This window comes from Acetobacter lambici (assembly GCF_011516885.1).
Lineage (GTDB): Bacteria > Pseudomonadota > Alphaproteobacteria > Acetobacterales > Acetobacteraceae > Acetobacter > Acetobacter lambici.
Genome location: NZ_WOTD01000010.1, coordinates 1 through 57,429, shown reverse-complemented (window position 1 = coordinate 57,429; position 57,429 = coordinate 1). Strand labels below are relative to the sequence as shown.

Below are 57,429 nucleotides of genomic sequence, written 5' to 3'. Positions count from 1 at the left end.
GGCGAATATCTGATCGACCCGCTGCCCCCGATCGACTTCGGGCGTATTGCGGCCCAGACCGCCAAGCAGGTTATTGTGCAGCGTGTGCGTGAATATGAACGTAAACGCCAGTATAACGAATTCAAGGACCGCGTAGGCGAGATCGTGAACGGCACCGTCAAGCGGACCGAATACGGCAACCTGCTGGTCGAGATCGGTTCCGCCGAGGCGCTGCTGCGCCGCGATGAACTGATCCCGCGTGAGACATTCCGGAACTCCGACCGCGTGCGCGCCTACATCTATGATGTGCGTGACGAACCGCGCGGCCCGCAGATTTTCCTCTCCCGCACGCATCCGGCCTTTCTGGCCAAGCTGTTCGCGCAGGAAGTGCCCGAAATCTACGACGGAATTATCGAAATCAAGGCTGTTGCCCGTGACCCCGGGTCCCGCGCTAAAATGGCCGTGATCTCGCGCGATGCCTCCATTGACCCCGTCGGGGCCTGCGTTGGTATGCGCGGCTCCCGCGTGCAGGCCGTTGTGGCCGAATTGCAGGGCGAAAAAATCGACATCATTCCCTGGAGCCCGCAGGCCGCCACCTTTGTGGTGAACGCGCTGGCCCCTGCTGAAGTCAGCAAGGTGGTGATGGACGAGGAAGCCGGGCGCGTTGAAGTTGTTGTGCCTGACGACCAGCTCTCCCTCGCCATTGGTCGGCGTGGGCAAAACGTGCGTCTGGCCAGCCAGCTGACACGCTGGGACATTGATATTCTGACCGAAGCGGAAGAATCAGAACGCCGTCAGGAAGAATTCCGTCGTCGCAGCGGCCAGTTCGTTGAAGCACTGGACGTGGATGATGTGATTGCAGGCCTGTTGGTGACCGAAGGCTACCATAGCATCGAGGAACTGGCATTTGCCGACCCCGATGAACTGGTGGGCATCGAAGGGTTTGACGACTCGGTCGTGCAGGAACTGGTACAGCGTGCCGAAGGCCACCTTGTCCGGCAGGAAGAAAAGCTGGATGAGCGCCGCCAGGAGCTTGGTGTTACCGACGATATTGCAAATATGGGTGTGTTCACCAACCAGATGCTTGTGACACTGGGTGAAAAGGGTGTAAAAACTCTGGACGACCTCGGTGATCTGGCCGGCGATGAGCTGGTCGAAATTCTGGGGGCGGATGCCATAGAAGAAGACGCAGCCAATGAGATTATCATGGCAGCGCGTGCGCACTGGTTTGAGGATGAAGCGGGTGCAACTCCTTCAGCCGAGCCAGAAGGCGGGGCAGGCGTCTGAGGCCTTGATACAGGGTGGGTGGTGATTTCTTGCCAGCAGCAGAAGAGAAGGGCAGCCTCCGCAGGTGCGCAGTCACGCGGGAGGAAGGCATTCCGGCTCAGATGGTGCGGTTTGTTATCTCACCCTCATCCATAGTCGTCCCTGATCTGGACGCGCGTCTGCCGGGACGGGGAATATGGTTGAGTGCCCGCCGGGATGTGATAGAACAGGCCTGCAAACGCGGCGTGTTCGCACGCTCTGCGCGGATGCAGGTCAAGGTGCCGGAAGATCTTCTCTCTCAGGTGGAAGTAGGTCTGCACCGGCGGATGATAGAAGTGGTTGGGCTGGCACGACGCGCCGGTCAGGCCATTAGTGGCTTCGTTAAGGTGCGCGAATGGGTTATGCAGCGTCGTGCTGCTGTTATCGTTCACGCATCGGACGGAAGCAGGGAAGAACTGGACCGCCTGATATCGGGTGGTCGGGATATTCCTGTCGTTGATGCGTTGTCGTCCGAGGAACTGGCTAAGGTTTTTGGGCGTGAACGTGTTGTGAATGTGGCGCTGGCGGCCGGCGGGCTGGCTACGCGTCTTTGTTGTGAAAACAGACGTTTTGCGGGGGTGGCCGTTGGCGATCCCCGGGTCTGCCGGACCTTTCCGGCGGATGGGTGTGAACAGGCGGGTCAATGAGCGAAGGCAAGGATCAGGATCAGGGTAAGGGGCGTTTGTCCCTTCGGCCGGCAGGGCGTCCGGAGGTCGGACGGACGGTTGATGCCGGGTCCGTGCGGCAAAGTTTCAGTCATGGCCGTTCAAAGGTCGTGCAGGTGGAAGTGCGTAAAAAACGTGGTCCTTCCCCGGCTGGCGCTGGTGGGCGCTCCGGTGGTTCCCGCGCAGGCGGCGGCCGTACCCTGACCGCAGCCGAACTGGCAATGCGCCAGCGCGTGCTTCAGGAACAGAAAAAAGAGGCAGAAGACGCCGAACGGCGTGATGCCGAACGGCGCGAAGCCGAGAAGATTCGTATTCTTTCCGCCGCTGAGGAAGCGCGCCGGAAGGAAGAAGAGGACAAGCGTCTGGCTGAAGAGCGCGAGGCCGAAGAGGCCGCCGCGACCGATGCCGACCGCAAGGCCCGTATTGATTCGATCAAACCGATCGAGGTCAAGGCGCCTGTTGTGTCCGCCGTGCCGATCCCCGGTGAAGTCACGCTCGCTCCCCCCGCTGGCCGTCTGCGCCCGCTGGCCGAGCGTGCGATCATGCCTGCCAAGCCGCTCAAGCCTGCGGCACCTGCGCGCACTCCTGCTGCGGCTCCCGCAGCGGAAAAGGACGCCAGTGCAGCCCAGACCCTGCGTCTGCGCAGTGGCCGTGGCACCGAAGGTGAGGAAGAGCAGCGCCGTGGCCCAGCCCGTAACAAGGCCGTGCCGCCACGCAAGAACAACAGTGGCCGTAAGGGGGACACCGGTGGTGGCCGCCGTGCAGGCCGGATTGACGTGCAGGCCGCGATTGAAGGGGATGACGACAAAACCCGTTCGCTCGCTTCCGTACGCCGCCAGCGTGAACGTGAGCGCCGTCAGGCCGAACTGGAACGCCTGCGATCCGATCAGGTCAAGGTTGTGCGTGACGTTATTCTGCCCGAAACAATTACGGTGCAGGAACTGGCCAACCGTATGGCGGCCCGTCAGGGTGAGGTGATCAAGGCGCTCATGAAAATGGGCGTTATGGCAACCGTAACCCAGAGCATTGATGCCGATACGGCGGAACTGGTGGTGGAAGAATTCGGCCACCGCGTACGCCGCGTGTCCGAAGCGGATGTGGAACTGGGTATTGAAGGCGTGGAAGACGCGACCGACGATATGCAGCCCCGTCCGCCCGTGGTTACGATCATGGGGCATGTCGATCACGGCAAGACCTCCCTGCTGGACGCACTGCGCACCACGGACGTGGCAGCGGGTGAAGCCGGTGGCATTACCCAGCACATCGGGGCTTATCAGGTCACACTGGAATCCGGTGCGAAGATCACCTTCTTGGATACACCCGGACATGAGGCCTTTACGGCCATGCGTGCCCGTGGCGCGTCCATTACGGATGTGGTCGTACTGGTGGTGGCAGCTGATGACGGCGTGATGCCGCAGACGATCGAGGCCATCAAGCACGCCAAGGCGGCCAATGTGCCCATGATCATTGCCATCAACAAGATGGACAAGCCGGGTGCCAAGCCCGAGCGCGTGCGGCAGGATCTGCTGCAGCACGAGATTGTGGTCGAATCCATGGGTGGTGACGTGATGGACATTGAAGTGTCCGCACGCCAGCGCACCGGGCTGGACAAGCTGGAAGAAGGTATTCTGCTTCAGGCGGAAATTCTGGAACTTCAGGCTAACCCGGAACGCGCAGCCGAAGGTGCGGTTATTGAAAGCCGTCTGGACCGTGGTCGCGGTTCGGTTGCTTCCGTGCTGGTGCAGAAAGGTACGCTCCGCAAGGGTGACATTGTGGTCGCCGGTGCTGAGTGGGGCCGTGTGCGCGCTCTGGTTGATGATCGTGGTCGTCAGGTAGACGTTGCTGGTCCGTCCATGCCGGTGGAAATTCTGGGTCTGTCCGGGGTTCCCGCTGCTGGCGCACCGTTTGTGGTCGTGGAAAACGAAAACCGTGCCCGCGAAATTTCCGAGTTCCGTCAGCGCAAGCTGAAGGAACATCAGGTTGCCGGGCAGGTTGCCGCCCGTGGCACGCTTGATCAGATGCTGGCCCGTATTCAGGCCGGTGTGCAAAAGGAAGTGTCTGTCCTTATCAAGGCGGACGTGCAGGGCTCGGCCGAAGCACTCCAGACCACAGTGCTCAAGCTGGCTAACGAAGAAGTGGGCGTACGCGTCCTGAATGCCTCGGTCGGTCAGATCACGGAAAGTGATGTGCAGCTTGCCAAGGCGTCGGATGCGGTCATTATCGCCTTTAACGTGCGTGCAACCTCTCAGGCGCGGCTTCTGGCCCAGCGTGAAGGGGTGGACATCCACTACTACTCCATCATCTATCAGGTGGCGGACGACGTGGAGCTGCTCGTACGTGGCAAGATGGCACCCAAGCATCGCGAAAAGTTCCTTGGCTACGCCGAAATCCGCAAGGTTTTCGAAATCAGCAAGGTTGGCAAGGTGGCCGGTTGCTTTGTAACCGACGGTGTTGTCAAACGTGGCTGTGGCGTGCGTCTGCTGCGTGATGGCGTGGTGATCCATGAAGGTGATCTGAGCCAGCTCAAGCGCTTCAAGGACGACCAGAAGGAAGTGACCAAAGGTTACGAATGTGGTCTTTCCTTTGCAGGCTACAACGATCTGCGCGAAGGCGATGTGGTGGAATGCTTTGAAAGCGAGTTAATTCCAGCATGAGTCGTCGCCAAGGATCAGGCAGTAAAACAGGGGGACCGGCGGACTACATCGCCGGTCTTTCCTCATCTGGCCCATCGCAGCGGCAGTTGCGGGTAGGGGAAGAAGTGCGGCGCGTTCTGGCGGAACTGTTCGCCCGCACCACATTCCGTGACCCGGATCTGTCCGATGTTGCCATTACAGTGACCGAAGTACGACTTGCGCCTGACTTCAAGCATGCCACTGTGTTTGTTACCCGGCTGGGGCGGAGCGATGTGGCAGCACTTCTGCCCGGTCTCAAGCGGGTTGCCCCGTGGCTGCGCACACAGCTTGCCCACAAGCTGACCGTCCGCACGGTGCCCGAGCTGCACTTCCAGCCCGATACAGCACTGGATACGGCCATGCATGTGGATTCGCTGCTCCGTCTGCCCGAAGTCCAGCGTGACCTTGGCAGCGCGGATAAGAACCAGCCGGACGAAGACTGAGTTCATCTGCAAATGCAGGCTTAAAAGCCGTTTTTTGAAGAACCTGTTGGGGGGCACCCTGACAGGTTTTTTTTGGCTCTTCCGGCCTACCCGCCAGTCTGCCCTTTTTCCTGCTGCACAATGGGGCGGATGGCAAAATTGCTCTGGATCCGCACAACGCCGGGCAGGCGGGACAATTCCTCCTTATGGATGCGTTCGTAATCCTGCATGTCGCGCGCTTCTACCCGGAGCAGATAGTCGGCATCTCCCGTCATCAGGTAACATTCCTTTACGTCCGGGCATTCGCGGATGCGGCTTTCAAACCGGCGCAGGCATTCCTCGGTCTGGCGTTCCAGTGTGATCTGCACAATAACCGTGGCCACGGGGGGCGCGTTGCGGCGGGCGATAATGGCCTGATACCCGCGTATAACTCCCTCTTTTTCCAGCATTTTAACGCGGCGTAGGCAGGCTGAGGGCGAAAGTCCTATACGCTCGGCCAACTCGGCGTTGCTCAGGCGGCCATCATGGCGCAGGTGGCGGAGTATGGCCTCATTAATGCGGTCTGGCATAATCTGTCTTTTGTGGCCTTTTGGCGCAATATTGTGCAAAAATAAAAAGAAAACGCCCAGATCATGCACCATAATGGCAGGATATGCCATAAAGAGTGCGGTAAAATTCTGATACCGTAACAGAACGGATATTTGTCGTGACCCATGCACCCACCCCCGTTCATGCTGGCTGGCCCGCACAACGCGCTGGAGCGGTCCTGAGCGTTAATCTGGACGCGGTGGCCCATAATTACAGGCAGGTCGTGGCCCGCGCGCCCAATGCGGTGTGCGCGGCTGTGGTCAAGGCCGATGCCTATGGGCTGGGGGCCGCACAGGTGGCGCCAGTTCTGGCTGCTGCCGGGGCTACGCAGTTTTTTGTTGCTCATGTGGACGAGGGGCTGGCCCTGCGCCCGCATGTGGGTGCGCAGGCGGGCATTACCGTATTGCACGGCCCCCGGCCCGATGCGGTGGAAGCCTGTCTGGCGCACAATCTGCGCCCGGTGCTGAACAGTCTGGAACAGATTGGCTGGGTCCGTGCCGTGGCACGCGCGCAGCAGCGGCGTATTGGCGTTGTGCTGCAACTGGATACGGGCATGTCCCGCTTTGGCCTGTCCACGCAGGATGTGGCCCAGATTGCCGCAAACCCCGACCTGCTGGATGGGCTGGATGTACAACTGGTCATGAGCCATCTGGCCTGCGCGGATGAGCGGGCAAACCCTGCCAATGCCGAGCAGGCTGCCCGGCTGGTGGCGTATGCGGCCCAGCTACCCGTATCTGCCCCCCTTAGCCTTGCGGCTTCCTCGGGTGTATTCTTGGGGCCGGATTACCATTTTGGCCTCGTCCGCCCCGGTGCGGCACTGTATGGCGTGGCTCCTCACCCGGACGAACCCAACCCCCTGCGTCCGGTTGTGGGGCTTAAGGCCCATGTGTTGCAGACCCGCACACTCAGCAAGGGCGACCGCGTGGGTTACGGGCTGACATGGCAGGCCGAGGGGCCATGCCGCGTGGCTACCATTGCCGTGGGCTATGCGGATGGTTTTGTGCGCGCCCGCGCCAATGGTCTTGTGTGGTTTGGCGGGCTGCCCCTGCCCATACTGGGCCGCATTTCCATGGATTCCATGACCGTGGATATTTCCGCCATTCCGCAAGGCCAGCTTGAGGCTGACGGCATGGTGGACCTTCTGAACGACACATACGGCGTGGACGATGTGGCCCGCGCCGAAGGTACGATCGGCTACGAAGTCCTGACATCGCTCGGGCATCGCTATCATCGCAATTATACGCGCACTGCCTGAGGGCAGAACAGCAGGGAAAGAGTAGGATCATGAAGGTTCTTGTTCTGGGCAGTGGTGTTGTGGGTGTAACAACCGCCTGGTATCTGGCGCAGGCGGGGCATGAGGTCACGGTCGTGGACCGTCAGCCCGGTGCCGGGCTGGAGACCAGCTTTGCCAATGCGGGGCAGGTGTCCCCCGGTTATTCCTCCCCCTGGGCCGGGCCGGGTATTCCGCTCAAGGCGGTCAAATGGCTGTTCATGAAGTACAGCCCCTTTGTGTTCTGGCCCATGCCCGACCCGCATTTGTGGAAGTGGCTGGTGCAGATGCTGGAAAACTGCAACACCCCGGCCTATGACCGCAATAAGGGCCGCATGGTCCGGCTGGCCGAATACAGCCGCGACGTCATGTGCGACCTGCGCCGTGAAACCGGCATTGAATATGACGACCGGCAGCAGGGCACCTTGCAGGTGTTCCGCACCCAAAAGCAGATGGACGGCGTGGCGCAGGATATTGCCGTGCTCAAGCAGTACAACGTGCCGTACGAGGAACTGAACACCGCGCAGTGCGTGCAGGCCGAACCGGGGCTGGCCCCTTCGGCAGACAAACTCGTAGGCGGTCTGCGCCTGCCGGGGGACGAGACGGGGGATGCCTTCAAGTTCTCCCAGCGTCTGGCGGATATGGCCGCGGCTGCGGGCGTGACCTTTTTGTACAGCACCGATATCCGCAAGATCCGGAGCGAAAGCGGGCGTGTTAGCGGGGTGGAAACATCTCGTGGGGTGCTTACGGCCGACAGCTACGTGCTGGCACTGGGCAGTTTTTCCCCAGCCCTTGTGCGGCCTCTGGGGCTGGACCTGCCGATTTACCCGGTCAAGGGGTACTCCCTTACGGCGGATATTACCGATGCCGCCCGTGCCCCGGTTTCCACCATTATGGACGAGACCTTTAAAATCGGCATTACCCGGTTGGGTGACCGGGTGCGTGTGGGCGGTACGGCGGAACTGGCGGGCTTTAGCACCCGCCTGCGCGCCCCCCGCCGGGCAACGCTGGAACATTCGGTTACCGACCTGTTCCCCAACTGCTGCAACGTGCCCGCCGCCCAGTTCTGGACCGGCCTGCGTCCCATGACCCCCGACGGCACGCCCATTATCGGTCGCACCGGGCTGGACAACCTGTACACCAATACGGGGCATGGCACGCTGGGCTGGACCATGGCCTGTGGGTCGGCCCGTGTGCTGGCGGATATTATGTCCAACCGTAAGCCCGACATTGCCTATGAGGACCTGAACCTCTTCCGCTACCGGCCCTAAGAGTAGTCTCCCCCGCACAGAGCGGGGGGCTTGCTGGGCGGTCTGTTGTGTGGGCCGTGCCCCCTTTACGCCGCGCAAGGTGTTGGGGGCGGGGTGTTCAGGGTTGCGTGGGCAGTGCCAGCAGCGCCCTTGCCGCGCCGTAAATATGGTAAAGCGAGCTTGCAGGCATGTGGTCCACCGCCACGGTACCGTCTGCGTCCATGCGGTCGATCCAGCCGCCATGCAGATGTGCTGGCGCAAAGGTAGCCAAAAAAGTCCGGCTCAGGGTGTGCAGTAGCCCGGCCTCCGCCATTGCTGCCGTTGTCGCTGCGTGGTTTGTGCCCTCTGTCTGCCTGCTTGCCAGCAGGCGCAGCAGTTCGGTCTGGGGCCATATGCGGGTGCTGGTGTGGGTGAGCGTGCCATCATCCATTATGCCGTCGCGCACAAGCTGGTGGGTTACACCATACTGCCTGCCGGACTGGAACAGGTGCCCGGCAACATTGCGCAGGCGTGTGGTCTGCGCATCCGTGGGGTGGAGGCGGGCATAGGTGCCCAGCAGCCATGACCACTCGAACAGGTGGCCCGGTTCCACCGGGTTTTGGCCATAGGCCTTGCACGGCGTCCAGTCGGGGCCAAAAAACTCCAGCAGCAGGCCTGAATGTGGGCTGATAAAGTGGTCGAGGGCCAGTGCGACCAGTGGTCGTGCCCGGTCCAGATAGAACTGATCCGCTGTGACCTCAAAAAGAGCCAGATACGCCTCCAGCAGGTGCATGTGCGGGTTCTGGCGGCGTGTGGCGTCTGGGGCTGGCACGGCATCGGCAAAACCGCCATGGGGGGCGTGAAAAATGCGCTCCACGTCCTCCACGGTTTTTTGCGCGACGGTTAGCAGTGCCCGGTCACCGCTCAGGCGGTAGGCCCATGCGTGGGCGAACAGGATAAAGGCGTGGGCATACAGGTCGCGCACGGTGCTGGAGGGGCGGCCATCCGGCCCCAGTGCGAAGACCCAGCCCGGTTGCCCATCCGCCTGCCAGTAGCGCGCCTGCACTTCCGCCAGTGTGCGCAGGGCGTTGTCTGCTGCGTTAAAAACACCATCCAGTCTGGCCTGGCAGAAGGTGGCAATCTGGCGGGCCTGCACCATAAGGCGCAGGTGGGGCACGGGCAGGGGGGTGGCGTCAAATGTCAGCCGCTCATGGTACAGGTGGCGGGCGGGGTTGTAGCCAGTGCCGCTCCACAAGGGGAGTGCGTGCCCCACCAGCCATGTGCGCCATGGGTGGCGGGCGGGTTGTGCCGGGGCGTCAGGCATTGGAGGAGGTGGCGTGGGGTGTGTTCATTTTTCGTACCAGATTGCTGGTTGAGCAACCTTCCACCAGCGAGACCAGTTCCACCCGGCCTCCGGCGGCCTTGACCACATCCGCCCCGACCACGGTGTCCTCCGTATAGTCCGCCCCCTTGACCAGCACATCGGGCTTGAGTGCGGTAATCAGCTCCAGCGGTGTGTCCTGATCAAAAATAACCACCATGTCCACATCGCGCAGGGCGCGGATGACGGTGGCGCGGGCCATTTCGTCCTGCACGGGTCGGGTCGGGCCTTTTAGCCTGCGGACGGAGGCGTCGCTGTTAATGGCTACAACCAGCTTGTCCCCCTTTTGCGCCGCCGCGTGCAGGAGGGAGACATGCCCCGGATGCAGCAGGTCAAAACAACCATTGGTGAACACAACACTGGCCCCATGCTGGTGCCACCGGCGCATGACCGCGATAGCCTGCGGCCATGTGGCGATAAGGCCCGTATCGAGGTTGTCCTCCTTGAGCTCCTCGCCCAGTTCGGCCCGGGTTACAGCTGCCGTGCCCAGCTTGCTTACGGCAATGGAGGCCGCGACCGTGGCAATAACAATGGCCGTATCCAGATCCTGCCCGGCGGAGAGCACACTGCCAATGGTGGCGACCACCGCATCCCCCGCGCCAGAGACATCATAAACCTCGGACTTGCGCGCGACCTGATGGCGGATATGCCCGTTGCGCTGCCACAGGGTCATGCCCTCCTCGGAGCGGGTGATCAGCACATCCCCCCCGAACTGTTCGGAGGCTACGCGCGCGGCCTGTTCCACCTCCTCGTTCGTGTGCAGGGGCAGGCCCGTGGCAACCGCCATTTCCGCCCGGTTGGGGGTAATCAGGCTGGCCCCGCGATAGGCGGCAAAGGTCTTGCGCTTGGGGTCCACGATAACGGGAATGTTGCTGGCCCGTGCATGCCCGATAACGGCCTGCAACACCGGGTCGGACAGAACACCCTTGGCGTAATCCGAGCAGATCAGCACATCCGCGTTGCTAAGGGCGGCAATGCCCTGCGCGATCAGGCTGCTCTGGGTGGTGGGGGAGAAGTCGATAAGGGTTTCATCGTCAATCCGCACGATCTGCTGGTGCCCGCTGACCACCCGCATTTTGGAAATGGTGGCCCATCCGGGCTCCGTTACCAGCCCGTCCACGTTAATGTTGGGCCATGTGCTCAGGGCGTGGCGCAGGGTTTGGGCGTTCTCATCGTCCCCCACAACGCCAATCAGGCTGACCGTGCAGCCCAGTGCCGCTGCGTTGACCGCCACATTGGCCGCCCCACCGGGGACCGCGCTCTGGCGCGCCTTGCGCAGGACGGGCACAGGGGCCTCGGGCGAGATACGCTCCACTGTTCCAAAAACGTACTGGTCCAGCAGCAGGTCTCCAATAACGACCAGACGCCCGAATTCAAAATTTTCAATCATGGAGGATCATGCTCGCTGGGGCGGATAAAAGCCCGCAGGGGGGCCGGGTTGGTGGGGTGGTCATGGTGTGTGGCCCGGTTGGGCGCGCAGGAGGTGACGCACATAATCCGCGACCCCATGTGCCACATCCGCGTACCCTACATTGCAGCCTGTTCCGCGCAGGGCGCGCATGTCCGCCTGTGTAAAACACTGGTACCGGCCACGCAGTTTGTCGGGGAAGGGTGTGTATTCCAGCACGCCTGTGCGCACCATTGCCGCCAGATCAAGCGGGGGCTGGTTGCGGTGGGCGCGCACGGTGTTGACCACGGCGGCTGCAACATCATTAAACGGCTGCGCCCGGCCCGTGCCCAGATTGAACACCCCGCTCTGTCCGGGGTTGTCAAAGAACCAGAGCTTGGTGGCCACCAGATCATTGACGGCAATAAAGTCACGCATCTGCTCGCCCGGCTGGCACGCACCATATTGCCCAAACAGGCGAACGCAGCCATCGGCCATGAACTGGTTGAAGTTGTGGAACGCCACGGACGCCATGCCGCCTTTATGCTGCTCGCGCGGTCCATACACATTAAAGTAGCGAAAACCCGCAACCTGCGTTCCAAGGCCCGGCAGGGCGCGCCGGACGATCTGGTCAAACAGCAGCTTGGAATAGCCGTAAACATTCAGCGGTTTTTCGTGGGCAGGGTCTTCGGTAAAGCTGGTGGACGCGCCATAGGTGGCGGCACTGGAGGCATAAAGCAGGCGTGTGCCCGTGCGCTGGCAGTAGGTCAGCAGTTTTTTGCTGGGTTCGTAATTGCTGGCCATCATGTAGCGGCCATCATGCTCGGTGGTGGCCGAACACGCCCCTTCATGAAAAATGGTGTCTATTGGCCCGTAATGCCCGTCAAGCAGGGCGTCATAGAACACGTCCTTGTCCACGTAGTCACAGATCGCAAGGTCACTCAGATTAAGCGCCTTGTCGCCATTGGTCAGGTTGTCCACGGCAATAATGTTGCTCAACCCACGCTGGTTGAGCGCATGGATGATGTTGCTGCCAATAAACCCGGCGCCACCGGTTACAATCAGACGTTTGGCCATGGTCAGCACGGCACCGGACTAAAAAATGGAAGGACTGTTACGGTCATAGGCGCCAACTCTGTGTTCTGTGTCTATGCACGATGGTTCAAAAAAGCGGACACTCCCATGGGGACCCCAGCCAGAACCAATACTAATTGCACAGGCAGGAACAGGCAAATACAACTCCAACGCCCATTACTGGTTCGTAACGTGGGAACAGTTAATGTGGCCGCGTGCTCTGGATTAAGGCGGAGCGGACCGGTATGGACAGTCCATTGGAGGGCGCTTTGCCCTACCGGCATATGCCCGCCACCTGCCAGACCGGGCTGGGTGAGGGCAGTGCGGGGGGCCTCAAAGCGTAAGAGTGTTTAACGTGGGGGAATTTGAGTGCGGTATCTGGTAACCGGGGGTGCGGGTTTTGTGGGCAGCCACGTTGTGCTGGCGTTGCTGGACGCGGGGCATGAGGTGGCTGTGCTGGACAATTTCAGCACCGGGCACAGGGGTGCGGTGCCCGCCGGGGTTGCGATCCATGATGTGGACCTGATGGATTATCAGGCCACGGTGGATGTTGTGGCCGCACAACCGTGGGATGGTGTTCTGCACTTTGCGGCCCTCTCGCTGGTTGGGGCGAGCATGGCGGACCCTTTTCATTACCTGCGCCAGAATTACCTGACCGGGATCAACCTTGTGCAGGCCTGTGCGCTGCACGGCGTTAAAAAACTGGTTTTTTCCTCCACGGCGGCCCTGTTTGGTGGCCCCGAACGGGCCGACCCCATTGCCGAGACCGCTCTGGTCCAGCCCGGCTCCCCCTATGGGGAGAGCAAGTTCATGATCGAGCGCGTGCTGCACTGGGCCGATAGCTTATACGGGCTGCGCAGTGCCTGCCTGCGTTACTTCAACGCCGCAGGGGCGGACCCGCTTGGCCGCGCGGGGGAGGACCACGGCCCCGAAACACACCTTATCCCGCTGACCATTGATGCCGCTCTGGGCCGCAGACCCGCACTCAAACTGTTTGGCACGGATTACCCAACGCGCGATGGGTCCTGCATCCGCGATTATATTCATGTCACGGACCTTGCGGATGCGCATATCCGGGCTTTGGACCAGATTGCCACGCGCAGCGTTGTGTACAATCTGGGGAATGGCCACGGCTATTCCAATCTGGAGGTTATCCGCAGTGTTGCGCGTGTGAGCGGGCTACAGGTGCCGTGGGAGCCAGCCGCGCGCAGGCTGGGTGACCCCGCAGTGCTGGTAGCCGATTCCACCACACTGCGCAGGGAAACCGGCTGGCAGCCCAGACTGGGGGAGTTGGACCAGATTGTGGAAACCGCCTTCCGGTGGCGTGAGAAAAATCCGCGCGGATACGGCAGCAACTAACGTGTGGGGCGAAGGGCGTGCGCGGCCGCGTGTGCCGCCGCCCCTGTTTGGGGGGCTTAGTCGCTGCCAAACAGGTCGCGGGTGAACACGCGGTCTTTTACATCGGCCAGTTCCGGGTGGTGGCGGTTGCTGACAATAACGGAGGAAACAGCCTTGAACTCCTCCAGATTGCGCAGCACGCGCGAGCCAAAAAACTGGTCGTCCTTCATGGCGGGTTCGTAGACAACAATCTCGATCCCCTTGGCCTTGAGCCGCTTCATGATGCCCTGAATGGAGCTTTGCCGGAAGTTATCGGACGCCGTTTTCATGGCCAGCCGGTAAATGCCGACCACTTTGGGCTGCATGGCCAGAATCTGGTCGGCCAGAAAATCCTTGCGCGTGCGGTTGGCGTCCACAATGGCGCGGATCAGGTTCTGGGGCACCTGCATGTAGTTGGCCAGCAGTTGCTTTGTGTCCTTGGGCAGGCAGTAGCCGCCGTAGCCAAAGGAGGGGTTGTTGTAATGCTGGCCTATGCGCGGGTCCAGGCACACGCCCTCAATAATCTGGCGCGTGTCCAGACCACGGGCGAGTGAATAGCTGTCCAGTTCGTTAAAAAACGCCACGCGCATGGCAAGGTAGGTGTTGGCGAACAGCTTGATGGCCTCTGCCTCCGTGGCCTCGGTAAACAGCAGGGGCACGTCCTTTTTGATCGCACCTTCCACCATAAGGGCCGCAAAGCGTTCCGCCCGCGCGCTGCGTTCGCCCACAATAATGCGCGATGGGTGCAGGTTGTCGTACAGTGCGCGTCCCTCGCGCAAAAATTCGGGGGAGAAGATAACCTGATCGGTGTTCAGCTCCACACGGACCTGGTCCACAAATCCAACCGGAATGGTGGATTTGATCACAATTGTGGCCTCGGGGTTAAGCGCGCTTACGCTGGCGATCACATCCGTTACGGAGGATGTGTCAAAGTAGTTTTCCTGCGCGTCATAATTGGTGGGGGTAGCAATTATGACAAAGCTGGCGTTACGGCTGGCCGCGGCAAGGTCGGTCGTGGCGGTCAGGCTGAGTGGCCTGTTGCGCAGGTAGTCCTCGATCTCGGTATCAATAATCGGGGCTTCGCGGTTGTTCACCTTGTCCACCCGGCCTGCATCCACATCAACGGCCATAACGTCATGGTGCTGGGCCAGCAGAATAGCGTTGGACAGGCCAACATACCCCAGACCGACAACTGCAATTTTCATGGTGGCATCTCCCCAGACCCTGTGCGATCGGGGCGTATTGTCCCGGTGCGCCAAGGGGGTGCAATACATGAGCGGAAAAAATCCGTCACGCTGTTTTGCTGCTGGTACGCGCAGGTGGCAGGGGCCGTGGGCGGGGTTGCGCGGATGAGTGCGACCTGCTCATCCGCCCCAACTGGCCTAGCGGGCCTGCGCGCGCTGGCCGAGTGCTGCGGGGCGGGGCGGAATGGTGGTTTTTTTGGGCAGAACCAGATATTCCTCGGCGTACTTGCCGAGTTTGATATTACGCATATGCGCCTTGAGGGCCAGCAGGGTCTCAAAAGAATGGGGGTGGTAGTCCGATATTGTGGCTTCCCGCCCGACTACCAGCGTGGAATCCGCAAAGGCGATCAGCAGGCAGTGCTGGGTGTTTTCCAAATAAAGGCGGTCTTCCCCGCGGGCAAAATACCCGCTCAGATGTTCGCGGGTTTTGGAAAACAGATAATAGGCCGGTTTGTAAAAGGTTCTGCCGCCTTTTTCCTCCGCCGTCATGATCAAAAACGAGTGGCTCTGCGCGGGTGGGGGAATAAGCACATGGCTGGTGGCAAGGCCACGCAAAATATATTCCAGCCGGGACACTAGAATATCCAGAAGTTCATAAAAAAAACGAAGAATATTATATTGGTATGTCATGAATGAATCATATTCGGGGCTGGAATGATCAGGTGGTCTTTATAGGCGCATTACCGGGCTGGACGCACTGTGTTGTTTTGCATGGTGGTGTCAATTTTTTACAATCAACTCCCGCAAGGGTCGTGCTGTGCATGTGTGTGGGGCGCTCAGGGCTGGCATGTTGTATGCACTGTGGCCCGTTATGTAGCCCTTGAGGCACATATAAAAACGTGAATATTTTCTGAAATTCGGCAGATTCCGTGTGGTGTGCCCTTGTCCCGGTCTGGCGGGGGCAGCGGCATGGCCCCTATACTCAGGGGTGGATCGGGTGTGGCGCGGCACCTGGGCGGATCAAAAAAATACGCCTGCTGTGGCAGTGGGCCTGTTGTGAACAGATGAGGAATGCAAGGCTTATGGCATTGAGGCGCTTTTTTGCACATGGCAAGACAAAAACCAGCCAGCCCGCGCGGGGCCGTAAATCCGGACGGGCTTTTGTGTCCTTGCTCATGCTCTGTAGCGCACTGGGCGGCATGCAGGTGGGGGGCGCACAGGCTGCGACAACCTCATCCTCCGTGGTGGCGCGTCCAGCGCCCAGCTCCTTCCGCCCCGACCAGACGGACAGGGCCTTTCTGGCCGATCTGGAGCACCGGACCTTCCAGTGGTTCTGGGAGTCGGCAGACCCCGCAACCGGGCTGGTGCCCGACCGCTACCCGTCTGACCAGACCCAGTCCAGCGTTGCCTCCATTGGGTTTGCGCTGACCGCATATGGTATTGGCGCGGACCGTGGTTACATCAACCGCCAGCAGGCCGTGGACCGGACCCTGACAACCCTGCGCTACCTGTGGAAGCTCCCCCAGAACGACACGCCAGACAAGGCGTCGGGTTTTCATGGCTTTTTCTACCACTTTCTGCGGCGTGATAACGGGTTGCGCCTTGGTGCGGATATTGAACTGTCCAGCATAGACACGGCCCTGCTCATGCAGGGTGTGCTGTTTACAGGCAGTTACTACACGCATGATTCCGCCTCCGAGGCCGAAATACGCGACCTTGCCGCCAAGCTGTTCAACCGCGTGGACTGGCGCTGGATGCTCCGCCCCGATAACCGGCTGAGCATGGGCTGGTCGCCCGAACATGGCTTTTTACCCAATTACTGGGAAGGGTATAACGAGGGGATGATGCTGTATGTGATGGGGCTTGGCTCCACCACCCATCCGCTGGACCCCACCTCATGGCAGGCATGGATTTCCACCAACAAAAACCGTTGGGGTGAATCCTATGGCCAGACCTTCCTCAACTTTGCCCCTCTGTTTGGCCACCAGTACACCCATGCGTGGATCGACTTCAGGGGCATTAAGGACGACTGGAGCCGCTCGGCAGGCATCGACTATTTTGAGAACAGCCGCCGTGCCGTGTACGCCCAGCAGGGCTATGCCACACAGAACCCCGGCAAGTGGCAGGATTACGGGCCAAATGTCTGGGGTCTGACCGCAAGCGATGGCCCGGCCGAGACCACAAAGGTGGAAAACGGGCAGTCGCGCAAGTTCATGGCCTATACCGCGCGTGGCGTGGGGCGTGATTACACGCTGGATGATGGCACACTGGCCCCAACGGCGGCTGGTGGGTCCGTGGCGTTTGCGCCAGAACTGGCCATTCCCGCCCTGCGCACCATGAAAGACAAATACGGTGACCGCATTTACGGCACCTATGGCTTTGTGGATGCGTTCAACCCCAGTTACCACGACGGCAAACAGGCCTACTGGGCGGATGATACCTATATTGGCATTGATCAGGGGCCGATCCTGCTCATGGTCGAAAACTGGCGGGATGGCATGGTGTGGAACACCATGAAGGATAACCCCATTATCTGCCGTGGCCTGCTGCGCGCGGGCTTTAGGGGCGGATGGCTCAGCACTCGCCATACCATTGTGGATCATGATGACGCGGTGCGGCTCAAACAGCAGCAGACGCAGCAGCAGCAGACCCACGCGGGGTAAAATACCGGATTTTATGGGTCTGTGTGCCTCAAACGGGTGCCCGGTTACGCGGGCACCCGTTTTTTTGTTTTAACCCTGATAGGAGGCAATCTCGATCAGGTTTTCATCCGGGTCGTGGCAGTAGACCGAGGTAATGGGGCCAATGGCGCCAAGGCGGGCCACGGGGCCGTCCACAATGGTAATGCCGCAGCCCTTAAGGTGTTCCACCACGTCCTCGCTGGTAATGGCGGTAATAAAGCACAGGTCGTTGCCGCCGGGCAGGGCATGGGTGGCTGTGTCCCAGCCTGCGGCGTCGTACGGGCGGAGGTTGAGCTTCTGCCCGCCAAAGCGCAGGGCCGTACGGTTGTTACGCCCGTATTCTTCCCGCTCCATGCCAAGCACGCGCTGGTACCACGAGGCGGAAATTTCAACATCCCGCACGGTCAGGACAACATGGTCCAGACGATCGACTGTAAAGCGCATGAAAACCACACAGCTCCTCTTCTGTCCGCCCCGCCACGGTGTGGCGGCGGGGCAGCCCCGGTGGGGGGTTACAGCTCAGCGTAGAAGTCGTTGCCCTTATCATCAATAACAATAAAGGCGGGGAAGTCCTCAACCTCGATCTTCCACACCGCTTCCATGCCCAGTTCGGGGTATTCGAGCACCTCCACCTTGCGGATGCAGTCCTTGGCCAGCCGGGCGGCGGGGCCACCGACGGAGCCAAGGTAAAAGCCGCCGTATTGCTGGCATGCGTCCCGCACGGCCTTGGAGCGGTTGCCCTTGGCCAGCATGACAAAGGAGCCGCCATTGGCCTGCAACTCGGCCACGTACGAATCCATACGCCCCGCCGTGGTGGGGCCAAAGGAGCCGGTGGGCATGCCCGCGGGCGTTTTGGCAGGGCCAGCGTAGTAGACGGGGTGGTCCTTGAGGTACTGGGGCAGGCCCTCCCCGCGCTGGAGCCGCTCGCGGAACTTGGCGTGGGCAATATCACGCGCAACCACCACCGTGCCGGTCAGGGCAAGGCGGGTCTTGACCGGGTATTGCGAGAGGGTCTTGCGGATTTCGTCCATCGGGCGGTTCAGGTCAATGCGGACCGCCTCGCCTTCCAGATGTTCGTCCGTGGTTTCGGGCAGGAAGCGGGCGGGGTCGTGCTCAAGCTGTTCCAAAAAGAACCCTTCGGCCGTAACCCGCGCCTTGATCTGGCGGTCAGCCGAGCAGGAGACGCCAATCCCCACGGGGAGCGATGCCCCATGCCGGGGCAGGCGCACCACGCGCACGTCATGGCAGAAGTATTTGCCGCCAAACTGCGCGCCAATGCCCAGCTTGCGGGTGAGTTCGAGCACCTTCTGCTCCATCTCCAGATCACGGAAGGCATGGCCCGTCATGTCGCCCTTGGTGGGCAGGGCATCGTACCAGTGGGTGGAGGCGAGCTTGACGGTTTTAAGCGTCTGCTCGGCGGACATGCCGCCAATCACAATGGCAAGGTGGTAGGGCGGGCAGGCGGAGGTGCCAAGTGTGCGCACCTTTGTGTCCAGCCAGTCCAGCAACTGCTGCTCCGAGCCAAGGAGAGCGCGGGTTTCCTGAAACAGAAATGTCTTGTTGGCCGAGCCGCCGCCCTTGGCCACAAACATCAGGTCCATCTGCTCGTCATGCACACCGGCGGGGCTGGCAAAAATATCGCACTGCACGGGCAGGTTGGTGCCGGTGTTCTTTTCCTCGAACATGCTCAGCGGGGCCATTTGCGAATAGCGCAGGCTGGTGCGGGTGTAGGTCTCGTACACACCTTTGGAAAAAGCGATTTCCTCGTTGCCTTCCACCCATACGCGCTGGCCTTTTTTGCCAAACACAATGGCGGTCCCGGTATCCTGGCACATGGGCAGAATGCCGCCTGCGGCAATGCAGGCGTTCTTGAGCAGGTCGAGGGCCACAAAGCGGTCATTGTCCGAGGCTTCGGGGTCCTTGAGGATATTGGCCAGTTTTTGCAGGTGTGTGGGGCGCAGGAAGTGGGCCACCTCGTGGAAGGCGCGGGCCGTCAGTTCCGTCAGCGCTTCGGGGGTTACGTGCAAAACGGTTTTGCCACCGCAATGCGATGTGCTGACACCACCGGCAATATCGATCTTGCGGTACTGGGTTGTGTCCTCCCCCAAAGGGAACAGGGGGGAGTAGGCGAATTCTGGCAGTGGGGGGCGGGGGGGCTGGCTGGTCATGGTCGTGTCTCTTACTCTCTCCGTCGGCCTGAACCCCCGCGCACCGGGGGTCAGGCTGGTGATGGTCCTTTGCGGCGGAAGGCGTCAAGGCTGACCACCTGGGAGGAGGAGTCGCCCTGTGCTTCCGCATCGTCCCCGGCATCGGCCGGAGTGTGGTCCGTGGGTGCGTTTTCCTCATCCTCCTCCGGCTCAAAGTGCAGGTTGAAGTGGATGGAGGGGTCCGCGAACCCGGTAATGGCCCGAACGGGAATAACCAGAATGGAGCCAACACCCCCAAAGGACAGACCGACGGACACAATCCCGGCATCGCGGTCCACGTTCAGGTCCCAGAACTGGTGTTGGAGCACAATGGTCATCTCGTGCGGGTACTGGGCACGGAGCCGGTCAGGAATTTGCACGCCAGACAGGTCCGTGCGGAAAGTCAGATAGAAATGGTGCTCGCCTGCAAGCCCTTCGCGGCTCACATGTTCGAGTGCTTTGAACATGACGTCCCTGTAAGCCTCTTCCAGCCACTGGTCGTAGGGCAGCAGGCTGGTGGGGGGGAATGCGTCATTTCCCGTGGTGTCGTCGTGGTCATCAGCCATGCTTGGTCTCCTTGCTTCAGCCGGGGGTGGTGCGGCTGGCCATGCTTATCACTCTAGCGTCAGCCATGCGCGAAAGGTTCGGCCAGTGCAAGCGCCAAGGCCTGCCTGCGGCCATGCCGCAGGGCATGGGGTGGGCTCAACCCCACGGCAGACGCACCCCCAGCGGCACTGGTGGTGGAGCATAATTATAAAGGGGAATGGTATGAAGTGGGAGGGCTTCTGTTGCCCGGTGCCCTCCCGAACCGCGCTTATCGCTTATGCAGCGACAGCGAGCACCTCAGTGTTATCATTGGCACTTGTAAAAATAGCCCGATATCGGTGGTACAATGCCGGGCAAAAAAGATGTCTTTACTGCGCGTGTCGAGCCTATTTCGTCCCCATCTGTCCGGGTCTTGCGATCCGGATGTATGGTGGAGACGCCGGGTACCGCCCCCGGGTCCACTACGTCTATGCCACATCCCGTTTATTGCCATAGCCGCAAGAAATCTTCCGGCACCCCACACATAGGGGGGCTGTGGGTGGATTGCAAGAGTGCTGTGCTCCCCCGCGTGCGGGTGGGGCCGGTGGGGTGGGGCGCCTGAGTAATTGTGCTTTGGGCGGCACCTGCCCTCTTTCATCCAACCTGTATTGCCTGCTACAACCCGCGTGCGTAAGTGCGGCGGCAACCACTTGCGCTGTCTGTTTTTTCTAGCATGGTGGAGATCCTGCGCATGTCACTGACCCCAGAGCAACGTGCCGAAATTGCGGCCCACGGGCAGGAAACATTCTCCACCCGCCGCCCCACCGTGGCAGCCCTTGAGGCCATGCTCTACGACCCGCAGGAAGTGCTCGACCACGGGTTTGTGCGCGTGATCGACTATATGGGGGATGACGCCGCCATTGTGCAGGCGGCCCGTGTGTCCTACGGGCGGGGCACACGCAAGGTGTCGGAAGATGCCGGGCTGATCCGCTACCTCATGCGGCACCGCCATTCCTCCCCGTTTGAAATGTGTGAGATCAAATTCCACGTCAAACTGCCCATTTTTGTGGCACGGCAGTGGATTCGCCACCGTATGGCGAGCGTGAACGAGTATTCGGCCCGCTACTCCATTCTGGATAGCGAGTTCTACCTGCCCGACCCCGCCCACATGGCCGCCCAGAGCGAGGTCAACCGTCAGGGCCGGGGTGCCATCCTCGCGCCACAGGCGGCCGCCGAGGTGCTGGACATCCTGCGTGATGACGCCATGCGCACCTACCGCGATTACGAACGCATGCTGGACGCGGAAAATGGCTACGGCCTTGCGCGTGAACTCGGGCGCATCAACCTGACGCTGAACACCTACACACAGTGGTACTGGAAGATCGACCTGCATAACCTCATGCACTTCCTTGCCCTGCGCATAGACCCCCACGCACAGTACGAAATTCGTGTGTATGCCGAAGCCATGCTGAAAATCCTGCATGCGTGGCTACCGGTTACGGCGGCGGCGTTTGAGGAATATCGCCGGGGCGCGGTCACATTCTCCGCCTCCATGATGGCGGTTGTGCGCCGCATGCTGGCGGGTGAGGTGGTGGAACAGGCCGGGTCTGGCCTGAGCCGCCGCGAGTGGGATGAAATGATGGCGATCCTGAAGGCCCCCGCAGCCTGAGCGGGCGAGCCGTCCTGCATTGTTGGAGCGCCGTGGGGCCAGTCCCTCCGGCGCTCATTTTTTATCAAGATATTTGCATTAAATCTGCCCGGACTTGACGCCTTTCATATCAGGCGGGGGCGTGGGCGGGCCATAACACCTCAAGGTCTCGGGCACGGAAGTGCGCTCTGACCACCCGCCGTTATGTGATGCCCGGATCAACACCCGCAATGGTACCATGACTGCGCATATTCTGGGGAATAGAGGATTGTCCATGTCTTGCCTGAACCGGCATTTTGCCCGCACTGCCCGCCTTGTTCTGTCCGCTCTTGTTCTGGGGGCAGGGGTCTGGGGGGCTGCTGGCCTGCCTGCGTGGGCCGACACGGCGCGCGACCAGCAGACCAGAGCCTGCAAGGGCGATGCCCTGCGCCTGTGCGCGCTCGCCATCCCCAATGAAAAGAAAATCGCGGCCTGCATGGCGCGTAAAAAAGACAAGCTCAGCCCGGCCTGTAGTGTGTACTTCAAGGACACACCTACTCCGGCGGGCACAACCAAAGCCACCAAGCAGACCCGCACAGCCAAACACTAAAGCCCGCGGCGGGCATGGCGCCATGCAGGGGCATAACCCCCGCGTTACGGTTGCAGGCGACCGCCACGGGCGGTGCGGCACGCAGGCCCGGAGTAGGTAGGGCCTGACACTGGTCGGGACCATCCGGTGCCCCGGCTAAGCGGGCTGGTGGCCCCCCGCCCGGGGCGGGTCCGTTTTTATGTTGAGTGCTGCATGGCCCGCACGGCGGTGGCTACGGTATGGGCAATGGCGCGCCATGCCTTGCCGCCCTCGCTGTGTGGTGCGCCAATCACCAGCGGTACGCCGCTGTCCCCGCTGGAGCGGATATCGGCCAGCAGCGGCACTTCCCCAAGGAAGGGCACACCCATGGCCTCGGCCTCGCGCCGGGCGCCACCATGGCCGAACAGTTCCGTGTTGTGCCCACAATTGGGGCAGCAGAAGTAGGACATATTTTCCACCAGCCCCAGCACCGGCACATGCACTTTTTCAAACATGGTAACACCCCGGCGGGCGTCGATCAGGGCAATGTCCTGCGGGGTGGACACAATAACAGCCCCGCTGAGCGGCACTTTCTGGGTAAGCGAGAGGTGGGCATCCCCCGTGCCCGGCGGCAGGTCCACGATCATCACGTCCAGATCGCCCCAGTCCACATCGGTCAGTAACTGGTTGATTGCCCCCATAACCATGGGGCCACGCCAGATCATGGCGGCTTTTTCGTCCACCAGCATACCAAGGGACACGACGCGAATACCCCATGCCTGCATGGGTTGCAGGCGGCCTTCCACCACTTCGGGCTTGCCGGAGGTGCCCAGCATGCGGTGCAGGGATGGGCCGTGAATATCGGCATCAAGCAGGCCGGTCTTCAGCCCTTCCATGCCCAGACCCACGGCAAGGTTGACCGCTGTGGTAGACTTGCCCACCCCGCCTTTGCCCGAGGCCACAGCAATAATGGTTTTAACGCCGGGTAGCACGGGGGCATCGGGTGCTGCGGGCGCGCCACCAAGGGGGCGGTGCCCCCCAGCAGCGGAGGGGGCCTTGCCCCGGCTGGCCCCAGTGCTCTGGGCCGCAGCGTTGGGGGGGCTTGCTGCCTGCTCACCTGCCTGCCGTGGGGGGTGTGCTGGAGCGCTCGGCCCCGGCGCACCTGCCGGGCGGTGCGCGGTCAGGATAATGGTGGCGCTGGTGATGTTGGGCAGTGTCTGCAACTTTTTGGCGGCTTCATCACACAGGGCGGACAGGGCGGGGGCCTGCTCACGTGGGACGGTCAGGGTCAGGGTCAGGCGGCCGCCATCGTCCACCGTGCAGCTTTCCAGCCGTCCGGCGCTGGCAAGGGAAAGCCCGCTCTGTGGCGTTCTGACGGTATTGAGCAGGTCCATCAGTGTGTCAGAAGAAAAAGGGGCATTCTGCGCCAAGGGTTTTGTCCTGTTCCTGTGGGGGGTTACCATGCTGCGCGGGGAACAGCAGCGGATATGGGCGCGCCGTTGGGGCGGCTATGGGTTATAACGCCTTTTTTCTGGCACATACAGGGTGGTATGGGTAGAGGAACGGGCACGGAATAACAGGCGGGCGAGGCAGGGTAGTGCCGAAAGGGTAAGATGCAGGCACACACGGACGCACATACGGACGCACATACGGACAAGGCAGGCAGCACACGGGACGCATCACGCAGCGTACCACAGCCTGCCACAGACGCGCAGGCAGCCGTGGCAGGTGGAGCCACGCCCGCCACCTCACCGGGTACGCCCGCTCCCACGCGCAGCCGCCGTGACCACAGGATTGACGCCCTGCGGGGCGCGGCCCTGCTGATGATGTTCATCGACCACATCCCCCAGAACCTGCTCAACCGCTTTACCATGCGCAATGTGGGCTTTGCCGACGCGGCGGAGGTGTTTGTGCTGCTGGCGGGCTATGCCTCGTGGCTGGCCTATGGGCGGGGTTTTACCAAATACGGTGTGCTGCCTACCCTGCAACGCCTGTTCAAGCGCTGTGTGCAACTCTACATCGGGCAGACCATCATGGTCATGGCCTATGTGTTTACTGTGCGCGGCTGGCGGCACTTTACCCCGGTTTCGGTCGATTATCTGGAGCCCGAACTGGCCCATGGTCTGGGCTGGATCTGGCGGGTGATGATGTTTGATGCGTTGCCATCCAACCTCAACATCATGCCGCTTTACCTTGTGCTGCTGACCGGCTTCCCCATTTTTTACCTGCTTATGCGTGTCCATCGCTCACTGGCGTTGTTGCTGTCGGGGGCGTTGTGGATGCTGGTGAACATGGACCCGGAGCTGAACTTTCCCAACTGGCTGGACCCCGATGGCTGGTACTTCAACCCGCTGGCATGGCAGTTCCTGTTTGCCCTCGGGCTGACCGCCTCCGCCCAGACACAGCAGCGCGGGCGGGACTTCAAGCGTGTGCCAGCCCTGGCGGCGCTGTGCTGGGTGTATCTGCTGTTCTCGGCCATTCAGGCGTTCCCCTGGGCGTTGTGGGGCCTGCCCGACCTGCGCCCGTTTGGCAACACGCTGGCTCCGGCCAAAAGCTGGCTCTCGCCTTTGCGGCTGTTTGACGTGATGGCCATTTTCTACCTCGTCCAGTCCTCCGAGCCCGCGCGCCGCTGGGCGGCCGAATCGTGGGTGGGGCAGGAGCTGGCCCGTGTTGGTCGCAATTCGCTGGAAGTGTTTGTGGTTGGCACCATACTGGACCTTTACGCACGCCTGATCTTCAGCACCTTTGGCGAAGGCTGGGTTTTGCAGATTGCGGTCAATGTTGTGGGGCTGGCCATTCTGATCGGCCTTGCCTCATGGCTGGACCGGCGGCGCGCCCGCGCCCGTGCGGCCAAACCGGCGGCCCCACCCCCTGTGGCGGTGGCCTCCAGCCCGACAGGGGGGTAGGGGGTGCTTGCCGTTTTGGCACGCCATGAATAACCTTACCCTCCAGTGTTTGAGAATTGTCCTGTCCCGGCAGAAAGTTGTGTTGTCCATGCGTGTGTCCGTCCGTCTGTTCTGCTCTGTTTCCCTCTCCTCCGTGCTGGTGGCGGGGCTTGGCGTTTTGACCCCGCTGCATGCGGCGGATGCGCCAGCCCCCGCACCGGTCCCAGCGGTGGTGGCGGCAGGGGGGCGTGCGCCGGACAGCTTTGCCGACCTTGCGGCCCGCCTGCTGCCTGCGGTGGTGAACGTGTCCACCACCCAGACCGTGCGTGAGGCGGACGCCGAGGATGATGACGAGGACGACCAGCTCCCCCAGATGCCCAACTTCCCGCAGGGGTCTCCGTTCGAGAAGTTTTTTCATGATTTCATGAACCGCCAGACAGACCCCAACGCTCCGCCCCGGCGCATGCAGGCCCTTGGCTCGGGCTTTATTATCGACCCCACGGGTTACATCGTGACCAACAACCACGTTATCCGCAAAGCCGACCGCATAACCGTGACCTTGCAGGACAACACGGTGCTCAGTGCCCATGCCGTAGGGCATGATGACCGCACGGATCTGGCGTTGCTGAAGGTGGATAGCAAAAAACCACTCCCCTTTGTCAGCTTTGGCGATAGCGAACACCGCCGGGTGGGGGATTGGGTTCTGGCCATTGGCAACCCGTTTGGCCTGTCCGGCACGGTCACGGCGGGCATTATTTCCTCCCGCGGGCGCAATATTGACCAAGGCCCGTATGATGATTTTATCCAGACCGATGCCCCCATCAACAAAGGCAATTCCGGTGGCCCGCTGTTTGATATGGATGGCAATGTTATTGGCGTGAACACCGCCATTTACTCCCCCTCCGGCGGGTCGGTGGGGATCGGCTTTTCCATTCCCTCCAACGAGGCGCGCGGCGTTGTGGAGCAGTTACGCAAAACGGGCAAGGTCTCGCGCGGGTGGCTGGGTGTGCGTATCCAGAACGTAACGCAGGACATAGCCGACGGGCTGGGCCTGTCCTCCCCCAGCGGTGCGCTGGTGGCCGGGGTGGAAAAAGGCGGCCCCGCCGACAAGGCCGGGCTTAAAACGGGCGATGTGATCCAGAGCCTGAACGGCCAGCCGATCGAGGGCAAGGCCCTGCCGCGCCTGTCCGCCCAACTGCCCGTTGGCACACAGGCCAAGCTGGGCCTGTGGCGGCATGGCAAGGTTATGGACGTGCCCGTGACCATTGGCGCCTTGCCCGAAACCCCGGAGGAAGCACCAGCCAAGGCTGCCCCCGCGCCCAAATCTTCCGCCTCCGTCAGTTTTGCCGATTTTGGCTTTACCGTTGGCCCGCTGGATGGCGCGGGGCGGCAGAAATACAACCTGCCCACAAGCCTGAAGGGGGTTCTGGTCACCAGTGTTAAATCCGACGGCACGGCGGCGGACCGGGGGCTGAAGGAAGGGGATGTGATAACCGAGGTGCAACAGGCCGAGGTTGGCACGCCAGCAGCGCTCAAACAGCGGATCGAGGCCGCGCGTAAAGCCAAAAAACGCTCGGTCCTGCTTTTGGTGCATGACGCGGATGGCCTGCGCTGGATTCCCTTCCCCCTGAGCGCGGAGGACGCACCCTGATTGCACTCCTAACGGGCAAACGCACGCCCGTGCTGGACATAAGCCGGTATTGCCCGTGGCTTGCACGGTGGCTGAGCAACGCCACCGTCTGCCAGACCGTACGCCTGCTCAGTGCTGTGGGGGTTGCGGGGTTTGTGGCGTGGCTGACCAACCTGCAAGAACCGGGCTGGGCGCTTATTACGTCGGTTATTGTCACCCAGAACAGTATTACAGACACAATCTCCAAAGGGCGCGACCAGCTGGTGGGCACGCTCATTGGGGCTACGGCCAGTATTGCGCCCATTACGCTGCTCATGTTCCTGCATTGGCCGTTATGGATGGCGTTTACCATTGCGTTTGTGCCACTGGCCATTCTGGTGTCCTGGAAGCCCGAGGCCCGCATGGGCGTGGTCACGCTTATGGTGGCTATTCTCTTTCCATCCGATAACGACCCCTATTTGCGCCCGATTGAGCGTGTTCTGGCTATTCTGATCGGGGTTGGCTCTGGCACACTGGTGACATACGTGGTCCTGCACGAGCAGGCCCGGCGGGACGCCTTCCGCAACGCAGCCCTTACGGTGCGCCAGATTGTGGCCATGCTGCAAAAAGCCCGCACCGGGCATGTGGAATGGTCGGTCATTCAGGACATGAATGACGAATGCGCGGCCTCCTTGCGCAAGGTGCAGGCCGCGTTGGAGGAAGCCCGGCGCGAACACTGGCGCCCGCTGGATGAGCGCGACCCCATGTTGGCCCGCCTGCCGCCGGGTATTCGGCAATTGCAGATGGATGCGTTGGTGGTGGCGCGCGCCATGCTGGTGCTGCCCCAGAGAGCTACGGCGGAGGAGCTGGAACGTGCGGCCAGTGTGCGCGCGGGCATGCTGCGTGGCTTCCAGTGGATTATCCAGCGGTGCGAGAGCGAGGCCGTGGCCCGCTCGGGGGATGAATACCGCATTGCGGCAGAGGTGATGGCCGCTTTGCCAACGGAAAATGAAACGGCAGACCCGATCATACGTTTTGTGGTGGGTATTCTGCTTACGGACCTGCGCCAGCTTATCCAGCTTCTGGGTGAGGATGACAGGGACCGTGCGGCCCCATAACTACCAAAGTGGCGGCCAGCCTGTGCGCGCCACCGTGGCGTAGTCCACGGTCCCACCCGCAGCCGCCACCCTGACAAGCAAAGGGGTGAACAGCATGACGGCGCAGCATAATCAGGTTGTCCGGGTCCACCATACCGGTGGGCCGGATGTTCTTTTGCCCGAGTTCGTATCCGTCCCGCTCCCGCACAGGGGCGAGGTGCTGGTGCGGCAGGAGGCGATCGGCGTCAATTTTATCGACACGTATTTTCGCAGTGGGCTGTACAAGTTCCCCCATCTGCCCGCCATCCCCGGCATGGAGGGTGCAGGGGTGGTGGAGGCTGTGGGGGCCGATGTTGTGGACCTGAGCGTTGGCGCGCGCGTGGCCTATGCCGGTGTGCTGGGGGGGTATGCCCAGCACAGGCTGGTCCCTGCCGAGCGGCTGGTGGTTCTGCCAGAGGGGGTTTCCACCGAGGTTGCGGCCTCGGTCATGCTACGTGGCCTGACCGCGCATATGCTGCTGTGGCAGGTCCATAAGGTGCGGCGGGGGGAGAGTATTCTGGTCTATGCCCCTGCGGGTGGGGTGGGGCAGTTGCTGTGCCAGTGGGGCAGCTACCTTGGCGCGCGGGTTATTGGCGTGACCTCATCGGAGCATAAGGCCGATATTGCGCGGGCGTGCGGTGCGGCGGATGTGCTGGTGGGCACAAACAACCTGCCCGAGCGTGTGCGCGCACTGACCAACGGCGCCATGGTGCCCGTTGTGTACGACAGCATAGGCCGCGCGACGTTTGAGACCAGCCTGTACTGCCTAGCCCCACGCGGGCTTATGGTCAGCTATGGCAATGCCTCCGGCCCGGTTACGGGGGTGGATGTGGGCGTGCTGGCCGCCAGAGGCAGCCTGTACCTGACCCGGCCCACGCTTTCGAGCTACATAGGCACCCGCCCGGCACTGGAGGCCGCGGCGCAGGAACTGTTTGCCATGTTGGAGCAGGGCGCGCTGCGCCCCACCATAGGCCAGCGTTTTGCACTGGCCGAAGCCCAGAAGGCGCACGAGGCGCTGGAGGCGGGCGCGACCACGGGCAGTACCATTTTGCTACCATAAGTATTTTGCGCGGCAGGCATGAGGCAGCGCGGTGGTTATGCTTGCCAGATGGCATGACGCGGCGCGCCATATACGCTACAAAGGCAGGGAGACGCCCGACCCGTGTTGGGTGGAACCCCATATTGAGGATGCTCAAGACATGGCAAAATGCCCCAAATCCCCCTGTGCACGCGGTATTCTGGCTCTGGGCCTGATTGCAGCGGTTGTCTATTTCATTCGTAAAAAGAAGTGCTGTGGCTGATCGCGCGTCGGGTCCGTTCCTGAACGCCCGACACACGGCAAAAACCCGTCTGGTCCGCCAGACGGGTTTTTTTTATCTGCGCACCAGTTCGTGCCGCGGGGGTGAACATGCAACGCAACGCTTTGGCTTGTGTTATGGTGTAGGCGTTGTATCACTGCCGGTAACACATCTGGCCTGGCGCAGTCCGCCTCAGGCTTCTGACGGAAAGGATTGAGAGTGTTGCATCCTCTTGTTTCCCGCTTTTCCTCCAAGGCTGCGGCATCTGTTGCAGTCTGTGCGCTCGGGTTTGCGGGTCTGGCCACACTGGTCCTGCCAACGGCTGCACACGCGCAGGCTTCTGTTCTGCTCAAAAGCCAGCAGGCAACTGCCGTGGTGGAAAGTGTTGACCGCGAAGCGCGCGAACTGCTGCTGCGTGAAGGCAATGGCCACCTGCTGACCATTGAATACGGGGCCGCCGTAAAGGACGTGCCGCACCTGCATGAAGGTGACGAACTGAAAATCCAGTTCGTGGAAACGCTGGGCGCGCTGCTTGCCCCTCCGGGTAGCCCGCTGCCCGAATCCACGCTGACCACAGCCCGTGGCTTTGTGCATGGCCACCCGCGCGGCATTATTGCAGCCTTTAACCGCGAGCGCGCTCTGGTCAAAACTATTGACCTGCCCTCGAGCACCATTTCCTTCACCACGGAGGGGGATGATTCCCTGCACGTTGCAGTCCTGCGGACCAAGGCCATGCAGGACTTCCTCAAAACCCTCAAAATTGGCGATGTGGTGGATATTACCCGTGCTGAATCCATTACCTACATCGTAACCAACAAGACTGTGCCCCAGCCGACCCCCGCAACACCCCAGCTTGCCGCTCCGGCAGGGGATGTTGTGGCGCCGTCCGCACAGTAACACCCCGTTCGGGTGTGCCACGTTTCCCGCGCCGGGTGTATGATACCCGGCGCGGGGTGCAAGGTTCGGGTAATAGCCCCCAGCGGCAGCCTGCACATAATCTGCCCCTACCTATTCCTCAAAACTTATAATACTGCGCGGGATGATCCTGAAATGTCAGGGTTGGCTATGCCCGAATGCGGCAGGTGGCTCCACGTGGTCAAACCTGAGCGCGTGTGCAGTCTGTAGTGAAGATTTTTGCTGTATGGTCCATCAGTTTTCACACGACCTGTTCTGGGCGGGGTGTGTTATTCTGCTGCGTATGATGATGAAAAATCAATTTAGAATAACAATTTTTTCAAAATTATAAGATCTAGTTCCGGCTGCTTTATTCAGCCATGACGGCGGAATGGGAATGGGAATGGGAATGGGATTGGATATTGGAATACCCCCTGTTTATCACAGGAGGTATTCAGAAAAATCAGTGTTGTTTTACACGAATGTTTCGCCAACCATCTCTTCGCTTTTTTTCCAAAGTGCCTTTGCGTGTGCGGGGTTAACGGCATAGGCCCGCACACCGCCATCGTTCAGTTCGCCCGGTGTTGCGTCGGGCACCACGGGTGCTACGTGGCAGTCTTCGCAGTAATGGCCGCCCACCGCATCGGCCGGAGCCACAACGCCCGCCCAGATTGATGTTGCCGCCCCTTGCGGAATTGTCTTGAATACAAAAGGAGGTTTTCCTGCCTCGGCGGCCTGCGCGTTAACCTGCTTGACCATGGCCTCCAGCGCGCCATCGGGCAGGTGGCGGGTGAGTTCGGTCATGATCCCGCCGGGGTGGATGGCCGTTGCCCGCACACCCCGTGCCTTGTGCCGTGCGTCAAACGCCACCGCGAACAGAATGTTGGCGGTTTTGGAGCGCCCATAGGCCACCCATGGGTCATAGGGTGTGTGTTCAAAATTGGGGTCGCTCAGGTCCACATCTGCAAAGCGGTGCCCGGCGGAGGACACATTGACCACGCGCGCACCGGCATGTAGCAGCCCGGCAATGCGGTTGATCAGCACAAAATGCCCAAGGTGGTTGGTGCCAAACTGGGTTTCAAACCCATCTTTTGTGTGCCCCATGGGGGTGGCCATAACCCCGGCATTGGCAATAATCAGGTCAAACGGGCTGGCCTGTGTGTTCAGGTGGTCGGCGGCGGCGCGTACACTGCTCAGGTCCGCCAGATCGAGGGCAAGTAGTTCAAACGTGCCCCCACCGTTTTGTGCGGCCGCGCGGACCTGTGCGGTGGCGCGCTCGGCCTTGGCAATGTTACGGGCAGTACCCACCACGGTCGCGCCGTGGGCAGCCAGTGCGCGGGCTGTTTCCACCCCCAGCCCTGCGGATACGCCGGTTACAAGAACGCGCTTGCCGGTAAGGGATACGCCAGACAGAACATCCTCCGTGGTGGATGTTGCGCCAAACTGTTGTGTTGGTGTGAGTGCCATGACTGGTCTCCGGCATTATAAGAAGCGCCGTTCCTTGCGGAAGGGGCGCTTGGGGAGTTATGTGGAAGCATGCTCCGCTTAAATATATACGGAGCATTCCTCCGTTTAACAAGAGGAGAAAAAGTGGAAGAGGGTCACACACGCCGCCGCAAGCCACGCAGCGATGGGCAAAAAAACCGCCAACACCTGCTGCAAACAGCCAAAGCTGCCTTTGGAGCGGGGGAGATAGACATCCCGCTGGACGAGATCGCACGGCGGGCCGGTGTGGGCATTGGCACGTTGTACCGGCACTTTTCCAACCGCGATGCGCTGATCGAGGCCGTTTATCGTGATGAACTGGACAAGCTTGCGCGGGCCGCGACCGATCTGGCCCGCACATGCCCCCCCGTGGAAGCGCTGCGGGCATGGATGAAGCTGTTTGTGGATTACATTGCCACCAAACAGGTGATCGTGCCCGCGCTGAACAGCCTGATCGGTGGTACGGGCGCGCTATATGCGGATTCGCGCACGGTGCTCAAATCCGCCATCGACCAGCTTGTTGCGCGCGCTGTGCAAAATGGTGAGATCAAGCCCGATATTGAACCGCAGGACCTGTTATGCGCCCTTGCTGGCGTTTCCACTTACGCAACGGGTCCGGGGTGGGAGAGTGGTGCCAAACGACTTGTGGATATTCTGATCGCAGGCTCCCGCCCGGCGGAGTAAGGGCTGTGGCCTGTCCGGATCGGGTGGGCGCACACCCCATAAAAAACCCCGCAAGGCGGTGTGCCCGGCGGGGTTTTGTGTGCCTGTAGCCCTTTGCGCAGGAATTAGCGCGGGGTGCGGCGGGTTAATTGGCTGACGTCACGTACCGCGCCACGGGCGGCACTGGTGGTCAGGGCCGCATAGGCTTTGAGCGCGTTGGAGACCACACGTTCACGCTTGGGCTGCCACGCCAGATCGCCCAGATCGTCCATGCGGGCGCGGCGCTCGGAGAGCACGCTGTCCGCCACAGCCACGGACAGGCGGCGGTTGGGAATGTCGATCTCGATCGTATCGCCTTCCTCCACCAGCCCGATCACCCCACCTTCGCCCGCTTCGGGGGAGATGTGACCGATGGACAGGCCCGAGCTCCCGCCGGAAAAACGGCCATCGGTAATGAGCGCGCATTTTTCGGCCAGCCCCTTGGATTTAAGGTAGCTGGTGGGGTACAGCATTTCCTGCATGCCGGGGCCCCCCTTGGGGCCTTCGTAGCGGATCAGCACCACATCGCCTGCGTTGATTCTGTTGCCCAGAATGGCGCTGACCGCATCATCCTGACTTTCAAAAATCCGCGCGGGACCGGAGAATGTTTCCAGCCCCTTGGCAACACCCGCGGTTTTAACAATCGCGCCGTCTTCGGCCAGATTGCCGTAGAGCACACACAGCCCGCCATCCTGATTATAGGCATGCGCACCATCACGGATGGCACCATCCGTCTGGTCCGTATCCAGCGCCTTGTACGTGCTGGACTGCGAGAACGCGACCGTGGTGCGGACACCCCCCGGTGCTGCGCTAAAAAATTCCCGCGCGGGCGTATTGGATTCGGCTCCGGGGGCGCGGATGTCCCATTTTTCCAGAGCTTCGGACAGGTTGGCGGCGTGGACCATGTTGACGTCGCGGTGCAGCAGGCCCAGCCGGTCCAGTTCGCCCATAATGGCGGGAATACCGCCCGCGCGGTGCACGTCTTCCATATGCACATCCGCGCGGGAGGGGGAGACCTTGCACAGGTGCGGCACCTTGCGGGAGAGGCGGTCAATATCCTGCATGGTAAAGGGCACTTCGCCCTCGTGGGCTGCGGCCAGCAGGTGCAGCACCGTGTTGGTGGAGCCACCCATGGCAATATCGACCGACATGGCGTTCTCAAACGCGGCCATGGTGGCAATGCTGCGGGGCAGCACGGAGGTATCGTCCCCCTCGTAGTAGCGGCGGGCAAGGTCCACAATGCGGTGGCCTGCCTCCACAAACAGGTTGCGGCGGGCGGCGTGGGTGGCCACAAGGCTGCCATTGCCGGGCAGGGACAGGCCCAGTGCCTCGGTCAGGCAGTTCATGGAATTGGCGGTGAACATGCCAGAGCAGGAGCCGCAGGTGGGGCAGGCGGAGCGCTCGATGGCAAGGGAGTCGGCCTCGCTCACACCCGGGCTTGCGGCTGCGACCATGGAGGTCACAAGGTCTGCGCGCTGTTCAATATCATTGAGCGTAACGCGCCCGGCTTCCATGGGGCCACCGGAGACAAAAATAACCGGAATGTTCAGCCGCATGGAGGCCATGAGCATGCCCGGCGTAATTTTGTCGCAGTTGCTGATGCACACAATGGCGTCCGCGCAGTGGGCGTTGACCATGTATTCCACCGCATCGGCAATCAGCTCGCGCGAGGGCAGGCTGTACAGCATGCCGCCATGGCCCATGGCAATGCCGTCATCCACCGCAATGGTGTTGAACTCCCGCCCGATGCCACCGGCTTCGGCAATGGCCTCGCACACAAGCTGGCCCATGTCCTTGAGGTGCACATGGCCGGGCACGAACTGGGTAAAGGAGTTGGCGACGGCAATAATGGGCTTGCCAAAGTCGGAGTCTTTTACACCGGTTGCGCGCCACAGGCTGCGGGCACCCGCCATATTGCGCCCGTGGGTGGTGGTGCGTGATCGGTAGCCGGCCATTATGGGGTCTCTTCTGCTGTTGTGCTGGGTAAGGCAGCGGGTCGTGGGGTATGCGCGGTGGGGTCCACCGGCATGGGCTGGGGCACATTACGCCACATTGTGCTGGCTGTCAGGGCTGGATTATGCAGAAATGGATTGGCAGATTCCCGGTTGCCGGGGGATGACAATGCGAGGTGTTGATCCGTTCTTTGCCAATGTCCCTGATAACACTACAGTTTTGTGACAAAACTCTGTTTAATGGGACTTTCATGGGGTCTCCGTGTTGCAGGAGAGGACGGCGTTCAGTATTTCTCGCCCCATCCGGCTGATAGTTCGGAACGGAGAGCAGATGGAAATTCCCGCACGGCAGTCCCTGCCCGCGATGAAACAAGCCCCTTCCCATCAGGGAGGGCAAAAGGGCGACCCCGCCTTCAGGCTTCTGGTTACGGCAACAGGTGTTGGCGTGCTGGTTGTTCTGGGTGCCATCATTGCCGTTATGGTGACAGGTGGCTGGAAGGCGTTTGCAACCTTTGGCCCGGGCTTTCTGGTTTCCGCAGTATGGAACCCGGTCACGCAACATTTTGGGGCGGCAGCTCCAGTCTTTGGCACCGTTATCAGCAGTGCGCTCGCCCTGCTTGTGGCCGTGCCGCTGGCTTTTGGCACCGCGTTCTGGCTGACCGCGCTGGCACCACCCGCGGCTGCCTCGGTCATTGGCATGGCGGTGCAACTGCTGGCTGCCGTGCCGTCCATTATTTTTGGCATGTGGGGCTTTTTTGTGGTGGTGCCGGTGGTGGCGCATTATGTGCAGCCCGCCGCCCGCCAGATTTTTGGCCATGTGCCGGTCCTGTCCGCCCTTGTGGCGGGGGCGCCCTTTGGCACGGGGCTGTTTACGGCCGCCCTTATTCTGGCGGTCATGATCACCCCCTCCATTACCGCCGTCATGCGCGATGTGTTCCTGTCCATGCCCGCTGTGCTGCGTGAGAGCGGGTACGGGCTTGGCGCCACCCGGTGGGAGGTCATGCGCTATGTGGTGCTGCCGTGGTCCCGCCAGGGGGTTGTGGGCGGCATTGTGCTGGGCATGGGCCGCGCCATGGGCGAGACCATGGCCGTGACCTTTGTGATCGGGGATAGCAACCATATTGGCTGGTCCCTGTTTGCTCCGGCCAACACCATTGCCTCGTTGATCGCCCTTGAATTCCCCGAAAGCCCGGCAGGGAGCCTCAAGCTGGCATCCCTTATGGCTCTGGGCGCCATTCTTATGGCCATCTCCTTTGTAACACTCTGGTTCTCCCGCTGGCTGCTGGCCCGTGGCGAACAGGCAGCAGGACGTTGAGGATGAAGGCGAACAATACCCTCATGCGGGCGGATCGCTCCGCCTCGCTGCTGTGGCGGCGCCATATGTGCGACAAGCTTGCCACGGCCATGAGCTGGCTTGGCATGCTTATTGTGGTGTTCATGCTCGGCTCCATCCTGTGGACCCTGTTCAAAAACGGTCTGGCGGGCATGAGCGTGCATCTGTTCACCATGTCCATGGCAGCACCTGGGCAGCCCGGCGGGCTGGCCAACGCCATTATGGGCAGTATTATCCAGACCGGCCTTGCTATTCTGATTGGTGCGCCCGCCGGGCTGATGACCGGCATCTATCTGGCGGAATACGGCACAACCAGCCGCATGGCGCGCATTGTGCGCTTTGTGTCGGACATGCTGCTTTCCGCCCCGTCCATCCTGATCGGCCTGTTCATTTACATGATGCTGGTTGTGCCGTTCGGGCACTTCTCCGGTCTTTCGGGCGCTGTGGCGCTGGCTATTCTGGCCATGCCCATTGTGGTCCGCACGACCGAGGACATGCTGCGCCTTGTCCCCGTTGCCATGCGTGAGGCAGGCATTGCGCTGGGTGCGCCCAAATGGCGGGTGATCCTGTTTATTTGTGTGCGGGCCGTGCGTGCGGGGATCATGACTGGTGTGCTGCTGGCCATTGCCCGCGTTGCGGGTGAGACAGCCCCCCTTCTGTTTACCTCGCTGGGCAATTCCGAATGGTCGCTCGACCTCGGGCGCCCCATGGCCAGCCTGCCCGTGGCGATCTACCAGTACGCAGGTTCGGCCTATCAGGACTGGATGCAGCAGGCATGGACCGGCGCGCTGCTGGTTACACTGGGTGTGCTTATTATTAATATTGTAGTGCGGGTCGGAACCCGCGGAGGACGGTCATGAGCGTAGAGGTTCCCGTTAAAGCGACAGGCATGACCCAACCGTTGGACAGCACCGCCGCCAGCAAGGACACCCCCCACCCCGTGGCCATGCAGGTCAAGGGTCTGAACTTCTATTACGGCACGTCCCACGCCCTGCATGACATCTCGCTCGACTTCCCCGAGCGGAGTGTTACGGGCATGATCGGGCCTTCTGGCTGTGGCAAATCCACCCTGCTGCGTGTGCTCAACCGGATGTACGACCTGTACCCCGGCCAGCGCGCCACGGGCGAAGTGATTTTTGACAAGCAGAACATCCTGAATTCCGGGGTGGACCTGAACGTCCTGCGGTCGCGCATTGGCATGGTGTTCCAAAAGCCAACACCATTCCCCATGTCCATCTACGACAACATCGCCTTCGGCATCCGCCTGCACGAGCGCGTTTCCCGCTCCGAAATGGACGGACGGGTGGAGGACGCCCTGCGCCGCGTGGCTCTGTGGCCGGAAGTGCAGGACCGCCTGAGCGCTTCGGCCACCGCCCTGTCGGGTGGGCAGCAGCAGCGCCTGTGCATTGCCCGCACCATTGCCGTGCGCCCTGAAGTGATTTTGCTCGATGAGCCAACAAGTGCGCTCGACCCGGTCTCCACCGCCCGGATCGAGGAGCTGCTGGACGAGCTTAAAACCGAGTTCACCATTGCCATTGTGACGCACAACATGCAGCAGGCTGCCCGTTGCGCGGATCAGGTGGCGTTTTTCTATATGGGCCGCCTGATCGAAGTGGACAGCACCGCCCGTATGTTCACCACCCCGCGTGAACAGCAGACGCAGGACTACATCACAGGCCGCTTTGGCTAAAGGCCATTAGGGTAAGGCACGGAGGAAAGCGTTATGGGCAACGAACCCGCACATACCATTACCCGCTACGATCAGGAGCTTGATCGGCTGCGTGGCATTGTGGCGCGCATGGGTGGTCTGGTGGAGCGGCAGACCGCTCAGGCCATCGCCGCTGTGGTGAACCAGAATGAAGAAGCCGCTCTGGAACCCCCCGAGCTGGACCCCGAAGTAGACGCGCTCGAACGCGAAGCCGAAATGCTGGCCATCCGCATTCTGGCGCTGCGCGCCCCCATGGCGGTGGATCTGCGCGTTATTGTGGCCGTGCTCAAAATGAGCGGCGATCTTGAGCGGATCGGGGATTACGCATCCTCCATCGCGCGCAGGGCTGCCAAGGTGGAGGTTCTGGATGGAGCCATCTCCTTTAGCGCGCTGCGGGCCATGGCCCGTCTGGTGCAGGAAAACCTGCACATGGCCGTGGAATCCATGGTCGAGAACGACGCTGAACGCGCGCAGGAAGTCTGGAAAGCCGATACGGCGGTGGACGAACTGTACACCACCATGTTCCGCGAACTGGTGACCTACATGATGGAAGACCCCCGCAAGATCGCGCCGTGCATCCACCTGCTGTTCGTGGCCAAAAACCTTGAGCGGATCGGGGACCACGCCACCAACATTGCCGAACGTGTGTACTACGCGGTCACGGGTGAAATGCTGCCATCCGTGCGTCCGCGCGGGGGGGCTGCGCGTACCAATATCGAACAGCCGGAATAAATCTGGCTGAACACTCTTTCGGCCGTCATACGGTCGATCAGGGTATGCGGGCATTCTGGCTTTAAACAGCCGGGGTGCCCGTTTTTTGTTGGGCTATTGGCTTGCCGGGTTTTAGCCGTGTGGGGTGTTCAGGCCCGCATCAAAAAACGTGTGGTGCAGGCCTTCGGCCAGCCCTATGGGCTGCACAGCCAGTATGGCCCGCATGGGGGCGATATCAAAATCCTTGTTTTCCAGCAGGCGGCGGATTTCGTCCGGGGTTACGCGGGGCAGGCCGGGCACAGGGGCGGCCATGCGGGCAAGCCTCATAAGCAGGCCCACGGGCAGGCTTATGGTCGGGCGTGGCGCAAGCCCTGCCGCCTCTGCAACCATGGCGGCAAACTGGCGGTAGGGTAGGGCATCCGCCCCGGCAATAACCATGCTGTGCGGTCCATCCCACGCCCGGTTCAGGGCGGCCACAAGGCAGGCCGTTACGTCCCCCTGCCATATGGGCTGCACCAGTGCGCGTCCCCCGCCGGGTAGGGGCGTAAAGGGCAGGTGGCGTAGCACGGCGGCCAGCCGTTGCACGGTGTTCTCGCCCTGTGCGCCGTAAATCATGGTGGGGTGCAAAATTACGCCCGAGCGGCCAGAGGCCAGAAAAGCCTGTTCGCCCAAAAGTACGCCATTGCCGTGGTCATCTGGACAGCGGGTAAACTTGCGCGTGCTGCCAAGGCACACCAGCCGGGCCGTGGCGGGGGCGGTGGCCAAAAGCGCGGGTATGTGGCGGGCATGGGCTGTGCAGACAATGCGTGTTGCATCGGCCAGTGCGGCGCGCAGCGGGCCTGTTGGCCCCTCCAGATTGGCAACACGTAGGTTAGGCAGGTTTTTGGCACGGGCGGGGTTGCGCACAATGGGCACAACTGGTGTGCCCCGCAGGGCCAGTGCCCGGCACATGGCCTGCCCCGACCGGCCAGATGCCCCCAGAACATGCACGGGGTCTGTGTGGGGCTGTGTTCTGCGCATGCCGTGTCTCTGTGGGGTGGTCGGGGTTTAGTGCGTCTGAACCGTCAGCCCGATTTTTTGTGCCTGTTCGGGCATGGAGGCAAGGCTACCCAGAGATGCAACCACAAGCATGAGCGGCATGGGCTGTTCGGGCTTTATGCCAATGCTCAGGGTCTGCTTGCCCGGATTGGCCAGCCAGTGGAAGAAGCTGGCAAAAGCGGGGTTCTGTGCCGTGGCGGACTGGGCCTGCACATAGGCCAGAAAACCCTGTGGTGGCAGGCCGCGGGCGGTGGCGATTGCGCCCAGTGCTCTGGGCACCAGCCCGTGGTCAATATAGTCAAACGCCATGGATATGACCTGAAGGTCGGCGTTGCTGTCGACCAGCATGGAGGCGGAGGTCGCCTGCCCAAGCTCGCCATGCATATGCAGCCGCCCCATGTTGGCGGAGTCGATGCTAAAGGTTTCCACGTGCAGCGCGCCGGTTTTGGGGGTGTAGGTGTCGTTCAGCACCACATTGCCCACAAACCGGTCATACCCGAGCGAGGGCATCCAGCCCATGTTGGGCACGGTGGGCCACAGTTCCAGCCCCTGTATGCTGGAGACTTCCTGCTCCGTGGCCTCGGTATGGGTGGCGTGGGAGAGCACGCGTTTTGCCCGCATGAGCGGGGCGGTGCCGTCCATGCTCAACTGGTCAATGGTTATGTCGCGCGTGCTGGGGTGGGCGGTGTAGGGCGCGCCGGTGGTCAGGGTTTTGTACAGGTCGGCCAGCGCCACGCCGTCTACTACAATGGAGTCGGCCCTAACATGGCGGGGGGGAGCCACATCGGTGGAAAGCTGCACGTTACGGGCCTGCAGGTGCGATGTTTCGTTCGCGCCAAAATCGTCCATGCTCGCGGTGTCGGCTGAGATGTCGGATTGCAGGGCGCTGACAAACCCGTGCAGGCCGGTTGCCTGCGCGTGGCCAATGCTCAGGGTCTGCACGCCGGGGGCGGTGGGGTCCTCTGCCTTGGTGGGCAGGGCCAGATCGTCCATTTCCATTGTTTTCAGGTGCAGGCTGCCAGCGGGGTCGGCCAGCTGGAAATTGCGGAAGCTCAGGTGGTGAATGCGGGTGACCTCGGAATCCTGTGTGTCGGGCTTGGTCAGCTCGGCCTCATCGGCGGTCATGGTTTCTGACCCCTGCCGGAACACAAGGCCGCTAAAGCGCACACTGCGGCCCAGAAGGCCCGGTTTTGCGCGCGTATAGGTGAAGGAGACATCCGGCCCAAGCGCCTGCTTGAACCGCTCGATCCCTTTATCAACCATGACATGTTCTGCATGGTGGGCGCCAAACCATGCGATCCCGCCAAGAATGGCAATGCCAGAGACCGTGACAAGAACGTTCTTCTTCACCCGTTGGAAATCCTGCTGTTTTCACCACAGTCTTTAGCTTTAGTGCATGCGGGGGAGGCGGGCAAGCGGCGGAACGGTAACATGTTACCTAGAGAAAACTGCCTGAAAATACGGTCATTAACTGCAATACCTCTTGACGACTTGTGCGCCACCCATCATAAGGCGCCATCAATACGTAACTGTTCTCATATGGAATCAGTGTCATGAAGACCACCCTCTCGCTGAAGCCCGCGGAGGTGACGAAGAACTGGATCCTGATCGATGCCGAAGGTCTCGCTCTGGGTCGTCTCGCCGTCATCATCGCCACGCGCCTGCGCGGCAAGCACAAGCCTCAGTTCACCCCGCATGTCGATTGCGGCGACCATGTTGTTGTCATCAACGCCGAAAAAGTGGCGCTGACCGGCAACAAGGCGGACCAGAAGCTCTTTCATTACCACACCGGCTATGCTGGCGGTATCAAGACCCGTACGGTCACGCAGCGCCTGACAGGCAAGCACCCCGGCCATCTGGTCGAAAAAGCCGTTGAACGCATGATCACGCGTGGTCCACTCCAGCGCGACCAGATGCGTAACCTGCATGTGTATGCTGGCGCTGAACACCCCCACGGTGGTCAGACCCCCCAGGTGCTTGACGTTGCGGGCATGAACCGCAAGAACGTCGTTAACGTTCAGAAGGGCTGAGACAATGTCTGAAACTCAGGAACGCACCGGCACGCTGGCCGATCTGAAGACCGTTGCTCCGGTTCTGGCCGATTCTGCGCCGGTTTACGAAGCCAAGCGTGACGCACAGGGCCGCTCCTATGCCACAGGCCGCCGTAAGGATGCCGTGGCCCGCGTATGGATCAAGCCGGGTAAAGGTGAAGTCACCGTTAACGGCCGTCCGGTTGTTCAGTATTTCGCACGCCCCGTGCTGCGCATGCTGCTCACCCAGCCCTTCCTTGTATCCGATCGTTACAACCAGTTTGACGTGGTCTGCACCGTAACCGGTGGTGGTCTGTCTGGTCAGGCTGGTGCGGTTCGTCACGGTATCAGCCGTGCGCTGACCCACTACGAACCCGAACTGCGCAGCATCCTCAAGGCTGCTGGCTTCCTGACCCGCGATTCGCGTCAGGTTGAACGTAAAAAGTACGGTCGCGCCAAAGCCCGTCGTTCCTTCCAGTTCAGCAAGCGCTGATCTGGTTCGAACTTCGGTTTTTCGTTCGGCAGACGGGCGGGGGGACTTTGGTCCTCCCGCCCGTTTTGCGTTTGGGGCCGGGTAACGGGTCGCCAGCTACGGTGCCGGGGGGCGTGGCCATGCCGGAAGGGGCGTAACCCTTTTGGGGCGGTGTTATTGCCAACTCGGCACCCGTGTGGCTGGCACGCTCATGCCGCTCATGCCGCTCATGCCGCTCATGCCGCTCATGCCGCTCATGCGGGTAAAGTAGGTGCAGTAGTATGTTCCCGGTTGGAGTCCCCTGCACCATAGGCATCCGGTTGCGGGGGCTGGCCGTGGCTAGCGCATACCCGGCCGATGTGGGTGGGCCGGGTGCGCGCCTTGCTGGGTGTGTGGCCCTTGGGGGGCTCAGGCCTCTTCCAAATCAGGGGGCCAGAAAGGTGCGTACGTCACGCGCAAGGGCTGCGCGGCTGTCCGGGCGGGTGTAGAGCATGTGCCCACCGGGGTACACATGCAGCCCGATGCGCCCGCGCCCTACAGGAATATGCTCCGCCACCCAGCGGGAGGAGGCATACGGGCACACAAGGTCATACGCCCCGTTGGCAATGAACACTCGCAAGGTGGGGTTCAGGGCCAGTAGGCGGCGCAGGGTGGGAATGGGGCGCACGATGGGGGCGTTTGTATCGCGGTAGTCCCATGCCTGACTAATGGCGTAGTTGAGCAGGTTGTAGCTCAGGTCTGTCTGGTAGCGCAGTTCGGTTGCGGCGTAATGCTCAAACGCGCTGCCATAGGCGTGGCCAAACCCGTCCAGCGTGGGTTCGGGGCTTTCGGCGTTGTCCACGCCTTCGGGGAAGGGGTCGGCAATGGACAGGGTGGCATCATATAGCGAATACAGGCGGCCATCACGGCTGCGGATGTCATGCGCCTCTGGCCGGGGCATGCCGCGCTGTTTGGCAATAATGTCCTGCTCAATGCCGGTGTGGTTGGCCACGGCCTCGTAAAAATCATCCGCCGCATCCCCCGTGGGGGGCGTGCCCGCCAGTGTGCTCAGGTACGGCCCCACGGCGTACTGGTACGCCTTGTCCAGATGCTGGGTCAGGTTCTCGGGGGTCAGCTTGTGCTGGAGGGCCAGATTGGCGGCCTCGAGCGAGGGCAGCACAAAGGCTTCGGCCAGAATGTCATTTTCCGTATCCAGCAGGGTCATGTCCAGTGCTGGGGAGACCATGACAATGCCGTTGAGCAGAATATTCTGGTCCTCGGCCAGTGCGTTGGCCACTTCTATGGCGCGCAGGCCACCATAGCTTTCCCCCGCAAGGTAGCGTGGGGAGGTCAGGCGTTTGTTGGTGTTGGCCCAGAGCTGAATGGCCTTGGCAAAGGTTTTGGCGTCCTGGCGCACACCATAGAACTGTTTGTCCGCCTGTTTGGGATCGGTCGGAACCGACCAGCCCGTGCCCGGTGCGTCCAGAAAAACCAGATCAGCCGCCGCCAGCCAGCTTTCGGGGTTGGGTTTTATCTGGGCATTGGCCCCATCGGCCGGGTTGCCGGTGGGAAAATCAAGCATGACCGGGCCAGCCGCCCCAAGGTGCAGGTAGGCGGTGCCCGCACCCGGTCCGCCATTAAAAAAATACACAACCGGCCTGTGTGCGGGGTCCGCGCCATCCCGCGTGTAGGCGGTGTAGAACATGCGCGCCGTGGGCTTGCCCGCATCATCACGCAGGGTCAGCGTGCCTGCGGTTGCGGTGTAGGTCATTTTTTGCCCACCAAACGTGCCGTTATGGTGGGTTATGGAGTCCTTGGGCAGCATGGCGGCGGCATCGTGGAACGTATCGGCCCCTTCGGGGGGCTGGGCTGGCTGGCCTGCCTCGGCCTTGGTGGGGGCAGGGGGTGTGGCCGCTAGTGCGGTGGTGGACAGGCACAGGGCAAGGCAGAAGGGCAGGGCGGACCACAGGCCAGCGCGGGTGGGGGTACGGTGGTACGGTGCTGGGCGTGTGATCAAGGTCTGTCTTCCTTTGCCGCATTTGTGCGGGAGCCATGCTGCTTGTGCAAACGTGTTCCTGCAAGGGTGGGGTGGACTATTTTTTGCCCTAATCCCATGTCTTACACATAACCGATGTTCGCGCTTTTATGGTGTGGAACACAGGAAAGGAATATTTATGCTCTCTATTCGGAAAATTGCGCTTCTGGGCCTGCCCCTGGTCGCCTTTGCTGGCACGGCCTCTGTTGCGCATGCCGATCCGTGCCTGTCCCTGAGCGGCTGCCTCCAGCAGGGTGCGGAAAGCCAGGTGGATTCCGCCAAGGACTCCGTCAAGAACGCGGGTAGCCAGTTTACGTCTGGTGTGCGCGATCAGGCCAAGCAGCGCTGGAACAGTGCAACCGAAGCCGAGCGCGAAAAGCTGCTGGCCAAGGGTGGCGCGCTGACCAGCTCAGGTGCCAACGCTACGGAAAAACTGAACAACGCGGAAAAAACCGTAAAGGACCGCTGGAACAACGCCAGCACGGCCGAACGGCAGAAAATTCTGGCCCAGCGTGACAAGCTGACGGGTGCAGCCACGGCAGCCACAGCCGCTGGCGGCGTAAGCAGCGCGGAACAGAATGTGAAGGACCGTTGGAACAACGCCTCCCAGAGCACCAAAGATGCGTGGAAAAGCAAAAAAGACCGCCTGAAGTCGGACGTGAATAACGCAACGACCCTGCCGTCCATTCCCTCCCTGTAAGGTTGGGTATGGCTGCGGGCTTACGGCCCGACAGGCACAAAAAAAGGCTGCTCCCATAATCGGGGGCAGCCTTTTTTGTTGGTCCCCACTCCCAAAAGTGGGGGCCGCATCAGTTACTTGCGCTTGCGCGAAGATGGGCCGGACTTACCTGCCGGGGGGCCTTTGCGGTCAAAGTTCGCGCGGCCTTTGGGCGGACCACGGCGTTCGCCAAAGGGGGGGCGGCCACCACCACCCGCACCGGGCGGGCCTTTGCGGGGAGCGGCTGCGGGTTCCACGGTCATTTCGTCCGCATCGGCGGCGGCAGCACAGGCGGCAAAGCGTTCGGCCTTGTCGGGTGCGATTTCCACCAGCGTGTGGTCGTTTACAATGCGGATTGCGCCAATATCCTGCTTTTTAATGCCGCCCAGACGGCACAGCACGGGCACCAGCCATTTGGGGTCTGCCCGGTCTGCCCGACCAACGGACAGGCGGAACCAGCTACCGTTCATGTCCGGTGCGCGTTCACGCGGCTCACGCGGGGGGGCGTTTTCGTCCCGTGGGCCACGGGTGCGGGTGGCATCGGGTGTGATCACGCGCAGGTGGGCTGGTTCGGGCAGGCTTTTGCGCCACATGCCCACAAGGGCGGTGGCAAGCTGCTCGGGGGTATGTTCGGCCACAAGGCGTGCGGTCAGGGCCTTGATGTTCTCGTTCTCTGAAGGCGGGAGCGAGAGGAAGTGCGCGCCCAGCAGGCGTTCTGCATCGGCTTCGGCAATAGCCTGCGGGCTGGGAGCGCCGCCCCATTCCGCTGTGACCTTGGCGGCCTGCAACAGGCGTTCGGCCAGACGGCGGCGTGCGGGCGGAACCAGCAGCACACAGGTACCCTTTTTGCCAGCGCGGCCTGTACGGCCAGAGCGGTGCAGCAGGGTTGCGGGGTTGGATGGCAGGCTGGCGTGGATGACCAGCCCGAGGTCTGGAATATCAATCCCACGCGCGGCCACGTCGGTTGCCACGCAAACGCGGGCCTGCCCGTGGCGCAGGCTCTCAATGGCGCGGGTACGTTCGTTCTGGCCCAGATCGCCCGAAATGGCGACGGAGGAAAAACCACGCTCGGTCAGAATGCTCTGGAGCTGACGCACAGCCTCACGCGTGTGGCAGAACACAATGGCGGAGGGGGATTCGATCAGACGCAGCACGTTAACCACGGCGCGGGCCATATCGCCCTGATCGACCAGCACGCCACGGTAGGTAATGTCGGCATGTGGGGTGTTGGTGCCTACCGTGTCCACGCGCAGGGCGTCGTGCTGGTAGCGCTTGGCAAGGCCTGCAATTTCACGCGCGATGGTGGCGGAAAACAGCAGGGTGCGGCGGTCCTGGGGGGTGGCGTCCAGCAGGGTTTCCAGCTCGTCACGGAAGCCGAGGTCGAGCATTTCGTCCGCTTCGTCCAGCACGGCGGCCTTGAGCTGAGAAAGATCAAGGTTGCCGCGCTTGAGGTGGTCGCACAGGCGGCCGGGGGTGCCGACAACAATGTGGCAGCCATTGGACAGGTTGCGTGCTTCCGTGCGGGGTTCCATGCCACCAACGCAGGAGACAATGCGTGCGCCGGTCTTGGCGTACAGCCATTCCAGTTCGCTGCGGACCTGCAGGGCCAGTTCACGCGTGGGGGCAATAACCAGCGCCAGCGGCGCACCGGCAGGCCCGCAGCGGTCTGCGTCGTTCAGGAGTGTGTCGGCCAGAGACAGGCCAAAGGCTACCGTCTTGCCCGAGCCCGTGCGGGCGGAAACAAGCAGGTCGCGGCCTTTTGCGTCATCGGCCAGAATGGCGGCTTGGACGGAAGTAGGGGCTTCAAACCCGCGCGCGGCCAGAGCCTGAGCGAGCGGGGCGGGAGCATTTTGGAAAGGCATATAAATGAGGTCCAGACAAAACAGGCATGAAAGAGGGGAATAAAGCGTCCTGTCCGGAAAGACCTCTCTCTTGTGCCGGAGCTGTATGCTGCTGACCCGCAGCACCCCGACAACGTGTAAAAGACATCCTTACTGGAAGGGTAGGTAACGGAAATCCATAAAGACTTCGCTCAGGCTGGTGTCTGGTGCGCCACCGTTGCCATCCCACGCATGAATGCGCGAATAGGCAAGCTGCACGCCAGCTTCCACCGTACCATAACGGCCTTTAAGGAAACGATACCACGCTCCGACTGTGGCTTCCATAACACTATGGATGTTACTGCCAGCGGCACAATTACTACTCAGCTCGGTATAGCATCCCGTGTTGTTGTAAGCGGGGTTGCCATAACCATAGGCATTGCCACCTTCCGAGAAGTAGCTGCGACCGGCCTGTTGGTAGCCAAAATAGCCATACACGTCAATGAGCGGGTTGGGGTGGGCGATAATTCCCGCCGTACCCTGCATGGAAAATAGCGGTGATGGCGCGCCGTTGGACTTGAGTGTGGCGTCTGGCAGCAGCACCGACCCGTAGCGGCCAATGCCGTAGCCCGCCAGCCCTGCAATGCGGACTTCCACCTTGTGCGGAATGACCGGCAGGATCATCGAGCCGCCACCCCCGCCACCCACGGCGGTGTGGTTTTTGCCCCCCCCAAGGGTGGACACGCGGTCATGCGGGAAGTGGAGAATCCCCTCCACTTCGTAATGGCCCCAGTGCGGGTCCCATGCGATTTTGCCAATCACATCAGGTGCGATTTCGTTGGGGAACAGGGCGTTGTTGGTCAGGCCCGTGCCATCGGACCCCACGGTGACTGTCTGCCCGGTGGGCAGGACGACCTGTCCGTCGGAGGAACCGGCAGCAAAGTTGTTCAGGTTGTACAGCGTGGCCGAGTTCTCAATCGACAGGCCGGTCCACAGGCGGTGGCTGAGGAAGTCCTTAACAAAGCGGAACTGCAACTGCCGCGACCATGTCTGCCCTGCCAGCATGGAGGATTCAATGGTTTCGGGCAGGCTTTCCTGTCGGGGGATAATGCCTACGCGACCGGGGGTGAGCATGCTCCACGCCTGCCCGGCAAGGAAGTGGAGGTTCTCCTTGCTGTTGTCATACGCAAGGTAGGCCTGGCGCATGCGAAAGGCGTAGCTGTTGCTCTCATACGCATCGGTCGTGGCGGCCCCTGCGCCAAAATCCATTTCGAACACGCCCGAAATGGTGGAGTATTTATCAATATTCCCGCGCGCCATGAGCGAGAGGCGGCTGTAACGCGCACTGCCTTCAAAATTGTCGGTATGGTAGCGCGGTTCGTTCTTGAACGGCGTGTCCTGCCAGAAGTTGAAGGTGCCGCTGGCGGTGTGGCGGTTGCTCTCCACGGCCGAGGCGTCAATGAACCCACCAAGGATCAGGGTGACGGGGCCAAGGTGGAACACGCCATGGTCACCCAGCGCACCGGCGGCCTGCGCACCCGCTGATTCGCGCGAGTGGGGGCCAACGCCGTTTTCCGCCACGCGGGAGATCACGTCTTCCGCGCGGTGGCCTACCACGGATTCCACGGTCGGGCTGTCCTCAGCACCACCAAATACGGGCTGGGCGTCCGGGCCACCGGCACGGAAGTGCCCGTTGCCGCCAAGGTGGTGGGTTGCGCTTGCAGCGCTCTCCTCGTCCCGGTCGGCGGAGTTTACGGCAATGCCGGCCTCATGGTCAGCGGCATCCAGACTGGCGACCTGATGGGCCGCAAGGCCGTGGTGAGCGGCCGAAGGGCCCGCATGGGCCAGTGTGCGGTGGGCCGCAATCTGCTTTTGCACGCTTACAAGGGCTTTTTGCAGCGCGCGCTGCTCGGACTGAATGCGAGAAATCTGCTGTTCCAGCGCATCGAGCGATGCCTCGTCCCCTGCGGCCATGGCTGGTGTGGCAAGGCACAGCAGCGGGCCGGAGGCCAGCATTGTGCCCATACACAGGCTGGCTTTCATGCAGTGCGCCCAAGAGGCGTGCAGGGACTTAAAGATGCGCATGCTCTCTTCATTTTCTGGCAAGTGTTGCGTTGGAACCTGTCCTGATCAGAACCATTTTAGCCCCCCTTTAGTAAAGGGAGACGTGCTTAAAAAATAATTTCAGAACAAACGCGCTTGCCGTTAAAGAAGGCGCAATAGAGTTTGAAAAAAACAGAGCATTGGGGAAAAGGAAGTCTTTTATGGCCAGAATGATCCACAGCATGCTGCGTGTGCTGGATGAACGGAAATCCGTCGCTTTTTATGGCGCAACACTGGGTTTGGCCCCAGTTGGCCGCTTTGAGTTTGATAGTTTTACACTGGTCTATCTGGCCAATGACGAGCAGAGTTTTGAGCTGGAACTGACCATCAACCACGGTCGCACGGACCCCTATGCATTGGGTGACGGATACGGGCATCTGGCAGTTTCGGTGGCCGATGTGGTGGCCGAGCATGCCCGCATGCAGGCTGATGGGCACCCGGTCACGCAGGTTAAAACCATGCAGCATGAGGGCACGGTGGTGGGGCAGTTCTTCTTCCTGACCGACCCGGATGGATACAAGATCGAGGTGCTCCAGCGCGGTGCTCCGGGCCGCTTTGTCTAACACGCAGGCAGAGCACACAGGCCGGGACACGGGCACCCCCGCCATGCTATGCCTGTCAGGGCCAACAGGGCGCTCACCCGTGCGGGTGGGGCATGGCATCTAGGTCTGAATTGGCATATAAGGCGCGCAATGCTGACCTCTTTTTACAAAATGCACGGTCTGGGGAATGACTTTGTCATCCTCGACGCGCGGATAGGCGCGCTGCCCCTGACCCCCGACCGCATTGCGGCCCTCGCGCACCGCCGCCGGGGCATTGGGTGTGACCAGCTTGTCACCCTGCACCCCCCCGTTGCACCGGGGGCGGATGTGTTCGTGCGGTTTTTTAACCCCGATGGGTCAGAGGCCGGGGCCTGCGGCAATGCCTCGCGCTGCGTGGCCGACCTTGTGTGGCGGCAGACAGGTAACGCCACACCCGTGCTGCAAACCAGTGCGGGCGTGCTGCCCACCCGGCGCGAGCCAGACGGGCAGGTTACGGTGGATATGGGTGCCCCACGCATCCATTGGCAGGAAGTGCCACTGGCTGCGGCGGTGGATACCCTGCACCTGCCCTTGCCGGGCGACCCGGCGGCGGCCTCCATGGGTAACCCGCACGCCACGTTCTTTGTGCCCGATTTTGCTATGCTGGCGCAGGGTGCGGCACTGGAGCATAACCCCATTTTTCCCGATCGGGCCAATATCGGCTTTGCCCGCATGGACAGCCCCGAGCGCATGCGCCTGAAGGTGCATGAACGTGGTGCGGGTGTGACCGAGGCCTGTGGCTCGGGTGCCTGTGCCGCCGTGGTCAACGCCGTGCGGCGGGGGCTGGCTGCGCGCACCTGCACGGTGGAACTGGATGGCGGCACTTTGCGCATTACATGGTCGGAGCAGACCAACCATGTGCTCATGACCGGCCCTGCCACCACGGCTTTTGAAGGGACGGTCGATCTGGCCGCCTACCCGCAATGACCACCCGGCCTGAAATCCTGACCTTTGGCTGCCGCCTGAACACGTGGGAGAGCGAGGTCATGCGCGACCACGCGCAGGGGCTGGGTAACGTGATTATCGTCAACACCTGCGCGGTCACGGGCGAGGCAGAGCGGCAGGCAAGGCAGGCCATCCGCCGTGCCCACCGCGAAAACCCCGATGCCCGCATTGTGGTGACCGGCTGCGCCGCCCAGATCCACCCCGAAAACTGGTCCGCCCTGCCCGGCGTGACCCGCGTTCTGGGGAATGAGGAAAAACTGAAGGCCGAAAGCTGGTCCCCCGCAGCACTGGCCGAACCCGTAGCCGTGTCCGACATTATGGCGGCAAGGGAAACAGCGGCCCATCTGGTCACCGAGTTTGCAGGCCGCACCCGTGCGTTTGTGCAGGTGCAGCAGGGGTGCGACCACCGCTGCACGTTCTGCATCATTCCCTTCGGGCGTGGGCCTTCACGCTCCGTGCCGGTGGGGGCGGTGGTGGAGCAGGTGCGCGCACTGGTGCAGTCCGGCTACCGCGAGGTGGTGCTGACGGGCGTGGACATGACCTCCTGGGGGGCAGACCTGCCGGGCAAGCCGGTGCTGGGGCAGTTGTGCCGCCGCGTGCTGCGGCTGGTGCCCGAGCTGGAGCGGCTGCGCCTGTCCTCGGTCGATCCGGTGGAAATAGATGAGGACATCTGGCAACTGCTGGAGGCGGAGCCCCGGTTCATGCCGTACCTGCACCTTTCGTTGCAGGCAGGTTCGGACCTTATTCTCAAGCGCATGAAGCGCCGCCATCTTGTGCAGGACGCAGCCCATGTTGTGGCCCGCGCCAGAAGCCTGCGGCCCGATATTGGCATAGGTGCGGACCTGATTGCAGGCTTCCCCACCGAGGATGACACCCTGTTCGAGCAGACGCGCGCCTTTGTGGCGGACATGGCGCTGCCTTACCTGCATGTTTTCCCCTACAGCGAGCGTGAGGGCACGCCAGCAGCCCGTATGCGTGCGGTGCCCGTGCCCCAGCGCAAGGCCCGTGCGGCCAGCCTGCGTGCGGTGGGGGCCGCATCTGCGGCGCGTTACTACGCAAGCCTGCTGGGCCAGCCCCAGCGCGTGCTGATGGAAACCCCCACAACAGGACATAGCGAGCAGTTTGCACCAGTCCGCCTGACCGGGGCGGATGCCTCGGTGGGGGATATCCTCTCCCTTCTGCCTGTGGCGGTGGAAGAGGGCGGACTGGTGGCGGAAAGGATCTAGAATGGCGCTTGGTTTTTTCTCCCGTCTCAAGGAGGGGCTGTCCCGCTCCACCCAAAAGCTGGGTGGCGGGCTTACGGGTATTTTTACCCGCCGCAAACTTGATGACGAAGCGCTGGAGGAGCTGGAGGACCTGCTGATTACCGCAGACCTTGGCCCCGGCGTTGCGCAGAAGGTGATCGAGTCCTTCCGCACCTCCCGCTTTGGCACCGAGGTCACGGATGAGGAAATCCGGCTTGCACTCGCGCAGGAAATTGCCAGTATTCTCGAACCCGTAGCCATACCGTTTACCCCGGACCCCGCCCACAAACCGCATGTTGTGCTGGTTGTGGGGGTCAATGGCGTGGGCAAGACCACGACCATTGGCAAAATGGCGCGCTTTTTTTCCGACCGTGGCAGCAAGGTCATGATGGTGGCGGGCGATACGTTCCGCGCCGCCGCCGTGGAGCAGCTCCAGATCTGGGGCGAGCGCACGGGCTGCCCGGTTATTGCAGGCCCACAGGGGGCGGATGCGGCAGGGCTTGCGTACGAGGCCCTCAAGCGTGGCAAGGCCGAGGGAGCGGACCTTCTGTTCGTGGATACGGCGGGGCGGCTGCACAATAAATCGGCCCTGATGGAAGAGCTGGCAAAAATTATTCGCGTCATGCGCAAGTTTGACGAGAGTGCCCCCCATTCGGTCCTGCTGGTGCTGGATGCGACCACGGGGCAGAATGCGGTGGAGCAGGTGCGCGTTTTTCGCGAACTTGTGAACGTGAGCGGGCTGGTGGTGACCAAACTGGACGGCTCGGCCCGTGGCGGTATTGTTGTGGCGCTGGCTGATGGATTTGGCCTGCCCGTTCATGCCGTGGGAGTGGGCGAACAGGTAGAGGATCTGCGGCCTTTTTCCGCTATGGACTATGCGCGTGGGCTGGTTGGTCTGCCCGGAACAGAGTGATTGGCGGGGTGGCGCAAATGCCGCGGACCAATATTTTGGACCACAAGCCTGCTAAGGTTTCTTGACAGGATATGGTAGCCCCGTTAGCAAGCGCCTGCACCCCCATGGGAGGTGCGAGGTATGCGTGAGGAAAAAAACGATTCCTTTAACGCCAGATTGAAGTCGGCAGAGCGCCGTTACGGTCTGGTCAAGGAGGAAAAACCACCCGTTGATGCAAATGAGGAGGCCGACAGGTCACTCGCAGCATTGGCGTTCAGAGCCGGGACAGAAATGATCGCGGGGCTGGTTGTGGGGGTTGCCATAGGGTGGGAGCTGGATCACTGGCTCCATACACGGGCGTTGTTCCTTGTCATCTTCGCGCTTTTGGGTGGTAGCGCCGGAATGCTGAATGTTTGGCGTCTGGTCAGGACGATGGACGTAAAGTAAGAAGCTGAAGCCCGAAGGTCGATTCGGGGCAAGGTCTAGGAGAGCGGTTGTGGCGGGCGGTTCCAGCATTAACGTACTTGAACAGTTTGAGCTCCACCCCGTTCTTGGCGGGCTGGGCGAGGCCCTGCGCTTCAGCCAGTCTCCGCTGTACATGATCGCGGCAGTCTGCCTTGTTCTTGCGTTCCTGTATTTTGGCATGCGCCCCGCAGCGGTGGTGCCCGGTCGCCTGCAGGCCGCGGCAGAAGTCTGCTACGAATTCATTCATAACATGGCTGTGGATACAATCGGGCCGGAGGGTACAGCCTTCTTCCCGTTCGTGTTCACCCTGTTCTTCTTCATTCTGGCGGGGAACTACATCGGGCTTCTGCCGTTCTCCTTCACCTTCACCAGCCACATTGCCGTTACGTTCGCCATGGCGTTCATGGTGTTCCTGCTGACTGTTGTTGTTTCGCTCAAGGTGCAGGGTCTGCGGTTTTTCGCACACTTCATGCCGGACGGCGCCAGCCCCTTTCTGGCCCCCCTGCTGATCCCGATCGAGATTCTCTCGTTCCTCTCCCGCCCCGTGAGCCTGTCCATCCGACTGTTCGCCAACATGGTGGCCGGACACGTCATGTTCGATATTTTCGCAAGCTTTGTTGTCATGCTCGCCAGTTTTGGCGTAGTGGGTGACGTGTTTGCGATCGGGCCGATCGCCATTAACGTGGCGCTTATGGCTCTTGAGTTGCTTGTTGGGGTATTGCAGGCCTATGTGTTTGCCATTCTGACGTGCATCTACCTGCGGGAGGCCGTGGCTCACTGAGCTGCTTTGCCCGTTTAGTTTGAAACTGTCTTGAAACAAGGAAGTGACTGATATGGACATCGCTGCAGCCCGGGAAATCGGTGCAGGTATCGCCGTTATCGCCCTCGCCGGCGTTGGTATCGGCCTCGGCAACATCTTCTCCACGCTGGTCAGCAGCATTGCCCGTAACCCGGCGGCTCGCCCGCACGTGTTCGGTCTGGGCATGCTCGGCTTCGCACTGACAGAAGCTATCGCCCTGTTCGCGCTGCTGATCGCATTCCTGATCCTCTTCGTCTGAGATCGGGAAAACAAGAGGAGACATTCCTGTGGGTGTGATTACGAAGACAGTTCGTGCCGGACTGCTTGCAACGGTTTGCGGCGTTTCTTTGCTGGCCGTTTCGGCACCTGGTGCATACGCCACGGGAATGCCTCAGCTTGACTTTGCCAACCCACTTGTGACCGGTCAGGTCATGTGGGGGGCAATTATTTTCTTCGTCTTCTATCTTGTTCTCAGCAAGGCCATGCTGCCGGGTGTTGCCCGCGTTCTGCATGACCGTAGCCAGCGTATTACAGGTGACCTTGAGGTCGCCCGGTCCGCTAAACAGGATGCTGACAAAGCCGTAGCCGAACTCCAGCAGGCCCGCAAAGATGCCATGGCAGAAGCCCAGGCGCATCTTCAGAAGGTTCTGGACGAGGAACACCGTACGGCCGACCAGCAGATGCAGGAAATCAACGCACGTCTGGCTTCCGAAATTGCGGATGCCGAAAAGAACGTTGCGGCAGAAAAAGCGCGGGCCTTGAGCGCGCTTAAAGAAATTGCGGCCGATACCACTCAGGCGCTGGTTCAGCGGCTGACCGGTGTTGTGCCAGACGCCCAGCTTGTTGCCCGGAATGTTGAAAGCGCGTCAGCGCATCGCAGCATCATCTGATCCGTTCTCAGGGGAATTTTGGTCATGACTGACATTTTTCATGTAGCGGGTTTCTGGGTCGCTGTATCGTTTGTTCTGTTCTTTGTGCTGGCCGGTAAAAAGCTGTGGACGCCAATTGCGGCCATTCTGGATAGCCGTGCCAACCTGATCCGTGAGGAACTGGACGAAGCAGCCCGCCTGCGCCGCGAAGCTGAGCAGATGCTCGAAGACGCAACGCGTGAGCGTGAACAGGCTCTGGCGGAAGCCAAGTCCCTTATCGAGCAGTCCCGCATCAAAGCGGACGAAATGGCCAAACAGGCCCGTGCTGAAGCCGAAGCCGCCGTGCGCCGCCATGAACAGATGGCCCGTGACCGGATTGCAGCGGTTGAACGCGCCGCGGTCAAGGAAGTGCGTCAGCTTGCCATTGATGTGGCAATTAACGCAGCCCACAGCATTATCCCGCAGACCATTGATGAGCAAAAAGCCTCCGCACTGGTCGATCAGGCTCTGGCTGACCTGCCTGCTGCGTTCTCCCGTCAGGCAGCCTAGGCTCATCTCCCTTCAGGGTTCATATGTATGACACAAACGGTGCAAACCTCTGTGTCGCAGGTAAACGATGTTCAGCCCGAGCTGAGCATCGTTATTGCTGTTCTGGACGAGCAGGATAACCTACCGCAGGTGTGCCGCGAACTGGCGGAAGCCTGCCAGAGCCTTCCTCCATCGGAAGTGGTGTTTGTTAACGATGGGAGCCGGGACAACACGGTAGCCGTGCTGCGCCAGCTCCGGCATGACTGCCTGCCCAACCTGCGCATTCTCTCGCACGATCATCGCTGCGGTAAGTCCGCGGGCCTGCGCACGGGCATTACGGCAGCCAAAGGCCAGTGGATTGCCACGATTGATGGCGATGGGCAGGACGACCCGCGTGAACTGGTCGCACTCCTGGCGCTGGCACAGGCGGCCAAGGGCACCGCCCCTCTGGTGGTGGGTGTGCGCGCCAAGCGTAAAGATGGCTGGTCGCGCCGCTTTGCCACGCGCTTTGCCAATGGTCTGCGGCAGAAGCTGCTACAGGACCACTGCCCGGATACGGGAGCCCCGATCAAAATTTTTCGGCGTGAGGATTTTTTGCGCCTGCCCCAGTTTGAAGGGCTGCATCGGTTCCTGCCTGCTTTTTTTGCGTCCTATGGCGTGCCGCTGGTGTGCCACCCTGTCTCGCACAGGCCAAGGCTGCATGGGCAGTCCAAATACACCAATTTTAACCGGGCCGTGGTCGGGGTCCGGGACCTGCTGGGCGTCATGTGGCTGCGTAACCGCACGCGGCTGCCCAAAACGGTTGATGAATGCTAAGGCCCGCACGCAGCGCTCATTCCCTGCCTTGGCGTGTGTTGCTGCTGATCGGTCTGGCGGCTTTTGTGCTGTTTCTGCCCGGCCGCATGACAACTCCCCCGTTTGACCGGGATGAACCACGTTACATGGAAGCATCGGCCCAGATGCTGGAGACGCACAACTACATAGATGTGCGCTTTCAGGACAAGCCGCGCTACCTTCAGCCCGCCGGTATTTACTGGCTAGAATCCATGGCAGTTAAGGCCGTGGGCATGGAGTATGCCCGCACGGTGTGGCCGTACCGTATTCCTTCCCTGCTGGCCATGACCGGAGCGGTGGTGCTGACCGCCATAATGGGGGCCAGCCTGTTTGGGGCCATGGCCGGGGTCGGGGCTGCGGTCCTGCTGATGGCCTCTGTGCTGGTGGCGGCGGAAAGCCGTATGGGCACGATTGATTCGTGCCTGTTGCTCAGTGTGCTGGTGGCCCAGTACGCGCTGGTGCGGGCACTGGCAGACAGGGAGGCAGCACGCGCCACACCTGCGGGCACGGCGCTGCTGTTCTGGGGCGCTGTGGGCTGCGGGCTTATGCTCAAAGGCCCGGTTGTGCTTATTCCCTCCCTTGCAACGCCGCTGGCCATGGGCTGGGTGGAGCGTAATCTGGACCTGTGGCGCAGGCTGCGCCCGGTATGGGGCTGGCTTGTGGCTGCTGCTGTGGTGCTGCCGTGGTGCGTGGCCATTGGGGTGGTCAGCCATGGCGAGTTCTTCCGGCGCGCGGTGGGGGGGAACTTTCTGGGCAAGGTGGCTTCCGGGCAGGAGGCGCACGGCCTGCCGCCGGGCTACCACCTGCTTGTGTTCCTGATCGCATTCTGGCCCGGCTCCTACTTTGCCGCCAGTGTGCTGCCGCAGGCATGGCGGGAGCGGCGCACTCTGCCGGTGCGTTACCTGCTGTGCTGGATTGTGCCGCACTGGGTGGTGTTTGAAAGCATAGCAACCAAGCTGCCCCATTACGTGCTGCCCACATACCCCGCCATTGCCATACTGAGTGCGGGCCTGCTGGCGCAAAGTGGTATGGTGTGGCGGAACGGCCCGCAGACCCGCTGGGGCCGCCTGCTGCTTGGGGCCTATGCCGTTTTGTGGGGTTTTGCCGGCTGTGCACTGGCCGCAGCGGGGCCACTTTTATTGTGGACGCTGGAGCGCCAGTTCAGTGTTCCCGCCCTTGTGCTGGCGGGTGGCGTTCTGCCTCTGGTTGGGCTGGCGGTGTGGCAGATCTGGCGGGCAGAGCTATGTTATGCAGCACTGAGCAGCTGTGTTGCAGCGGCCTTGTTATATGTGGGGCTGTTTACGGTTGTGGTGCCGCAGTTGCGCAGCATCTGGCTGGCACCCCGTCTGGTGGCGCTGGTGCAGGCGCATAAACCCTGCGCGCAGACACAGGTTTATTCCGTTTCCTTTACCGAGCCCAGTCTGGTGTTCCTGATCGGGGGCAAGGTGGTGCTGGGGAGCCCCGCACAGGCCGCACAGGCTATGCGCGACCACCCGGCCTGCACCGCAGCCCTTGTGGATGTGCGTGAGCGCAAGGCGTTTATGGAGGCACTGGGGGCGGAAGCACCAAAGGCGTTCAGCCGTGGCACGGTTGCAGGGTTGAACTATTCCAACGGCCACGCCATGGCGATCAGCCTTTACACGCTGGACACTCCAGCGGTGGATAAAACACCACACTAAATCTCGCCATCGGGGCGGTGGGGGCGGGCAAAGGTGGAGGGTTCGAAAAACTCTCTGGTTTTGGGCCTCTCTGTGTGATTCCATCACTCCTATATTGATTGGGGTATGGAAGATGAAGCAGCCTGGTTTTTTTGATGTTGAAGAGCGTCTTGCTCGGCTGAGCGGGCTTGGCGATCAGCTGGAGGCCTTTTCCCGGACTGTGGATTTTGAGGTGTTCCGCCCTGATCTGGAACTGGCTCTGGCCTATTCAGACGGAAGTAAAGGCGGACGTCCGCCGTTTGATCCGGTGCTGATGTTCAAAATTCTGGTCATCCAGACGTTGAACAATTTGTCTGATGAACGGACAGAGTATCTGATCAACGACCGCCTGTCGTTCATGCGCTTTCTGGGATTGGGGCTGTCGGACCGCGTGCCGGATGCCAAAACGGTCTGGCTGTTTCGTGAGCGTTTGATGCAGGCGGGTGCCATTGAAAGGCTGTTTGACCGATTTGACGCGACCCTGCGGAACGCCGGTTATCTCCCGATGTCCGGCCAGATCCTGGATGCAACACTGGTGGCTGCTCCA

The 57,429-nt window shown here is 61.4% G+C and carries 52 protein-coding genes and 1 other RNA gene (1 of these 53 only partly in view); 35 read left to right on the top strand and 18 right to left on the bottom strand.

The window, feature by feature from the left end; genetic code table 11:
- The 4 genes in view from nusA to rbfA are tightly spaced (at most 14 nt apart) and all read left to right on the top strand, a layout consistent with a single transcriptional unit that may run on beyond the window.
- Positions 1-1,266, top strand: partial view of a transcription termination factor NusA gene (nusA, locus tag GOB86_RS07045; protein WP_165991652.1) — the 3' portion only. It extends 282 nt beyond the left edge of the window; the window shows 1,266 of its 1,548 coding nt (coding positions 283-1,548); its start codon lies off the left edge, out of view; it ends in the stop codon at positions 1,264-1,266.
- 14 nt (positions 1,267-1,280) lie between these two features.
- Positions 1,281-1,931, top strand: a complete 651-nt coding sequence (locus tag GOB86_RS07040) for an RNA-binding protein (protein ID WP_165991651.1) — start codon at positions 1,281-1,283, stop codon at positions 1,929-1,931.
- Complete coding sequence (infB, locus tag GOB86_RS07035; RefSeq protein ID WP_165991650.1) at positions 1,928-4,603, top strand: translation initiation factor IF-2; 2,676 nt, start codon at positions 1,928-1,930, stop codon at positions 4,601-4,603. Before GOB86_RS07040 ends, infB begins: the two co-directional genes overlap by 4 nt.
- Entirely contained in the window at positions 4,600-5,064 is a 465-nt protein-coding gene (gene rbfA, locus GOB86_RS07030) for a 30S ribosome-binding factor RbfA (protein ID WP_165991649.1), read from the top strand. Before infB ends, rbfA begins: the two co-directional genes overlap by 4 nt.
- An 86-nt stretch (positions 5,065-5,150) precedes the next feature.
- Here rbfA and GOB86_RS07025 read toward each other — a convergent pair whose 3' ends face one another.
- Positions 5,151-5,612: an Lrp/AsnC family transcriptional regulator gene (locus GOB86_RS07025; protein ID WP_165991648.1), complete on the bottom strand. Its 462-nt coding sequence runs from the start codon at positions 5,610-5,612 to the stop codon at positions 5,151-5,153.
- Positions 5,613-5,740: 128 nt separating this feature from the next.
- Between GOB86_RS07025 and alr the strand changes: the two genes are divergently transcribed.
- Both alr and GOB86_RS07015 read left to right on the top strand, forming a co-directional pair.
- Complete coding sequence (gene alr / locus GOB86_RS07020) at positions 5,741-6,886, top strand: alanine racemase (RefSeq protein ID WP_408737343.1); 1,146 nt, start codon at positions 5,741-5,743, stop codon at positions 6,884-6,886.
- A gap of 29 nt (positions 6,887-6,915) precedes the next feature.
- Entirely contained in the window at positions 6,916-8,172 is a 1,257-nt protein-coding gene (locus GOB86_RS07015) for a D-amino acid dehydrogenase (protein WP_165991646.1), read from the top strand.
- A gap of 97 nt (positions 8,173-8,269) precedes the next feature.
- On the opposite strand, the gene GOB86_RS07010 is transcribed toward GOB86_RS07015, so the two are convergent.
- The 3 genes from GOB86_RS07010 to rfaD are packed head-to-tail and all read right to left on the bottom strand — an operon-like array spanning position 8,270 to position 11,975.
- Complete coding sequence (locus tag GOB86_RS07010) at positions 8,270-9,454, bottom strand: AGE family epimerase/isomerase (protein WP_165991645.1); 1,185 nt, start codon at positions 9,452-9,454, stop codon at positions 8,270-8,272.
- The gene (gene rfaE1 / locus GOB86_RS07005; RefSeq protein ID WP_165991644.1) at positions 9,447-10,901 is read right to left on the bottom strand and encodes a D-glycero-beta-D-manno-heptose-7-phosphate kinase; all 1,455 of its coding nucleotides are present in this window, start codon (positions 10,899-10,901) and stop codon (positions 9,447-9,449) included. The genes GOB86_RS07010 and rfaE1 overlap by 8 nt, the downstream gene beginning before the upstream one ends.
- Before the next feature lie 60 nt (positions 10,902-10,961).
- Positions 10,962-11,975, bottom strand: coding sequence for an ADP-glyceromanno-heptose 6-epimerase (rfaD, locus tag GOB86_RS07000; RefSeq protein WP_165991643.1), 1,014 nt, complete (start codon positions 11,973-11,975; stop codon positions 10,962-10,964).
- Between the two features lie 366 nt (positions 11,976-12,341).
- Here rfaD and galE point away from each other — a divergent pair, with 366 nt between their 5' ends.
- Complete coding sequence (galE, locus tag GOB86_RS06995) at positions 12,342-13,331, top strand: UDP-glucose 4-epimerase GalE (protein ID WP_165991642.1); 990 nt, start codon at positions 12,342-12,344, stop codon at positions 13,329-13,331.
- A gap of 56 nt (positions 13,332-13,387) precedes the next feature.
- Here galE and GOB86_RS06990 read toward each other — a convergent pair whose 3' ends face one another.
- Together GOB86_RS06990 and GOB86_RS06985 are read right to left on the bottom strand one after the other, a co-directional pair.
- Complete coding sequence (locus GOB86_RS06990) at positions 13,388-14,554, bottom strand: nucleotide sugar dehydrogenase (protein WP_165991641.1); 1,167 nt, start codon at positions 14,552-14,554, stop codon at positions 13,388-13,390.
- 177 nt (positions 14,555-14,731) lie between these two features.
- Positions 14,732-15,223 (bottom strand): hypothetical protein, encoded by a 492-nt coding sequence (locus GOB86_RS06985; protein ID WP_165991640.1) that lies wholly within the window; start codon positions 15,221-15,223, stop codon positions 14,732-14,734.
- Between the two features lie 392 nt (positions 15,224-15,615).
- On the opposite strand from GOB86_RS06985, the gene GOB86_RS06980 reads away from it, so the two are divergent.
- Complete coding sequence (locus GOB86_RS06980; RefSeq protein ID WP_242012541.1) at positions 15,616-17,196, top strand: glucoamylase family protein; 1,581 nt, start codon at positions 15,616-15,618, stop codon at positions 17,194-17,196.
- A 69-nt stretch (positions 17,197-17,265) separates the two neighbouring features.
- On the opposite strand, the gene GOB86_RS06975 is transcribed toward GOB86_RS06980, so the two are convergent.
- The 4 genes from GOB86_RS06975 to ssrA all read right to left on the bottom strand — a co-directional run bounded on the left by GOB86_RS06975 (position 17,266) and on the right by ssrA (position 20,499).
- Positions 17,266-17,658, bottom strand: a complete 393-nt coding sequence (locus GOB86_RS06975) for a VOC family protein (RefSeq protein ID WP_165991639.1) — start codon at positions 17,656-17,658, stop codon at positions 17,266-17,268.
- A 68-nt stretch (positions 17,659-17,726) separates the two neighbouring features.
- Positions 17,727-19,382, bottom strand: coding sequence for a fumarate hydratase (locus GOB86_RS06970; RefSeq protein ID WP_165991638.1), 1,656 nt, complete (start codon positions 19,380-19,382; stop codon positions 17,727-17,729).
- A gap of 50 nt (positions 19,383-19,432) precedes the next feature.
- Positions 19,433-19,966 (bottom strand): SspB family protein, encoded by a 534-nt coding sequence (locus tag GOB86_RS06965; protein ID WP_165991637.1) that lies wholly within the window; start codon positions 19,964-19,966, stop codon positions 19,433-19,435.
- A 206-nt stretch (positions 19,967-20,172) separates the two neighbouring features.
- Positions 20,173-20,499, bottom strand: a transfer-messenger RNA (tmRNA) gene (gene ssrA / locus GOB86_RS06960).
- Between the two features lie 177 nt (positions 20,500-20,676).
- On the opposite strand from ssrA, the gene thyX reads away from it, so the two are divergent.
- A complete protein-coding gene (gene thyX, locus GOB86_RS06955) occupies positions 20,677-21,594 on the top strand; it encodes an FAD-dependent thymidylate synthase (RefSeq protein WP_165991636.1) in 918 nt (305 codons plus the stop codon).
- 253 nt (positions 21,595-21,847) lie between these two features.
- Positions 21,848-22,162, top strand: a complete 315-nt coding sequence (locus GOB86_RS16025; protein ID WP_242012540.1) for a hypothetical protein — start codon at positions 21,848-21,850, stop codon at positions 22,160-22,162.
- A 176-nt stretch (positions 22,163-22,338) separates the two neighbouring features.
- Here GOB86_RS16025 and GOB86_RS06945 read toward each other — a convergent pair whose 3' ends face one another.
- Positions 22,339-23,550 (bottom strand): Mrp/NBP35 family ATP-binding protein, encoded by a 1,212-nt coding sequence (locus GOB86_RS06945; protein ID WP_408737336.1) that lies wholly within the window; start codon positions 23,548-23,550, stop codon positions 22,339-22,341.
- A 183-nt stretch (positions 23,551-23,733) separates the two neighbouring features.
- Here GOB86_RS06945 and GOB86_RS06940 point away from each other — a divergent pair, with 183 nt between their 5' ends.
- From GOB86_RS06940 to GOB86_RS06920, 5 genes are all read left to right on the top strand, one after another.
- The gene (locus GOB86_RS06940; RefSeq protein ID WP_165991635.1) at positions 23,734-25,026 is read left to right on the top strand and encodes an OpgC family protein; all 1,293 of its coding nucleotides are present in this window, start codon (positions 23,734-23,736) and stop codon (positions 25,024-25,026) included.
- An 88-nt stretch (positions 25,027-25,114) separates the two neighbouring features.
- A complete protein-coding gene (locus GOB86_RS06935) occupies positions 25,115-26,656 on the top strand; it encodes a DegQ family serine endoprotease (RefSeq protein WP_165991634.1) in 1,542 nt (513 codons plus the stop codon).
- Positions 26,657-26,685: 29 nt separating this feature from the next.
- Positions 26,686-27,732, top strand: coding sequence for an FUSC family protein (locus GOB86_RS06930; protein WP_253543844.1), 1,047 nt, complete (start codon positions 26,686-26,688; stop codon positions 27,730-27,732).
- Positions 27,733-27,826: 94 nt separating this feature from the next.
- Positions 27,827-28,810 (top strand): quinone oxidoreductase family protein, encoded by a 984-nt coding sequence (locus GOB86_RS06925; protein WP_165991633.1) that lies wholly within the window; start codon positions 27,827-27,829, stop codon positions 28,808-28,810.
- Positions 28,811-29,270: 460 nt separating this feature from the next.
- Positions 29,271-29,945: a hypothetical protein gene (locus GOB86_RS06920; protein WP_165991674.1), complete on the top strand. Its 675-nt coding sequence runs from the start codon at positions 29,271-29,273 to the stop codon at positions 29,943-29,945.
- 471 nt (positions 29,946-30,416) lie between these two features.
- Here the strand turns inward: GOB86_RS06920 and GOB86_RS06915 are convergent, their stop codons facing one another.
- Positions 30,417-31,409 (bottom strand): SDR family NAD(P)-dependent oxidoreductase, encoded by a 993-nt coding sequence (locus GOB86_RS06915; RefSeq protein WP_165991632.1) that lies wholly within the window; start codon positions 31,407-31,409, stop codon positions 30,417-30,419.
- A gap of 123 nt (positions 31,410-31,532) precedes the next feature.
- Here GOB86_RS06915 and GOB86_RS06910 point away from each other — a divergent pair, with 123 nt between their 5' ends.
- Complete coding sequence (locus tag GOB86_RS06910; protein WP_253543842.1) at positions 31,533-32,111, top strand: TetR/AcrR family transcriptional regulator; 579 nt, start codon at positions 31,533-31,535, stop codon at positions 32,109-32,111.
- A gap of 104 nt (positions 32,112-32,215) precedes the next feature.
- On the opposite strand, the gene ilvD is transcribed toward GOB86_RS06910, so the two are convergent.
- A complete protein-coding gene (gene ilvD, locus GOB86_RS06905) occupies positions 32,216-34,084 on the bottom strand; it encodes a dihydroxy-acid dehydratase (protein WP_165991630.1) in 1,869 nt (622 codons plus the stop codon).
- Positions 34,085-34,412: 328 nt separating this feature from the next.
- Between ilvD and pstC the strand changes: the two genes are divergently transcribed.
- Genes pstC through phoU form a run of 4 tightly spaced genes read left to right on the top strand, consistent with a single transcriptional unit; the run spans position 34,413 to position 37,854 of the window.
- Positions 34,413-35,396, top strand: coding sequence for a phosphate ABC transporter permease subunit PstC (gene pstC, locus GOB86_RS06900; RefSeq protein ID WP_165991629.1), 984 nt, complete (start codon positions 34,413-34,415; stop codon positions 35,394-35,396).
- A gap of 2 nt (positions 35,397-35,398) precedes the next feature.
- Complete coding sequence (gene pstA / locus GOB86_RS06895) at positions 35,399-36,274, top strand: phosphate ABC transporter permease PstA (protein ID WP_165991628.1); 876 nt, start codon at positions 35,399-35,401, stop codon at positions 36,272-36,274.
- Positions 36,271-37,104, top strand: coding sequence for a phosphate ABC transporter ATP-binding protein PstB (gene pstB / locus GOB86_RS06890; protein ID WP_408737335.1), 834 nt, complete (start codon positions 36,271-36,273; stop codon positions 37,102-37,104). The genes pstA and pstB overlap by 4 nt, the downstream gene beginning before the upstream one ends.
- A 33-nt stretch (positions 37,105-37,137) precedes the next feature.
- Positions 37,138-37,854: a phosphate signaling complex protein PhoU gene (gene phoU / locus GOB86_RS06885; RefSeq protein WP_165991627.1), complete on the top strand. Its 717-nt coding sequence runs from the start codon at positions 37,138-37,140 to the stop codon at positions 37,852-37,854.
- Positions 37,855-37,965: 111 nt separating this feature from the next.
- Here the strand turns inward: phoU and GOB86_RS06880 are convergent, their stop codons facing one another.
- Both GOB86_RS06880 and GOB86_RS06875 read right to left on the bottom strand, forming a co-directional pair.
- Positions 37,966-38,853 (bottom strand): NAD(P)H-binding protein, encoded by an 888-nt coding sequence (locus GOB86_RS06880; RefSeq protein WP_165991626.1) that lies wholly within the window; start codon positions 38,851-38,853, stop codon positions 37,966-37,968.
- 27 nt (positions 38,854-38,880) lie between these two features.
- On the bottom strand, positions 38,881-40,221 hold the full coding sequence (locus tag GOB86_RS06875) for a hypothetical protein (protein WP_165991625.1): 1,341 nt from the start codon (positions 40,219-40,221) through the stop codon (positions 38,881-38,883).
- A 203-nt stretch (positions 40,222-40,424) separates the two neighbouring features.
- On the opposite strand from GOB86_RS06875, the gene rplM reads away from it, so the two are divergent.
- Both rplM and rpsI read left to right on the top strand, forming a co-directional pair.
- Complete coding sequence (rplM, locus tag GOB86_RS06870; protein WP_165991624.1) at positions 40,425-40,901, top strand: 50S ribosomal protein L13; 477 nt, start codon at positions 40,425-40,427, stop codon at positions 40,899-40,901.
- Positions 40,902-40,905: 4 nt separating this feature from the next.
- The gene (gene rpsI, locus GOB86_RS06865) at positions 40,906-41,394 is read left to right on the top strand and encodes a 30S ribosomal protein S9 (RefSeq protein ID WP_086646120.1); all 489 of its coding nucleotides are present in this window, start codon (positions 40,906-40,908) and stop codon (positions 41,392-41,394) included.
- Positions 41,395-41,797: 403 nt separating this feature from the next.
- On the opposite strand, the gene GOB86_RS06860 is transcribed toward rpsI, so the two are convergent.
- A complete protein-coding gene (locus GOB86_RS06860) occupies positions 41,798-43,321 on the bottom strand; it encodes a S10 family peptidase (protein WP_408737342.1) in 1,524 nt (507 codons plus the stop codon).
- A gap of 205 nt (positions 43,322-43,526) precedes the next feature.
- On the opposite strand from GOB86_RS06860, the gene GOB86_RS06855 reads away from it, so the two are divergent.
- The gene (locus GOB86_RS06855) at positions 43,527-44,087 is read left to right on the top strand and encodes a hypothetical protein (protein WP_165991622.1); all 561 of its coding nucleotides are present in this window, start codon (positions 43,527-43,529) and stop codon (positions 44,085-44,087) included.
- A 113-nt stretch (positions 44,088-44,200) separates the two neighbouring features.
- Here GOB86_RS06855 and GOB86_RS06850 read toward each other — a convergent pair whose 3' ends face one another.
- Both GOB86_RS06850 and GOB86_RS06845 read right to left on the bottom strand, forming a co-directional pair.
- Positions 44,201-45,967, bottom strand: a complete 1,767-nt coding sequence (locus GOB86_RS06850; protein WP_165991621.1) for a DEAD/DEAH box helicase — start codon at positions 45,965-45,967, stop codon at positions 44,201-44,203.
- A 129-nt stretch (positions 45,968-46,096) separates the two neighbouring features.
- Positions 46,097-48,010: a hypothetical protein gene (locus GOB86_RS06845; RefSeq protein WP_242012539.1), complete on the bottom strand. Its 1,914-nt coding sequence runs from the start codon at positions 48,008-48,010 to the stop codon at positions 46,097-46,099.
- A gap of 179 nt (positions 48,011-48,189) precedes the next feature.
- Between GOB86_RS06845 and GOB86_RS06840 the strand changes: the two genes are divergently transcribed.
- The 12 genes from GOB86_RS06840 to GOB86_RS06785 form a co-directional block, all read left to right on the top strand.
- Positions 48,190-48,591, top strand: coding sequence for a VOC family protein (locus GOB86_RS06840; RefSeq protein WP_165991620.1), 402 nt, complete (start codon positions 48,190-48,192; stop codon positions 48,589-48,591).
- Positions 48,592-48,720: 129 nt separating this feature from the next.
- Positions 48,721-49,536, top strand: coding sequence for a diaminopimelate epimerase (gene dapF, locus GOB86_RS06835; RefSeq protein WP_165991619.1), 816 nt, complete (start codon positions 48,721-48,723; stop codon positions 49,534-49,536).
- Entirely contained in the window at positions 49,533-50,780 is a 1,248-nt protein-coding gene (mtaB, locus tag GOB86_RS06830) for a tRNA (N(6)-L-threonylcarbamoyladenosine(37)-C(2))-methylthiotransferase MtaB (RefSeq protein ID WP_165991618.1), read from the top strand. Before dapF ends, mtaB begins: the two co-directional genes overlap by 4 nt.
- A 1-nt stretch (position 50,781) precedes the next feature.
- Positions 50,782-51,711, top strand: coding sequence for a signal recognition particle-docking protein FtsY (gene ftsY / locus GOB86_RS06825; protein ID WP_165991617.1), 930 nt, complete (start codon positions 50,782-50,784; stop codon positions 51,709-51,711).
- Between the two features lie 120 nt (positions 51,712-51,831).
- Complete coding sequence (locus tag GOB86_RS06820; RefSeq protein WP_165991616.1) at positions 51,832-52,137, top strand: AtpZ/AtpI family protein; 306 nt, start codon at positions 51,832-51,834, stop codon at positions 52,135-52,137.
- Between the two features lie 49 nt (positions 52,138-52,186).
- On the top strand, positions 52,187-52,936 hold the full coding sequence (locus tag GOB86_RS06815) for a F0F1 ATP synthase subunit A (RefSeq protein WP_165991615.1): 750 nt from the start codon (positions 52,187-52,189) through the stop codon (positions 52,934-52,936).
- A gap of 52 nt (positions 52,937-52,988) precedes the next feature.
- Complete coding sequence (locus GOB86_RS06810) at positions 52,989-53,213, top strand: ATP synthase subunit C family protein (protein ID WP_025828682.1); 225 nt, start codon at positions 52,989-52,991, stop codon at positions 53,211-53,213.
- A gap of 28 nt (positions 53,214-53,241) precedes the next feature.
- Entirely contained in the window at positions 53,242-53,844 is a 603-nt protein-coding gene (locus tag GOB86_RS06805) for a F0F1 ATP synthase subunit B family protein (protein ID WP_165991614.1), read from the top strand.
- Between the two features lie 33 nt (positions 53,845-53,877).
- On the top strand, positions 53,878-54,372 hold the full coding sequence (gene atpF, locus GOB86_RS06800) for a F0F1 ATP synthase subunit B (RefSeq protein ID WP_408737341.1): 495 nt from the start codon (positions 53,878-53,880) through the stop codon (positions 54,370-54,372).
- Between the two features lie 27 nt (positions 54,373-54,399).
- Positions 54,400-55,167 (top strand): glycosyltransferase, encoded by a 768-nt coding sequence (locus GOB86_RS06795; protein WP_165991612.1) that lies wholly within the window; start codon positions 54,400-54,402, stop codon positions 55,165-55,167.
- Entirely contained in the window at positions 55,161-56,864 is a 1,704-nt protein-coding gene (locus GOB86_RS06790; protein ID WP_165991611.1) for an ArnT family glycosyltransferase, read from the top strand. The genes GOB86_RS06795 and GOB86_RS06790 overlap by 7 nt, the downstream gene beginning before the upstream one ends.
- A gap of 112 nt (positions 56,865-56,976) precedes the next feature.
- On the top strand, positions 56,977-57,429 hold a 453-nt coding region (locus tag GOB86_RS06785), incomplete at its 3' end, for a transposase (protein WP_165991610.1).

Excerpts from the sequence above, each read along its gene's own strand:
- GOB86_RS06840 (WP_165991620.1), top strand. The coding sequence starts at position 48,190 with ATGGCCAGAATGATCCACAGCATGCTGCGTGTGCTGGATGAACGGAAA.
- dapF (WP_165991619.1), top strand. The coding sequence starts at position 48,721 with ATGCTGACCTCTTTTTACAAAATGCACGGTCTGGGGAATGACTTTGTC.
- GOB86_RS06975 (WP_165991639.1), bottom strand. The coding sequence starts at position 17,658 with ATGCGCTTTACAGTCGATCGTCTGGACCATGTTGTCCTGACCGTGCGG.
- pstC (WP_165991629.1), top strand. The coding sequence starts at position 34,413 with ATGGAAATTCCCGCACGGCAGTCCCTGCCCGCGATGAAACAAGCCCCT.
- GOB86_RS06970 (WP_165991638.1), bottom strand. The coding sequence starts at position 19,382 with ATGACCAGCCAGCCCCCCCGCCCCCCACTGCCAGAATTCGCCTACTCC.
- GOB86_RS06790 (WP_165991611.1), top strand. The coding sequence starts at position 55,161 with ATGCTAAGGCCCGCACGCAGCGCTCATTCCCTGCCTTGGCGTGTGTTG.
- rfaE1 (WP_165991644.1), bottom strand. The coding sequence starts at position 10,901 with ATGATTGAAAATTTTGAATTCGGGCGTCTGGTCGTTATTGGAGACCTG.
- GOB86_RS06915 (WP_165991632.1), bottom strand. The coding sequence starts at position 31,409 with ATGGCACTCACACCAACACAACAGTTTGGCGCAACATCCACCACGGAG.
- GOB86_RS06850 (WP_165991621.1), bottom strand. The coding sequence starts at position 45,967 with ATGCCTTTCCAAAATGCTCCCGCCCCGCTCGCTCAGGCTCTGGCCGCG.
- rbfA (WP_165991649.1), top strand. The coding sequence starts at position 4,600 with ATGAGTCGTCGCCAAGGATCAGGCAGTAAAACAGGGGGACCGGCGGAC.
- GOB86_RS06795 (WP_165991612.1), top strand. The coding sequence starts at position 54,400 with ATGACACAAACGGTGCAAACCTCTGTGTCGCAGGTAAACGATGTTCAG.
- rplM (WP_165991624.1), top strand. The coding sequence starts at position 40,425 with ATGAAGACCACCCTCTCGCTGAAGCCCGCGGAGGTGACGAAGAACTGG.
- pstB (WP_408737335.1), top strand. The coding sequence starts at position 36,271 with ATGAGCGTAGAGGTTCCCGTTAAAGCGACAGGCATGACCCAACCGTTG.
- GOB86_RS06820 (WP_165991616.1), top strand. The coding sequence starts at position 51,832 with ATGCGTGAGGAAAAAAACGATTCCTTTAACGCCAGATTGAAGTCGGCA.
- GOB86_RS06985 (WP_165991640.1), bottom strand. The coding sequence starts at position 15,223 with ATGACATACCAATATAATATTCTTCGTTTTTTTTATGAACTTCTGGAT.
- GOB86_RS16025 (WP_242012540.1), top strand. The coding sequence starts at position 21,848 with ATGTCTTGCCTGAACCGGCATTTTGCCCGCACTGCCCGCCTTGTTCTG.
- rfaD (WP_165991643.1), bottom strand. The coding sequence starts at position 11,975 with ATGGCCAAACGTCTGATTGTAACCGGTGGCGCCGGGTTTATTGGCAGC.
- GOB86_RS06810 (WP_025828682.1), top strand. The coding sequence starts at position 52,989 with ATGGACATCGCTGCAGCCCGGGAAATCGGTGCAGGTATCGCCGTTATC.
- thyX (WP_165991636.1), top strand. The coding sequence starts at position 20,677 with ATGTCACTGACCCCAGAGCAACGTGCCGAAATTGCGGCCCACGGGCAG.
- GOB86_RS06925 (WP_165991633.1), top strand. The coding sequence starts at position 27,827 with ATGACGGCGCAGCATAATCAGGTTGTCCGGGTCCACCATACCGGTGGG.
- GOB86_RS07010 (WP_165991645.1), bottom strand. The coding sequence starts at position 9,454 with ATGCCTGACGCCCCGGCACAACCCGCCCGCCACCCATGGCGCACATGG.
- GOB86_RS06940 (WP_165991635.1), top strand. The coding sequence starts at position 23,734 with ATGCAGGCACACACGGACGCACATACGGACGCACATACGGACAAGGCA.
- infB (WP_165991650.1), top strand. The coding sequence starts at position 1,928 with ATGAGCGAAGGCAAGGATCAGGATCAGGGTAAGGGGCGTTTGTCCCTT.
- GOB86_RS06980 (WP_242012541.1), top strand. The coding sequence starts at position 15,616 with ATGGCATTGAGGCGCTTTTTTGCACATGGCAAGACAAAAACCAGCCAG.
- GOB86_RS06845 (WP_242012539.1), bottom strand. The coding sequence starts at position 48,010 with ATGCGCATCTTTAAGTCCCTGCACGCCTCTTGGGCGCACTGCATGAAA.
- pstA (WP_165991628.1), top strand. The coding sequence starts at position 35,399 with ATGAAGGCGAACAATACCCTCATGCGGGCGGATCGCTCCGCCTCGCTG.
- rpsI (WP_086646120.1), top strand. The coding sequence starts at position 40,906 with ATGTCTGAAACTCAGGAACGCACCGGCACGCTGGCCGATCTGAAGACC.
- GOB86_RS07025 (WP_165991648.1), bottom strand. The coding sequence starts at position 5,612 with ATGCCAGACCGCATTAATGAGGCCATACTCCGCCACCTGCGCCATGAT.
- GOB86_RS07015 (WP_165991646.1), top strand. The coding sequence starts at position 6,916 with ATGAAGGTTCTTGTTCTGGGCAGTGGTGTTGTGGGTGTAACAACCGCC.
- ilvD (WP_165991630.1), bottom strand. The coding sequence starts at position 34,084 with ATGGCCGGCTACCGATCACGCACCACCACCCACGGGCGCAATATGGCG.
- phoU (WP_165991627.1), top strand. The coding sequence starts at position 37,138 with ATGGGCAACGAACCCGCACATACCATTACCCGCTACGATCAGGAGCTT.
- mtaB (WP_165991618.1), top strand. The coding sequence starts at position 49,533 with ATGACCACCCGGCCTGAAATCCTGACCTTTGGCTGCCGCCTGAACACG.
- GOB86_RS06880 (WP_165991626.1), bottom strand. The coding sequence starts at position 38,853 with ATGCGCAGAACACAGCCCCACACAGACCCCGTGCATGTTCTGGGGGCA.
- GOB86_RS06965 (WP_165991637.1), bottom strand. The coding sequence starts at position 19,966 with ATGGCTGATGACCACGACGACACCACGGGAAATGACGCATTCCCCCCC.
- ftsY (WP_165991617.1), top strand. The coding sequence starts at position 50,782 with ATGGCGCTTGGTTTTTTCTCCCGTCTCAAGGAGGGGCTGTCCCGCTCC.
- GOB86_RS06935 (WP_165991634.1), top strand. The coding sequence starts at position 25,115 with ATGCGTGTGTCCGTCCGTCTGTTCTGCTCTGTTTCCCTCTCCTCCGTG.
- GOB86_RS06855 (WP_165991622.1), top strand. The coding sequence starts at position 43,527 with ATGCTCTCTATTCGGAAAATTGCGCTTCTGGGCCTGCCCCTGGTCGCC.
- GOB86_RS06990 (WP_165991641.1), bottom strand. The coding sequence starts at position 14,554 with ATGAAAATTGCAGTTGTCGGTCTGGGGTATGTTGGCCTGTCCAACGCT.